The sequence below is a fragment of the Labrenzia sp. THAF35 genome (assembly GCF_009363595.1).
Taxonomy (GTDB): domain Bacteria; phylum Pseudomonadota; class Alphaproteobacteria; order Rhizobiales; family Stappiaceae; genus Roseibium; species Roseibium algicola.
On record NZ_CP045380.1, the window covers coordinates 2,674,769 to 2,732,439 of the forward strand.

Consider the following 57,671-nt stretch of genomic DNA (forward strand, 5'->3'; position numbering starts at 1 on the left):
TCGGTGCGGTTTCGCCCGTAAACGAGATCCTCGGCATAGGCCTCGAAGCCGCCGAAGATGTCATCCGCGTAAGCAACAACACCTTGGAAAAGACTGTCTGAAAAGCCGACTGGAACGTGGGCGGCAAGATAGAGCTGCAAACCCATTCCCAATTCGACCATGAGAACAGCCGCACGGTTGGTTTCAAGGGTTGTATCGCGCGACAAACCATCGGGTGTTGTTGCGGTGCAATGCAGGATCTCGGTGTCGTGTGTAACGGGGGTGCAGGAGTTGGCTTTTACTTGGGAGAACGTGTCTATTTCGTTCCCAAGAAGATGTTCGGCTTCCCAGGCTTGACGACTGTCATCAATTGTATAGCAAATCTCGATCTTCTTCCTTCTTGCATCCAGAACAAAGATGCTGAAGAGAAGAAATTCAAAGCGTTTGGCCAGTGCATAAGGAAAGTCTAAATTGCTTCGGTTGCGGCGTTCTTTTGTCTGGCCACCGTATAAAACACTTTCGTTAAAGTCCCTTCCTGCAAAATACATTTTTTGCTCCCAGGTAGAAATGGATTTTATTCGTGGTGACGATTTAAGTTCTGGCTCGATTCATTTTCTGAAATTGAATTTTATCTAAATCGATCGATTGGTTTCTTAGAGGGTTAATAAATTATTAAACCTTTTATACCGGAAACTTCATGCCGTTGCTCTAGTGCAATTGCATCAATTTTAAAGCAACTACAGTCTTGGTTAATTTATAACTCTAAGATAATTATAGAATATGCTTCAGTATTAAATGAGATATATCGATGAATACATTAAGATCATCGGGTTGTGTTCAGGAGATGGTTTTCGTTGAATTTGAAAAATGCAAGTCAAGGTGGTGTGCTTGCGTGTATTGCTGCGCTGCAGCATTTGTCGTGTTTTTCGATTTTTACTGTTTGCGTCGAAATGTCCCGAGGCGATGTCGCGAAATTCCTGGTGAAATCTGTTTGAGATAAAATTTTGTCTTGTTTGATTTAACTATTCAGATTGCCGACAAATTAGGCGGACTTGGCTAATTTGAGTTCAGGCTCGAGAATTGAGCGTTTTGCCTGCCCGAATTTGTGATCGAATTTTTCGAAACTTGATACGCGGCGGCCAGAAATGTCGCGCAGCGGTTGAAAACGTTAGGGAAATTCGACCTCAAATTGGGGGGTAGCTTGCTGTTGGGACAAACAAAAGAGCCAGGGCGCGCAAATCCCTTTGGCTGTTTGCGCGCCGCGTGCTGGTTTCTGATGGCAAGTGGCCTTTAGAGGATCCGAAGCCCTCGAGGTCTTGAGAGGGCTTCAGGGCAACGTGGTGGTGCCGGCCGTTGAGGCTTGCGCGTTACGGAGATGCTTCCGAGGGATTAGCCGGAAACGGCTTTCAGTCCGGTCTCGACCGCCGACAGGATTTTCGTCACGTTGTCCGATGTCACGATCAGCGGCGGCGAGAAGATGGCATTGTTTCCGGAGACCCGGATCATGACGCCGTCCTCATAGGCGGCCTGCTGCAGCTTCAGTGGGACATCCTTTGCCGAAGGTTTTTTGCTGGCGCGGTCGGAGACGAGTTCGATGGCGCACATCAGTCCTTCGCCGCGCACGTCGCCGATCACCTCGAAACGTTCCTGGAGCCCTTTCAGGCCACCAAGAAGTTCCTTGCCGCGTGCGGCGGCGTTTTCGTGGACCTTCAAACGTCGGATCTCTGCGAGGGCAGCCAGTGCGGCTGCCGCGCCGACAGGGTGGCCGGAATAGGTGTAGCCGGTATCGATGGACGCGATCCCGCTGGTGTCCTTTTCAAAGACTTCGGCCACATGCCCGGCGATCATCAACGCACCGAACGGGAAATAGCCGTTTGTGATGGCTTTTGCCGTGCACATGAAGTCCGGCTGTACGCCCCAGTGGCGTGCGCCGCTCTCGCTGCCGGTGCGACCGAAGGCGGTGATGACCTCGTCGGAGATCAGCAGGATGCCGTTGCGGTCACAGATCTCGCGCACCATCGGCATGAAGCTCGGATGGGGAGGCATGACACCACCGGCGCCGAGGACGGGCTCCATGATGAAGGCGGCAATGGTGCCGGCTCCCTGGAAGGCGATCTCGTCTTCGAGGGCGGCTGCGCAGAGCTGGGCAAGTTTCGCCGGATCGCTCTCGTTGAACGGATTGCGGTAGGTGTAGGGAGCCGGAATGTGGAAACAGCCCGGCAGCAAGGGCTCGTAAGCGTTGCGGAACTTGCCGTTGCCGTTGACGCTGGCGCCGCCGAAATGGGTACCGTGATAGCCTTTTTTCAGGCTGAGAAACTTGGTGCGGCCAGCTTCGCCGCGAATGCGGTGATACTGGCGGGCGAGCTTGAGGGCGACTTCGACCGAATCCGAGCCGCCGGAGGTGAAGAAGGTGCGCGTCAGCCCCTCCGGGGCGAAGAAATCGGCCAGTTCGTAGGAAAGCTCGATGACCTTGTCGTTCGATGTGCCGCGAAAGATCGAGTAGTAGGGCAGGGCGTTCAGCTGGTCGGAGATTGCCTGTTTCACCGGTTCGCAGGAATAGCCGAGGTTGACGTTCCACAGCCCGCCGACGGCATCAAGAACTTCGTGCCCGTCGACATCGGTGATGAAAACATCGCGACCACCTGTCAGGATCGTCGGCAGATTGGTCTGGCTGTCGGCCGGATGAGCCATCGGATGCCAGACATGGCGGGCGTTGTTTTCCTTCAGGAAGTTGGAATCCTTCATGTCATGTCTCCTTGGAGTAAACTTGGCAGGCCGAGCAACGAAAGTGCCTGGTCATAGGAAGATCGGGGGGAAAGAACGTCGAAGTGAACGGTCTGCAGACCGGCCGTCTCCGCGCCGCGAATGTTGCGCAGCTGATCGTCGACAAAGACGCAGGCGGATGCGGGCAGGCCGAGTTCGTCCAGGCACAGCTGATATGCACGCGGATCCGGCTTCAGGATCCTGGTGTAGGTGGCATCGACGATGACGTCGAAATCATCCAGAAAAGCGAGCTTTTTCCTGAAGTCCGCACCGTAGAAAAGGTCCAGCTCATTGGACAGGATCGCAAGCTTGCAGCCTGCCTGCCGGGCAATGTCGATTGCGGCCAGGGCTTCCGGGCGCATGACGGCATCGGGATCAGCGCCGCGCGCAGCCTTCACGAACTGGGCCATTTCCGTCCAGTCGTTGCCGGTCATTTCGGCAATTTCCTGCGTGCGCAGGTGCCAGTAGTCGCGTTCAGAAATCTCGTCCCGCTGCATTGCCTGCCAAAGACTGTCGGTTGCTGGATCAAACGGGCCGCGCCAGGTCAGGGTGCCGGGGGCGAGCCCGAGGGCCTGTTCGGTCAGGTCGTGGGTCTCGAACATCGTGCGAGTGACGACCCCGCCGAAATCGAGCACCAGAGCCTTCGTGTCATGCGGCATCGCGCCAGATCCTTCTCAAATCAACCGGGACAACGCCGCCGAGTTTTTCAGTGACTTCCGTCGCCGCGATCGGCAGGGAAATTCGGATTTTTGCTTTCAACTCATCGGTCATGCGAACGGTGGGGGCGGCAACGGCTATGGTGCCGACTGCCTCTGGCAAGTCGCCGAAGATCGGCGAGGCAAAGGAAGAGACGTGCTCTTCAAAACCCTGGTCGATAAAGGCAATACCGTCGTTTCGAACCTGTTCGACTGTTTGTTTCAATAGCTCGGTATCGGTGATCGTGTAGCCGGTGGAGGGTTTGAGCTTCGTCTTCAGAAGCTTCGGCAGCAGATCGATCGGACCGAAGGCCAGCATGGCGAGACCGGAGGCAGTTGCGTGCAGCGGCAGCAATTCAGCTTCGTCGAAATAGACCCGCGTGCCGTGAATGAGTGCGTCATGATGATAGAGCGGTGACAGGTGATTGCCTTCCCGCAAGGAGACATGAACCAGCTCTCCGAGTTCTCCAGCCAACTGTTCCACCAGTGGAGCGACAAGCCTTCTTGCCGGGAACAGTCGTTCGCGGACTGCCGCAAGACGCAAGATGGCGGGGCCCAGGCGATAGCCTTTGGTGCCCGGGTTCTGCTCCAGAAAACCGTTGGCTGTCAGTTCGGTCAGATGCCGGTGAACCGTTGCCTTGTCCTGGCCCGAAAGGTTGCGGAACTCGGTCAGGCCGATTTCCGAACGGCTGGCGGAAAAGTGGTTCAGCAGGCTCAGCGCTTTTGTGATCGTGCCCATGCTTCAGCAGTTCCTTTCCCGCAGGCGCCGGATTGAAGCTCCGGCATTCGACGGGACGATGTTGACATGTAGTTTCATTTGAAACAATATATTTTTAAACCGATGGTTTGTTATTTGAACCGTTTTGCGAGGTAAACAAAAGCGTCAGCGCTTCGATTGAAGGTTGACATCTCATTATTTAAGATCACAATAATTAACAAAGCAAATAAAAAATGACCAAGACCGGCGCAAAGTCCGGCTGTCACCTGACCAGAAAAGGGACTGTTGAAATGAAGAAGCAAGTGATCGCCCTGACGGCCGCGACATTGATGTCGGCAACGGCCGCTCTGGCTGAATATCCGGAAAAGCCTGTATCGTTCATCGTTCCGTGGCCTCCGGGCGACCTGGAAGACGTGCTGACCCGTCTGATCGCGGACAAGTTCCAGGAAATGTACGGCGTACCGGCAGCGGTCGTGAACAAGCCGGGTGGCGGCGGTGGTCCGTTCCCTGGTGCAGTGGAAGTCGCGACAGCGCCTGCCGACGGTTATACGGTCGGCTCTTTCGTGACCGACGTGCCGATTGGTGGTCCGCAGATCGGAATTCCCGAACTTTCGCCGAACCCGTTCGAGCCGATCGGCATTTTCATGACCTATCCGTTCGTGATTGCCGCTGGCGCAGACGCGCCCTACGCCACGTGGGCGGAGCTGGCTGATTACGCCAAGGAAAACGAGATCGCTCTCGGCCATTTCGGTTCGTTCCTACCGCCCACCCAGATCACCTTCGCTGCCGCCAAGACCTCCGGCTTCGACTTTGCCAGCGAAGCAGCTTTTGACGAGCTGAACTGCAACACGCTGGCCTCCGGCGATGTCGACGTCATCAACACGACACTGCAGCAGATCCAGCCATGCCTCGGCGAGGTCAAGATCCTGGCCAGCATCGGCAAGGAACGGACGTCCCTGACGCCGAACGTGCAGACCATGCAGGAAATCAACCCGGATCTGTCGGTTGCGCTGTGGAACGGGCTGTTCGTTCACAAGGACGTTCCCGAAGATGCGCGGATCAAGATTTCCGAAGCTGCGCAAGCTGCGCTCAAGTCGCCGCAGGCGCTCGAGCTGATCGGCCAGACCGGCGTCCTGATCTACTGGCAGGACCCGGTTCAGTCCGAACAGCAGATCGAGGCTGATGCGGCGGCGCTTCAGAAAATCTCCGAGCTGATCGAACAATAAGGCGACTATTTCGGCCGGCGCATCTCGCGCCGGCCGGTTGCTTTCGGGTTCCAAGGAGGGTTCGGCTTGGCGCGCATCAAGACGCTGCAGGAACTGTTCAAACGCTATCGCCGGCCCGGCGACATCGTGTTTGCAATCCTGTTCCTGGCATTTTCCCTATTTCTTCTGTCGCAGATCCCGGGTGAGACGGTCTGGGCCAAGCGGACCAAGTGGTTTGCACAGCCAAGGTTCTGGCCCACAGTCGCTATCGGCGGCATGGTGCTGTTCGCCAGCCTGCATTTCATAGGCTCGCTTTGCTCCAAGCGCATTCCGGGTCGATGGCGCGAGGTCGGCTTCTGGCTGAAGTCGTTCGAGTTCGTGGCCTATTTCCTGATCTACGTGCTCCTGGTGCCGCAAATCGGCTACCTGCCGGCGACACTCGCCTTCACCTTGTTTCTGTGTGTCCGGATTGGCGAGGCAACGCCTCTCAACCTGGGTGCCGCGGTTGCCTTCAGCATTTCTGTGGTGGTGATCTTCCGCGCGTTTTTGCAGGTCAAGGTTCCCGCAGGCCACATCTACGAGGCGCTGCCTGACGGCATCCGCGCCTTTGCCCTGACCTATCTGTGAGGCGAGAATGGAACTGATCCTCTCCAGCCTGTCCATGCTTGCCCAATGGGACGTTCTTGCGGCCCTGGTGATCGGCTCCATCGGTGGTGTCATCATCGGCGCAATTCCTGGTGTCGGAGCTGCCGTCGCCATCGCAATCCTGCTGCCGGCAACCTTTTCCTTCGAGCCTATCGTCGGCTTGACGCTGCTGCTCGGCGTCTATGGCTCATCCATGTATGGCGGCGCCATTCCGGCGGTGCTGATCAACACACCGGGTACGGCGGTCAATGCGCTGACCACCTATGACGGCTACCCCATGACCAAGAAGGGGCAAGGGCATCGGGCGCTGTCGCTTGCCTATTCGGCTTCTTTCTTCGGCGGCATGTTCTCGATCCTGTGCCTGATCGTCCTCTCGCCGGTTCTGGCGATGATCGCACCGCATTTCGGCAGCCGCGAGATCTTCCTGGCCGCGTTGATGGGCATCATTCTGGTTGTGGTTGCACACCGCGGACAGGTTTTTGCCGCCGGCATGCTGGCCTGTTTCGGCATCTTCCTCAGCACCATCGGCCTGGAGCCTGCCAAATACACCAAGCGCTTCACCTTCGACCAGAGCTGGCTCACCTCCGGTGTCGATCTCATCGTGGTGGTGCTCGGTCTCTTTGCGATCTCGCAAGCGTTGCTGCTGCTGGTCGACAAGGAACATCAACCCGGATCGGCCAAGGTCGAGGGCAACCTCTTTGCCGGGCTCAAGGAGCTGTTCGCGTTCAAACGGGTGGCGACCGTTTCTTCCGGCTTCGGTGTTCTCATGGGCATGATCCCCGGCGTGGGTGAATTCACTGCCCAGTTCCTGTCCTACACCTATGCCCAGAAATCCTCGAAGGACCCGGACCTTTTCGGCAAGGGATCACCGGAAGGGCTGATCGCTTCGGAAGCTGCCAACAATGCGGTTCCAGGTGCGGCGATGATCCCTTTGCTTGCTCTCGGCATTCCGGGAGAAGCGCTGACGGCAATGATGCTGTCGGTATTCTATGTTCATAACGTCATCCCGGGGCCTCAGCTGTTCCAGGGGCAACTCGACTTTGTGGTCGCGCTCTATCTGGCGCTGATCCTCCTGAATATCATCGTCCTGATCTTCCTCCTGTCCTCCACGGGGCTGCTGCTCAAGATCATTCAGATCCCGACGCGTTTCCTGGGCGTGATGATCATGACGCTGTCCTTTGTCGGCGTGTTCTCGCTGCGCAACTCGGTGACCGACTGCGCGATTGCCGCCGGCTTCGGCGTCTTCGGCCTGGTGCTGAAGCGTCTCAACCTGCCCATTGTGCCGATCATCCTCGGCATGGTGCTTGGCGGGATCATGGAGGTGAAGCTTCGCAGCGCCATGGCGCGGGTGAATTCCCCGCTCGATTTCATCGACAGGCCGATCGCCGCAATCCTCTTCACAGCGATCATTCTCATTCTCGTCCTGCACGTACGTACGGTCATTCGCGAGCAAAAGGCGCGACGGGATCGGGAAGAGGACACTTCCGAAACCTCAACCCAGCAAGGGTAGGAACCAAGATGCTTGACCAGGCCGCAATCGACGTTTTGCGCAACCAGCCCGTTGCCGAGCAGGGGCATTTTGTAAACGGCGCCTTTGCCGCGTCCCGAGAGGGGGCGACGCTGGAGGTGCTTTCCCCCATCGACGGAAAACCGCTGACAAGGATCGCAAGCGGAACGGCCGCCGATGTGGGAGTTGCAGTTGAGGGCGCGCGCAAGGCGTTCGAGGATGGCCGTTGGTCGAAAGCCGCCCCGGCGCACCGCAAGAAGGTATTGTTGAAGCTGGCGGATCTGATCGAGACGAAAGCGCTTGAGCTTGCGGTTCTCGGCGTGCGGGACAACGGCACCGAGATCAACATGGCCTTCAAGGCCGAGGCTTTGTCCGCGGCCGGGACCTTCCGGTACTACGCCGAAGCACTCGACAAGATCTATGGCGAGATCGCGCCGACGGCAGACAATGTGCTGGGGCTTGTCCACCGGGCACCGGTCGGTGTCGTGGGGGCCATCGTTCCCTGGAACTTCCCGCTGATGATCGGCGCCTGGAAGATTGCTCCCGCGCTCGCCATGGGGAACTCCATCGTGCTGAAACCGGCGGAAACAGCCTCGCTCAGCCTGCTCAGGATTGCCGAACTGGCGTCGGAGGCAGGAGTTCCGGACGGTGTCTTCAACGTCGTGACCGGCCCCGGCGCCGTTGTCGGCGAAGCCCTGGCCCTATCCATGGATGTCGACATCCTGGTCTTCACCGGTTCCGGCGCGACGGGGCGGCGGCTTCTTGAATATTCCGCCAGATCCAACCTGAAGCGCTGTTATCTGGAGCTGGGCGGCAAATCCCCCAACATCGTCTTCAATGATGCGGCTGATCTGGCGAAAGCTGCCAAGGTGTCGGCGGCGGGGATCTTCCGCAATTCCGGCCAGGTCTGTGTCGCCGGTTCGCGCCTCCTGGTGCAGGAGGACATTCACGACGATTTCGTTGCCGCGATCTGCCGGGAAGCGGAAGCTTTCAAGGTGGGCGATCCGCTGGATCTTTCCAGCCAGATCGGTGCGGTGCATTCGATGGCCCAGCTGGAGGCCGACCTGAAATTCGTGGAGACCGCGGAAGCCGAAGGTGCCGAGCGCCGTACCGGCGGTGAGCGGATCCTGACCGAGACCGGCGGCTACTACATGGCTCCAACCGTCATGAGCGGGGTCAAGCCGAGCGATACGATTGCCCGGAAGGAAGTGTTCGGGCCCGTACTGGCCGTAACCGCCTTCAAGGATGAGGAAGAGGCCATCCGGATCGCCAACGGCACCGAATATGGTCTCGCCGCCGGTATCTGGACGTCCGATCTCGGCCGGGCGCACCGGATGATTTCCGGTGTCCGCTCCGGTGTCATCCATGTGAACACCTATGGCGGCTCGGACATGACCGTCCCGCTCGGGGGGATGAAACAGTCCGGCAACGGCCACGACAAGTCGCTGCACGCGCTCGACAAGTATGTCGACCTGAAGACAGCCTGGATCCAGCTCTGAGGATATCCATGACCAAGACAATCCTGTCCATCGGGACCTACGACACCAAGAATGCCGAACTGGAATTCATAGAGCAGACCATACGCGATCAGGGCGGCGAGGTGCTGACGATGGATGTCAGCGTACTGGGCGATCCGGCCAGGCCGACCGGCATTTCCAAGCATGAGGTCGCCAGGGCAGGCGGCATGTCCATTGAGGACGTGATTGCGCAAGGCGACGAGAACAAGGCGTTTCAGGTGATGGCGCAGGGGGCGGCAAAGCTTGTCGCCGACCTTTATGCGCAAGGCCGCATCGACGGCATGATCGCGCTTGGCGGAACCATGGGGACGGACCTGGCACTCGATTGTGCCCAGGCGCTGCCGATGGGCGTACCGAAATTCATCGTGTCCACGGTCAGCTTCTCGTCTCTGATCCCGCCGGAACGGCTGGCGCCCGATATCCAGATGATCCTGTGGGCCGGTGGCCTTTATGGCCTCAACGAAATCTGCAAGTCGTCGCTGGCGCAGGCCGCAGGCGCCGTGCTGGGTGCCGCCAGGGCCGCGCAGATGCCGGATCGCTCAAAGCCGCTGGTCGGCATGACATCGCTTGGCTCCAGTTGCCTGTCCTATATGAAGCTTCTGAAACCGGCACTTGAAGACAGGGGGTATGAAGTCGCTGTCTTCCATTCCACCGGCATGGGTGGCATGGCCTTCGAAAGCCTGGCGCGGGAAGGGGCGTTCTGCTGCGTCATGGATTTCTGCCTGCAGGAATTCGGCAATCTCCTGGCAGGGTCGCTGGTCAGCAGCGGGCCGGACCGGCTGCAGAATGCAGGCAGGCTGGGCACGCCGCAGATCGTGGCGCCGGGCGCGCTTGATCTGGTGGATTTTGCCGGCTGGCAGGAAATCCCGGCGCAATATGCCGACAGGCCGTTTCACGAGCACAATCGTCTGATCAAGAGCTCCGTCTTCAACCCGCAGGAGCGCCGTCAGTGGGCCAATGAACTCGCCGACCGGCTGGAGGCGGCCAAGGGGCCGACCCATTTCCTGTTGCCGCTTGGCGGCATCGAGGCCTGGGACAAGGAGGGCGAGGAAGCCCACGATCCGGAGGGGCTGGCGGCCTTCATCGACGAAGTCAGGACAGTCTTCCCGGGCCGTATCGAGACGACCGAGGTTTCGGCGCATATCAACGACAAGGCGTTTGCGGATGCTGCGCTTGGCGTTTTCGACAGATGGGTCGAAGAAGGGATTGTCATGCGGGGTGGCTAAGGCCGCTGCGCGTGCCACGAAAGGAAAAAGCGCCGGCGAGCGGCGCTTTTTGGGGTCGTGAGATGGGGCTTTAGCTTGTTCTTGTGATCTGAGGTCAGCCCGTGGCACGTCGTTGCCTGTCACGGGCCTTGGTCATCAGGACCGTGGTTTCTGGTTTTCCGGATCGTAGAGCGGCTGATAGCCGACACCGGCGACCTCGACCGGGTAGGTTTCCGAGAAATACTCGACATTCAGCTTGCGGCCGACCTGGCAGTACTCCTGCGGCAGGTAGGCAAGAGCGATGTTCTTGCCGATGGTCGGGCCATAGGCGACCGAGGTCGTGTAGGAAATACGGCCCAGGCTGTCGACCAGCGTCTTGCCCGTGTCCGGATCCTGCACCGGCATCGCGCCGACCGGGTAACGTTTGACACCGCTTGCATCTGTGTTTTCAAGCATCACCAGCGTGCAGAGCATGGCCGGCTGCTTGTCGCGCTCCCGGTACTCGACGTGCTTTGCCTTGCCGCGGAAATCCGCTTCCTTGACCTTCGGACGGGCCAGATCAGCCTCCAGGAGGTTGTACTGGGTCAGAAGATCGGCGTTCTGCAGGCGCAGGGATTTTTCCATGCGGCGCGAGTTGGCGTAGGTTTCGACGCCGACCGCGATGACACCTGTGGACCGCAGAGCGTCCCAGACCGCCAGGCCGTCTTCGTACTTCATGTGCAGTTCCCAGCCCTGTTCACCGACATAGGACAGGCGCAGGGCCATGACGGACTTGCCGGCGATCTCGATCTGGCGGATGCCCGCAAACGGGAAGTTTTCCGGATCGAGTGCTGCCGGATCGGCAACCACTTTCTTCAGGTTCTCACGGGCGTTCGGGCCCCAGATGCCGATGGTGGTGTACTGCTCGCTGACGTCGGTCACCGTGACGTCGAAGCCTTTGTCCTCGGCGATGCGCTTCACATAGTGATAGTCGCGCGGGCCGGCGTCTGCACCGTCGACGATGCGGCAGCGGTCTACCATGCGGAAGACCGTGAGGTCGGCACGTACGTTGCCTTCGTCATCGAGGAAGTGGGTGTAGATACCCTTGCCGATGTTGGCATCGCCGCCGATCTTCGCGGCACACAGCCACTCCAGCAGTTCCACATGGTCCGGGCCTTCGACGTCGAACATGTAGAAGTGCGACAGGTTGATGATGCCGCAGTTCTCGCTGAGTTCGAGCTGCTCGGCGTTGGAGACGCGCCAGAAATGGCGGTTGTCCCATTCGTTTTCACGAACCGGAACCCGGTCGCCGTATTTTTCCAGCAGATGCTCGTTGGCGGCATACCCATGCGCGCGTTCCCAGCCGCCCAGTTCCATGAAGTGGCCGCCGAGTTCAACCTCGCGGTCGTAGAACGGGGACCGCTTGACGCTGCGGCTCGTCAGGTAAGGCTCACGCGGGTGGATCGCCGGGAAATAGATCTTCTGCGCAGCTTCGTAGCAGCGGTCCTCGATGTATTTCTCGGTCAGCTGGTGGGAATAGAAGCGCGAATAGTCGATGGACGCATGGTCGATTTCAGTCCGGCCATCGGTGATCCAGTCAGCCAGCAGCTTGCCGTAGCCAGGCCCGTCCTTGACCCAGATCGCAACGCAGTACCACAGGCCGCGGACCTTCTGGCTTTCACCGCAGGAGGGGCCGCCGGCCGCGGAAACCTGCAAGAGGCCGTTGAAGGAATGGCCTTCGTTGTAGCCGATCTCACCCAGGATCGGGGTCAGCTCCATGGCGCGCTCGAGCGGCTCCATGACCTGTTCCATTTCCAGATCGCGCTGGGAGGGGGACAGGCGGGCCTGATCCTTCTCCAGGAGATCGCGCGGGTGGCACATGCGCGGATGGGTCGGTTCGTAGTACCCCCACTCGATCTGGCCGCCTTCGGCCGTCTTGGGATCGCCCGTGTCGCGCATGTAGGCGGAGTTGCCCTGGTCGCGCAGCAGCGGATAGCCGATGTCCTTGCCGGTACCTTCGAATTCGTTGTACGGGCCGAAGAAAGTCAGCGGATGGTCGACCGGCATTACCGGCAGGTCTTCGCCAACCATCTCGGCAATCAGGCGGCCCCACAGACCGGCGCAGACGATGACATGGTCAGCCATGATCGTGCCGCGGTGGGTCTTGACGCCCTTGATGTGGCCGTCCTCGACGATAAGGGACTGGGCCGGGGTATTGGCAAAGGCTTTCAGCTTGCCGGTCTTCTCGCCTTCATCAACGAGCTTGCCTGCAACCGTCTGCGAGCGCGGGATGACGAGACCTGCATCCGGGTCCCACATGCCGCCCTGGACCATGTCCTCTTCGATCAGCGGAAACTTTTCCTTGATCTCGGCCGGGGTCACGAGGCGCACATTGGTGCCGAAGGCCTTGCCCGAGGTCACCTTGCGCTTGATTTCCTCCATCCAGGTGTCGTCGCCGGTGCGCGCGACTTCCAGACCGCCGACGCGGGCGTAGTGACCCATCTTGTCGAAGAAGTCGATGGAGTACTGGGTGGTCCAGACGGACAGGTAGTCGTGGCTGGTGGTGTAGCAGAAGTCGGACGCATGGGCCGTCGAACCGATGTCGGTCGGAATGCCGGACTTGTCGATGCCGACAATGTCGGTCCAGCCGCGTTCGATGAGGTGATGTGCGATCGACGCGCCGACGATACCGCCGAGACCGACGATGACGATCTGTGCCTTGTCAGGAAATGCTGACATGTCTCATTCCTTTTTCATCGACCGGAGCGCAGTCCGCCTGCGTCCGGTCCGTGCGACTGCACCGGATTTCCGTTTCGTGGCGGCAGTATCGCGACTGATCGACAGGCAAAATAGCGTAATTGCGTCATGGCGGCATAAGCTCCACGACACGGTGGTTCAAATCGTCAGGAAAAGCTGGCTTGTGATTGCGACGGGCTGGTCGTGTTTCGATAACGCGGCACGGTACGAAAACGGTCGCGAATTATCAGGGAAATGTCAGGGTTTCGGGTGCGTGGTGAAGTATCCTGCAAGCGCGCCACACCGGAAGGGCGTGGCGGCAAATGATAGGCGTTCGCCGCGTTGCGCTCCGGCCATCATATCCGTCAGGTGAGGATGGTTGCCCCGGGGAAACGCAAGCCGGAAAGCGGCGGCCCGGGGCAACCCGTCAGGTCCAATCAGCGAATGCTGCAGTTGCCTGAAGTCGATGTGCTGTTGATTGTGTAGCGCCACTTGGTCTTGCCGCCGTAGTAGCCAAGGCAGGGTCCGTCACAATAGCCGTTCTTGGCGTTCGAGAACTCCGAGAAACTGATGAAGCGGCAGCTGTTGCCGTCATAGGCGAACTTGTAGGTCCGCTTTGTGGTGCGGTCCTCGGCTGGGTCCTTTTCCTCTTCGGAAATCTCGACGATGCCGTTGCTGTAGGTGTAGCGCGAACAGATATTCCGCTTGTAGCCTTCCTCGATTTCCAGCTTGACGCAGTTGGTCCTGCCCTTGCCGGAGATGCTGCCGGAGGTCTTGACGCTTTTACCGTTCACAAACACGGTTCCCGCCTGGTTGTCCGGATCGGCGACCAGCAGATTGTCGCCGTTCTGGCGGATCAGAACGGCCGTGGTGCCTGTGCGGTTGTTGGTTTCGGTGAACGAACCCTTGTTGGTGTTGGAATAATAGTCCTTCTGCTCGATCTTGATATTCGAGCTCAGGAAAATCTTCTTGCTGCCGAGATCGAAGGTCGCGGGAGCTGATTTGGAACTCTGGGCCGGGGAGGCGCCTTCCGGTGCCGTCGACTGGCAACCGGCCATACCCAGCATTGAGGTCGTCAATGCCAGGAACAAAATCTTCTTCACAATAAGTCTCCTTCTGGGAAAATGCCCTCCATCTGGAGGATCTTGAAATTCGATGTTGATGGATTTGTTTGGAGCTGTGGTTGCGGGTTTGCCGGTGCGCTGTCCATGCCGTCACTTTCCATAGACATCGGTTTGCGGACCGTCCTGAACCTTGCAAATGAGCGAGGTCGGCTTTCCATAGGCGTACTTGAGCTGGGTGTTGGAGAAGTGCTCCTGCCTGAACTCCAGGATCCGGCACTCCTTGCCGTTCATTTCCAGCGTGAACGCGTTTTTCCGGATGTATCCGTCTTCAACCATTTCCATGGTGTGGACTGCATGAAGACGGTTTGCCGAGAGCCGCTCAACATCCACGAAATGGACGATGGGGTCGCCAGATTTGGTTTTATTGACCCTCTCACCTGATCCCGTGCCGGTTGGTATCCGGACGCCTTCCGTTTCGAAGTTCGAGTGAAACGAAAAGGAATAGAACAGGTCGTCGTTCCCGGCGAAGAAGATGGCGGCGAGATAGAACCACGCGCTGTGTTCCCAGACGCAGGACTGTGTGCCGTCGGCAAAACCGCAGATCGGCATGGTGATGTCGATCGTTATGGTCTTGCCGGACATGTCGTCCGCGCTTGCGTTTCCTGCAAAGCCGGCCGCAAGAAGCAGGCTGGCTGCCAGAGTTTTTATCAACCCCATCTTGCCCCGATCATCTGAAACTCGAGCACGTGTGCCGCTCTGCCAGGTCAGTCACAATATTGCTGGCCGTTGAACGTGAAGCAGTTGCCTCCGGATGAGGAGGACTGGGGACTGGGTTTCGACTTCGTGTAACACTGCCCTGCTGAAGAGAGCAGTTGTCCGGCCGGGCAGGTTTTCAGAACACACTCGTTGTTCTTCAATACGTAGCGGGCGGAACAGGTCAGCGGACATATCCTGCCGTCGAGCTGCCGAAGTTTCTTCAGGACAGCCGCGTTGGGAGACAAGGACGCAAGCTGAAGCTTGGCTTCGTTCCTCAAGGTGTCGAGCGCGCGGCCACTTTTCGGGCCCCAGACACCGTCTGGCGAACCTGCGTCGCAGCCAAGCCTGTTGAGTTCCACCTGGACGGCCCTCGTCAGTTCCTTCGGGTCGGACGGGACCGGAGCTTCGTTTATCGGTTGCTCGGCTTCGCTCGGTGCAAGACTTGCCTGGACCTGTGGCTTGTCTTCGAGGTCCTTCAGTCGGTTGGCGGCGACACCTGCGAAAAGGCCGTTTGGAAACTGGGCGAGATAGGCGCGCAGTTCCGAGATGGAAGGATTGTCGCGAATGGCGGTCCAGTAGGCGACGTCGAGGCTGCCCTGGCTGCCGGCTTCTCCGGCGGTATCGTCTGGCAGCGGACCGTCTTCATAAAAGTAGAAATCACCGGTGATCGAGCTGACTTCCCAAGGCACCTGCCGGTCGGCGGTTTCGGCCAGAACATCGCGCCTGGCCTGCTTGAAGACGGATTCAATCGGCTCGCCGGGACTGGTCTCAATGGCGCGGCTGAGGGCGGCCGTGTAGGGGGAATTTCCGGCGGAACCGTCCATCGCGACCTGCCCGGGTGACGTCGCATAGGCGATCAGGGTGCCCATGGGTGCATCGATGGGGGCAAGGCCACGGGTGGCCGAGCGGAACGAGCCTTTGAAGGGATTGTTGCGACAGGCATCCAGTACGACGATGTTCACCGGACTGCTGGACGAGTTCATCACCTTGAGGAAGTCGTTGACGTTGATGCCCTCGAGATCGACCTCGTCCTCATCCGCCAGAAGGGCGTTCACCGGGATGAGATAATTCTCCCCGCGTACCTGCACACCGTGCCCGGCGTAGTAGATCAGGCCTGCTTCGATCGACGAATCCCGCAAGGTGCGACCAAACTCGAGAAGTTCCCGCTTCATATCCCTGTAGTTGCCGTCGATGAGTTGCCTCACTTCAAAACCGGCATCGCCCAAGGTTTTTGCCATGAGGAGGGCGTCGTTTTCAGGGTTTTTCAGCGACTGGATATGCTCGTAATTCGAGTTGCCGATGATGAGCGCGACACGCTTACCCGCAAAGGCGGATCCTGTACTTAAAATTATTTGAAGAAATACGATGGTCGCTAAAATGACGCCTAAACGAATAATATGTTCTGGCAGCAAATAGTTCACTTGTAGCCCCCGCTAAGTGAATGAAATAAAGGAGTTCTTGCTGAATACTCTCCTTTGTATAGCTGCAACACCGGTTTCCTGTCCACAGCGTCAATGAACGAAGACCATTGCCAAAGTGACGGGTTCGTCCCGTCTTCCGGTATTGGTCTTGTATTTTTCGCGGGGGAAGGTGCTGGGCGTGCAGAACGGGGGCACGCCCGCAGTCTTTAGCTCCAGACCGTTTCCTGTCCGTTTTCAAGCACATGAACCACGCCCTGCGGTTCCTTGAGGCTGAGGATCCCGGTGTCATCGAGGCCAAGAACAATACCCCGAATAACCTTGCCGATCTGGCCATGGGCCACTGCGATTGTCGGTCCCGTCAGGCCTGCAAGCCAGGCTCCGGCGCGCTCACGCATCTGCTGCAGTGTCTCGCCACCCGGCGCACCAAAATACCAGGTGTTGCCGGGCTTGCCGTTCATGTGTTCGGGATACTTCTCGAACATCTCGGGCCTTGTCAGGCCGCTCAAACCGCCGACATCGATTTCGACGAGCAGGTCGGTTTCAACCGGCGAAAAGTCGAAGTTCTGCTGCAGGTACTGCGAGGTTTCCAGAGTTCGGCCCAAGGGGCTGACCATCTGGTCGTAACCTTCGGCTGATACCAGTTCGCGGGCGAGGATCTTTCCCAAGAGGGTCGCCTGCTCCCGTCCCTTTGCAGTCAAGGGAGAATCCAGCCGGCCTTGCGCACGGCCGATCAGGTTCCATTCTGTTTCGCCGTGGCGCATGAAGATGATTTTCGGATGGGTCATCGGATTGTCTTTTTAAGAGTCATGTTGGCGGTCCGTTCGGGTCGAACCGGTTTTACGGGGGTGAAACTGGGCGGGCAGCAGTCGGTGCTCCCGCCCGGCAGGCGTTTGATCTCAGGCTGCCGCCACTTCGTTGAGGAATGTCGTCACGGTCGACCGAATGCGTGCTGTCTGCTGGTTCAGGTCGTCGGAGGCATTCAGAACATCGCTTGCGGATTTCCGGGTGTCGCCGATCGCGTCCGAAACGCTGGACATGTCTTCGACGACCGCCATGGTTCGATTGGAGGCGAGGGCGGCATTCCGCGCGATTTCGTTTGTCGCGTAGCCCTGCTGCTCGACAGGAGCGGCAATCGCGCTGGTGCACTCCGAGACGTCCTGCATGATCGCGACGATCTCGCCGATGGCCGTAACCGTTTCCGATGCGGACGCCTGCATGGCCGCAATCTGCGAGGCAATTTCGTTTGTCGCTCTTGCGGTCTGGGTTGCCAGCGACTTGACCTCTGCCGCCACAACGGCAAAGCCCTTGCCGGCTTCCCCGGCACGAGCCGCCTCAATGGTGGCGTTGAGCGCCAGCAGGTTGGTTTGTTCGGCAATCTCGGAAATCAGGGAAACAACGCCTTCGATGCTTTGTGCGGTTTCTGCAAGGCCGGTGATCTTGCTGCTGGTCCGGTTGGCGTTGTCCGCGGCGTTGTTGACGATCTGGCTTGACGTTTCCACCTGCCGGGCGATCTCGGCAATCGAGGCAGCCATCTCGTCGGTGGCAGCCGCGACGGCCTGAACGTTGCCGGAGGCTTCGTTCGAGGAACCGGTGGCGTTGCCGGTGAGGGAAGATGCCGTTTCGGCAATCACCGTCATGGACTGGGCAGTGTCCTGCATCTGTCCGGCATTTTCGGACAGGCTCTTCAGGACGTCCTGAATGTCATTGCGGAACCCGGCCACCAGCCTGTCTATATTCTGTTGGCGCTCCTCACTGGCCAACTGGCTTTGCAACCGTTCTTCGCCGAGGCGGCGGTTTTCCAGCAGGCTGTCACGGAAAATCAGGAGTGCCTGACGGAGCTGCCCAACCTCGTCGCGCGTGACCGCACCGTCGATCGTGACATCGACTTCGCCGTCAGCCAGGCGACGGGTTGCAGCTGTCAGAACGGACACGGGGCGGGCAACGGTGAACCAGAGTGCAACTGCCGCCGCAATGCCGAACACCAACCCGACCGCGGACACTGCCAACAGGATGAGTGTCGACCTTGCTTCCGTACTGGCGGCACTGGTTTCCAGCCTTGCGTTGAGCGCGGAAATGCCTTCGGCAAACTTTGTCTCGGCAGTGTCGGCAGCAGCAAGCGCAACCCGGAAATCTGCCATGGCCGAAGACAGTTTCGCAAAGGCGCTGCCCAGGGTTTCGATTGCGGTGCGCGCTGCAACCGCATCGGCTCCCGTCAGCATGGTGGACAACACCTGTTCCTGTTGCATCTGCAGGGCCGCGATACTGTCGAGCACCGCCTTGCGGGTAAGATCCGACCGGTTGACCTGGAACTGCCAGAACGCATCTGACAACACCCGGGCTTCGGCAGCAAAGTCGTCGCCGGCCTTGGCTTCGGCAACAGCGGAGCGGGCAAGTCCCTCGATCGCCAGCATGTCGCCGTGGGCCGTCTTGAAGGCGCGGCCAAGGTCATTGCGCACGGCATCGGTCAGTCCGGCAAGGCTGTCAAAGCCCTTGGTCAGAGCGTCTCTCCTGGACAGGGCCTGAGACGGATCCTTCTGGACGGCGGAGAGCAGGGCGCGCATGGCGTTGGCGCCTTCGGCAAGGTCACGTGCGGGCTGCAGGTTTTCCGACACGGTTGCGGAGGACGTCAGCTTGCGGATCAGGAGATAGTACTTGCCGAAGGATTTGCTGACCGCCTTCATGTGAGCCGCGTCCGGATGTCGAAACAGGGTCTCCAGATCCAGCTTGAGTTGCATGGAGTGGGCGCTGGCAAGTGTTGCTGCCTGCGCGAGTTCACTGGCTGCTTCCCCGCTTGTTCTCAAGGATTGCAGCTCGTCGACCAGTTTCTGTTCGCGTTTTGCTGCCACCTGGGCAACGCTGTGGCCGATCGCCATCAGGTTTTCCAGGGATGTCGTCATCTGCAGGCGTTTGCGTTCGATTTCTTCCTCGGAGGCAACCAGGGTGTCGAAAGCAGTCGAGAATGCCGCAATGTTGCCGGTCGCCGAGGCAACGTCTTCTCCGCCTGCTTGCAGAACGGACAGCGTCGCGGAGATGTCGGTCATGCTGTCCTTCACCACGGAGACGTCATCCGGATCGCCGGATTCGACGTAACGCGCTTTCAGGCGGTTAAGCTGGGCCATGGACATCAGGGCAGAGCCCGTTGTCTGGGAGGTTTGAATTGCCCCGCCCATCTGGCGGGTCGCGACATAGCCGACGACCGCAACGGACATTGTAAGCAGAACGGAAACAGCCATGCAGATGGCGAGTTTCATCGATATCGGAAGATTGCCGGCGGCTCTCATGTTTCCCCCATGAATCGAGTTTCAGTGGTTCACTGAACTCCATGCCGCCACAGGAGTAATTCGGGAAAGCTAGGTGGTAGTTGTTACCAAACTATTTATGACCAGGTCAGTTTTATCGGTGAGGCAAATGCCTAGCCAAAGTTGACTAATATCACCGAGCATCGGAACCTTCTTTGATCCGCCAAATTGCTTGAAAGGCATTGCGATTTTCTTCGCGGTGCGAGACCTGTATCGCGATTCCGATATCAAAAACTTGACCTTGCGTCATATTGGCAAGTGTTACTGCGAAAGATGGCCCGTGAACTGACGCTCACGGGCCCCGGCGCCCGAACCTTGGGCTTTCAGCTCCTCCCGGCCGGCAGTGGCGGCCGCCCGCAGGGAGAAGGGTGAGAGGAGGTTGGGCCGGGCACCGGAACTGAATGGCGTGAAGACACCTGCACCGGGCAGGAGGCCGGCACGATCCCGTGCAGGCCTGATGCAGAAAAACGTCAGAGCAACACGGCGTTCCGGGTGTTGACGCTCATCTTCACTTCCATGCCGGGTTCGTACCAGTCGACACCGCCCACATGTTTCTGATCGATGATCAGCTCACTGCCTGCTGCTTCCACCAGGTAGCGCGTCTGGCTGCCGAGAAATTCCCGGTGCTTGACCTTGCCCGTAATCAGGTCCGGGTGGTTCTGGTCGGTGACGATTTCGATGTTCTGCGGCCGCAGCACGAGCGAAGAACCGTCGGGGCTGCCTGCACCGAGATGAAGCACTTCGCCGGAGGCAATCTTGAAGGTATTTCCGCCGTCGCCACGCTGAAGAGTGCCGTCGATGATGTTTGCGGTTCCCAGGAATTTTGCCACGAACAGATTTGCCGGCGTGTCGTAGAGCTCCTGCGGCGTGCCCATCTGCTGGATGACACCGCCGTCGAGCACGGCCATTCGGTCTGCGGTGGTGTTGGCCTCTTCCTGGTCGTGGGTGACGAAGATGGTCGTCAGGCCCAGCTTCCTTTGAAGGGACAAAAGTTCCCGGCGCATCTGGATGCGCAGGCTGGCGTCAAGGTTCGACAGCGGCTCGTCGAGCAACAGGACATCCGGCTCGACGACGACGGTACGGGCAAGAGCCACGCGCTGCTGCTGGCCGCCGGAAAGCTGGGAAGGCATGCGGTCGGCGAGATGCAGGAGCCCGACGAGTTCCAGCGCCGATTCCACACGGGTACCGATGTCCTTGCGCGCGACTTTCCGCTCCTCAAGGCCGAAGGCGACGTTGGCACGAACCGACATGTGAGGCCAAAGGGCATAGGACTGGAACACCATGCCGACATTGCGTTTCCAGGGCGGAAGCTTGGCAATGTCGCGGCCTCCGATGAGAATGCGTCCTCTGGGCGTCGGACCGAAGCCTGCAATGGCACGCAGGAGGGTGGACTTGCCGGAGCCCGACGGGCCAAGGAAGGCGTAGAATTCACCCGGTTCGATGGTCATGTTGACGCCGCGCAGGACTTCGGTGGTGCCGAAGGAGAGATGCAGGTCCTCGATCCGTATTTCGACTGCTTTTCTGGTCATTGGAAGTGTTTCCTCGAAATTATACGCTCAGTGGGATGCGCGGACTTCGGCCTTGCGAGCCCGGTCCTTCTCGATGATGCGGTTCGACAGGTACGTCCCCAGGCCGACGATCACGACGGCGAGGATGCCGAGTGCCGCTCCGGCACCCCGGCCGGATGGACTTTGCATGTAGAGATAGATCCCGTAGGAGAGCGGAGCGTCGTCGCTGGTGGAGACCAGCATGATGGTTGCCGACAGTTCGACTGCGGCAGTGGCAAAGCTGGTGACGAAGCCGGCGAGGATCCCCCCGGCCATCAGCGGAACGACGATCCTGCGGATGGAGCGGCCCTTGGAAGCGCCGAGGTTTTCCGCTGCTTCCTCAAGCGACAGGCTGACCTGCTGAAGCGCGGCCATGCAGGCCCTGAGCGCATAGGGCAGGCGGCGCACGGTCAGGGCGATCACGATGATGACCCACCAGGACGCCAGCGGCTTGCCGATGACCGGCACCTCGAAGCTGTGGAACAGACGCAGGTAGCCGATGCCGAGCACGACGCCGGGTACGGCAAGCGCGGCGGTCGCCATGTAGTCGAGCATCTTGCGGCCCTTGATGCCGGTTCGCAGCACGATGTAGGCGATTGCCGTTCCCAGGATGATGTCGAAGCCGGCGGCAAGGCCTGCATAGATCAGCGTGTTGACCACATATTGCAGGGACTGTTCGAACACGGTGGCGAAGTTGGCCAGCGTGTAGCCGTCCGGCAGCGGGCTGAACGACCAGATCGTGCCGAACGCAAGCAGCGTCAGACCGAAATGCGGCGACAGAACCAGAAGCAGGATGAAGACGACGACGCCATAGGCAACGATCTTCTCGCCGCGCGACAGGTCGCGCCGCGCAAGGCCGCCACCGCCCTTTTGAACCGTGGCGTAATCCTTGCCCCGCATGAACAGGAAGGATGCCCACAGCGAAAAGACCGAGAAGGCCACCAGGATGAAGGAAATGACGTAGCCCATCGGATCGCTGATGCCGACGGAGGAAATGCGCAGATAGGCCTGGGGGGCCAGCATGTTGTTGACGTTGAGCAGCAACGGGGTGCCGAGATCGTCAAAGACCTTGATGAACACCAGCGCGGCGCCGGCAATGTAACCGGGCATGGCGAGCGGGAATACGATCCGGCGGAACAGGCGCAAGCCCGTGCAGCCGAGGTTCTGCGCCGATTCTTCCATTGCCTTGTCGATGTTGCGGAGCGACGCCGACAGGTTGATCAGGATGAACGGGAAATAGTGCAGGGACTGGACGAAGATGACGCCGTTCAGACCTTCCATGAACGGGATCTTGAAGCCAAGGTATTGCGACAGCAGAAGGTTGACCGTGCCGTTGCGGCCGAACAGGAGCTGCATCGCGATGGCGCCGACGAAGGGCGGCATGATCAGTGGGATGACGCCGATGCTCTGGATCAGCGCGCTTCCACCGAAGTTGAAACGGGTGGTGATATAGGCCAGCGGCAGGGCGATAACCGTTGCCACGACCACGGACATCGCCGAGACGTAGAAGGAGTTCACGAAGGAACTGCGGAACAGCGACGAGCGGAAGAAATCGCCGAAATTCTGGAGCGTCAAGGCTCCTGTATGGGGATCCTGGAAGGCGACATAGGTCACCTTCAAGACGGGAAGGATGAGAAACGCCAGCAGGAAGATGGCGATCGCGACGCCCGCAATTGCGGTGCCGGACAGCTCGGGAAATATGCGCCACTGCCTTGCAGGCGCAGTCGCTGCATTGCTCGTAGTCATCGGCTATGAACTCCGGGGAAGAGGCCGCACCTTCCCTGTTCCGGGCGGTGCGGCAAGTTCGACGTGATGTTGTTTTTGGTTTTCCGTCAGAGGCTGGCGGCTTTTTCCGCCAGAGCCTTGGCCTTTGCGTAGTTCTCGACCACGAAGGCATCCCACTGCTGCTCGACTTCCGCCTGGCGGCCCTCGATGACGTCGCTTTCCTTCTTGCGTTTCTGCTGGAAGACGGCGGCGAAGGAGGGGTCGAGACTTTCTTCCTCGGTGATGGGGGTAGCGTCGATGAGTGCGCGTGCTTCGGCGATCAGTGCCTTGGCTTCCGCATTGTCCTTGTCGGCAAGCGCAATCTCGGCAAGCTGCACGGCCCTGACGGCTTCACGCAGCTCAGTCAGACGGTAGGTGACCATGACGTCGAACAGGGAATTGACGACGTTGTAGCGCTTTTCCGAGCGGTCGGCGTCGAAGTTGACCGATGCCTTCACATCGTCGCCTTCGAACGGGTTCGGAATGCCGTCCGGTGCGGTCGCGTAAGCAGCCGGGTTGACCGGCAGACGCATGATGGCCGGATCGAACAGGACCTGCTGGCCTTCCGGCGACAGCACGAACTCGATGAACGCCTTTGCACCTTCCGGGTTTGGAGCGTTTTTCACGACACCGATGTTGGCAGGTACAACGGCAGTGACCGACGGATAGGCGAAGTCGACCGGGAAGCCGGACGCGCGGGACGAGAAGCCGAAGAAGTCGATAACGACGCCGAGGCCGAAGTTGCCCGAGTTGACGCCATCCGGCACACCGAAGCTGCGCTCGGTGACCGTGTTCATGTTACCGGAAATCCACTTCCAGTCGGCCCAGCCCTTTTCCCAGCCGGCGCCCTGCAGAAGCGTTTCGACCGTCAGGTGCGTGGTGCCGGAGCGGGACGGTGCGGACATGCCGACATGACCGAAATATTCCGGTTTGGCCAGGTCTTCCCATTCCTTTGCCGGTTCCAGCTCGTTGGCCTGCAGATAGCGGGTGTTCCACATGATGCCGTAACCGGATGCGGCAAAACCGTAATAGAAGCCGTCGGGATCATTGATCGGGTACGTGCCGATCTTTTCCGGAATGCCTTCGGCGTTGATTTCGACCTTGGCAAGCAGGTCGTTGCCCTTGAGCACTTCGAACGCATCCGGGGCGGACGCCCACATCAGGTCGGACGTGTTGTTTCCGGCGGTTTCCTGAATGTATTTGACGGCTGCGGATGTTCCCTTGCTCAGGATTTCCAGCTCGTAGTCAAGGTTGGATGCAGCAAAGGCGGCTTCGAATGCATCGGTCAGTTCCTTCGGAAAGGATGTCACGACGACCACCTTGTCGGCAGCATTCGCCACGCCGGCAGACACCAGCAGTCCCAGTGCCGTCAGGCCCAGTAATTTCCTCATTGGATTATGTCTCCTCCATTCTGACGCAAGGGGGTGATCCAGCCCCTTGTTCGTTCAGCGAGGAAACGCTATCACTGGCGAAATTTTCGAGTCAAATTATTGAATTTATTGATATTTTTGTGTCAAAACTGACACGTTCAACGTGTCGATCATGACCCGTCTTCCTCCGCAAGGCCGCAGCTTTTCAGGCGCAGGTAAAGTCTCTTGCGCGGGATGCCGAGCAGTTCGGCGGCTTCTGCCTTGCGGCCACCGGTCTGTAGCAGAGCGTTCTGCAAGAGCTCGGTTTCGAAGGCGGTCATGGCCGCCTCATAGCCTGTGGAGACCTCAATGGGCTGGCCGCTGCCTATCTGCAGGTCAGCCTCCAGGCCGATGACAAGCCGTGCAGCGATGTTGCGAATTTCGCGAACATTGCCGGGCCAGTCATAGGCGAGGAACTGCTTTTTCTGGCGCTGTGACAGTTTCGGAAGCGGCAGGCCGTGGTTTTCCGAGGCCTGATCCAGAAGGTGTTCCATCAGTTCGATGACATCCCCGCCGCGTTCACGCACCGGCGGGAGGGACAGGGTTGCGACATTCATCCGGTGATAGAGATCGCCCCGCAGGCGGCCATCGTGAACGAGGGCGGCAGGATTGGTCTTCACGCCGGCGATGACGCGGATATCGACCGGGACGGCATCGCTGCCGCCCAGCCTTGTGATCTTGCGCTCTTCCAGTACACGCAGAAACCGCGTCTGCAGCGCATTGGGCATGGAATCAAGTTCATCCAGATAAAGTGTTCCGCCCTGCGCCCGTTCGATCCGCCCCGGGAAGGAGCCGTTTTCGGTTTCGAAGCCGAACAGTTCGCGGTCGATGTCCATCTCCGTGACGGCACCGCAGTTGATCGTCACAAGCGGCCCCGGCGCGCGCGGGGACAGTTGATGCAGACAGCGTGCGGTCAGGTCCTTGCCGGTGCCGGTTTCGCCGTGCAAAAGCACATCGACATTCAGCGGGCCGATGCGCGAAATCGTCGACCGCAGGTCAGCCATGACCTGCGAACTGCCGATTAACTCACCCTGAGGATCGCGGATGCGCTGAACCTTGCGCCGCAGCGCCAGGTTTTCGAGTTGCAGCCTGCGCTTTTCAAGTGCCCGGCGTGCCGTGTCGATCAGGTGTTGCGGTTCGGTGGATTTCTCGATGAAGTCATAGGCGTTGTGCTTCATCGCCTGGATCGCGGTCTTCACGTCGCCGTGTGCCGTAATGACGATGAAGGGGACCTGTGGGGCATTTTCCTGGATCAGGCGCAGAAACTCCATGCCGGTTCTGCCGGGCATGCGAATATCGCTGATGACGATGCCGTTCCAGTTGGGCTGGATCTGCTCGGCAATCACATTGGCGTTGGCGTAGCAACGCACGCTGAATCCGGCGAGCTCGAGCGTTTCCTGCATTGCTTCCAGCAGATCCGCATCATCGTCGACCAGAACGATTTCGCCCGTTTCAAACCGAGTGCTCAAGCTGCCCCACCTTGTTCTGTGCCGCGCATGGCAGCCTCAGCTGAACGGTTACGCCACCCTGGTCGTTTTCCGCAAGTTCCAGATGCCCGTCCATGTCCTGCATGATGTTGAAGGAGATGGTCAGTCCAAGACCGAGACCCTTGCCGACTTCCTTGGTGGTCACGAACGGGTCGGTCAGCTGCGTTGCCGATTGCCCCTGAAGGCCAATGCCGTTGTCGGCGATCAGGATGGTCGCGTCACCGCCGGTTTGCTCTGCCTCGATGCGGATTTCACCGCCGCCTGCCGCTTTCATGTCGATGGCGTCGACCGAGTTGCCGATGACGTTGATCAGGACCTGTTCCAGCAACACGGGATCCGCGCGGAGGGTTAGCTTGCCGGCAGCGTCGGAGACCTTGAGCGCGACGTTGCTTTCCTCCAGGCGCCGCTCGAACAGCGAAACGACAGGTTCCAGGGCCTGTTCCAGCGTCAGGTCCTTGACCGCGTAGTCCGAACGGCGGGCTATGCCGTTCAGGTGCTTGATTACGCGCGACATCCGCTCGGCAAGGTTTTCAACGACGTCGACCTTGGCTTCGACCGCTTCGCTCTTGCCCTTGGCAAGCAGCAGTCGAAGATTGTGCAGGTGATGTTTCATGGCCGCGAGCGGCTGGTTCAGTTCGTGACTGATACCAGCAGACATCTGGCCGAGAGCCGCCAGCTTGCCGGCCTGAACAAGTTCGCGCTGGGTCTGCTTCAACTGGTCGAAGGCGCGTTTGCGCTCGACGATTTCCTTTTGCAGGTTTTCGTGGGTTCTGTTCAGTTCGACCACGGAGGATCTGAAGATCTCCGTCGCTGCCCCCATGCGGGCGATCTCGTCGTTGCCGCGGGTGGGGATCGGCGTGGAGAGATTTCCCTGAGCGATCTCGATCAGGGCTTCTGCCAGCCGGTGCAGTCGGGCAACAATCTGGTTGCGGACATAAAACAGCAGAATGCCGGCGCAGATGACGCCGCAGATGACAGTTGCGACGGCCAGCAGAAGAGAGGCAATGCGCAGCCGTTCGGCTGCCTGATTGGTGAAGGTGAGGGCGGCAAGACGGCGTTCCCTGCCCAACTCGACCAGGGCTGCCTGAAGATCTGCGACGGCGGCCTGTGCGGTGCTGAGGTCGCCAAGTGCCTGTTGCTGCAGCTCGATCCGGTCACGCGATCCTGCAAAGACCCCCGTTTCGTCATAGGCGAATGCCTGCAACCGCTCCAGCGAGGACACCAGCGTCTCGGTGTCGGCCTTTTGCGGGACCTCCGCCAGCATGCCCTGGAGGTTTTCAAGCGCGTCGAAATTCAGATCTTCGAGCTGTGCAAGTTTTTCCGCCGTGTCGACATAAAGCGCCTGTAGCAGGAAGGTAATCGCCGTCGCCGTGCTTGACCCGATTGTCTGCATCTGTTCGCGAAGCAGGGTTTCCTGCCGGATGATCGCGGCAGCCGCGACCCGATCGGTGCGCGACTGCGAGCGGACCATTTCGGACGACAGGCTGTCGATGTTGAAGGACAGGTCCTGAATGCGGGCAGCGACCTCGGTCTGGATATCGATCTGCAGCCAGCGCAGTTCCACCTGGTAGTGTTCCAGCGACCTGTTGATCGCCTGCAGATCCCGGGAGACCTGCAGGAAGGACCCGAGCTTGTCGCTCAAGGTTTCCTTCGCCTCGATTATCTTCGCGGTGTTTTTCGTGTCGCTCAGGATGTTTGTTTCCAGAAGGCCCGAGATGCCCTGGCTTGCGGCTTCCACATCCTCGCGCATGGCTTCCGGTTCGCGTTCCCGGGTCTGCGCGGCAATCTCGGTCGCGATGACGGCCAGCCGCGTCGCATATTCGGAAAGTTCGGATGCCAAGGCGATTTCCGGAATGCTCTTTTCGGTGATCTCGCCAAAATCGCTGCGTGCCTGAGTGAAGAAGACCACACCGATGGCCAGGATGATCCAGGTGATCGCGGCAATCGTGAGGATGGACAGCAGCAATCGAAACCATATCGTGCCGCGCCCGCGGTTTGCCGTCTCAGTCATTGACAGCCAGACCATTCCGGATGCTTGCCTCGAGCCCGGTCAGCATGGCATCGACTTCCGCCAGTTGCTCCCTGGCGGCAACGCGCCAGGTGGCAAGGCTCCATTCCTCGCCCGTTCCGACAAGCGAGTTCGCGCCTTCCTCCTGTGCGTCCCGGTAGCGTTCCGAGCGCACGGCATCGATCTCGGACACGGGAAGCTGGTTGAGTTTCTTCTTTATCTTGATCAGCGAAGGAACGAGTTCGGGAGGCGCCTGACGGCTCAGTGTTTCCAGGCGCCGCAACAGGTTTCTGCGCTGAACCAGATTTCTGGTGATGAAGATGTCGAACAGGTCGTTGACGGCCTGATACCGGGTTTCGGCAAGATTGGGGTCATAGGTGGACCAGCTGAATTTCAGCGCAGCCTGCACCTCCCTGGGGAACTGGTTCAGGGATTGTTCGCGAACAGTGGTGTCCACCGGGATCCTGCGGATGTCAGGCTGTGTCAGCAGTTCCTGCGCCGGTTTGCTCAACATGAAATCGATGAACAGGCCCGCCTCCTCATGGGCGGAACCGTGGTTGAGAACGGAAATCCGGGCAGGGGCCATCATGACCGGCTGACCATATTGAAAGCGGACGCCGTCGTCGGCTTCCGTCAGCGCCAGAAAATCGATCGACAGACCAACATCGAAGCGGCCGCGCTTGAGCCCCTCTATGACACTGAAACTACGGGCTGTGATGGTCTTGAGGTTCTGGGACAGGCCGAAGATATACTGCCAGCCTCTATCCCAGCCGCGGTCCTGAAGGATGACTTCCAGCAGCATGTGCGTGGACCCTGACCGGGCAGGGTGGGACATGGCCAGCCTGTCCTGAAAGCGTGCGTCCAGCAGATCGTTCCAGCTTGTGGGCGGCCTGCCTTCAAAGTCTTCCATCCAGCACCAGCCGACACCGGAATAGGCGAAATCGACAAAGGTCTGGCTGCTGTCCTGTGAGCGTTCCCGCAGGCGGCCGAATTTCTCGAGAAGGGAAAAGGCCTCCGGTGACGACGACCAGAACAGGTCGAAGCCGCGCGGGTTGTCCAGCAGGATTTCCTCGACCGAGGCAACCGTGTTCTTGTTCAGGACGGTAACGTTGATCGCCGGATACTTCTTCGAAAACGCATCGACGAAGGGCTTCGTGAAATAGTCCGGAAAGGACGTCAGGACACGAAGATCCCGCGCGTTTGCGGCAGTCAACAGCAGGAGTGTCGCCAGGCAGGACATCGCAATGACGGCCAGCATGACGGATATTTTCTGAAAACTGATTGCGCCTGACATCCCGGATTGCCTCATTTGGAGGCACCTTATATCAGAATTCCGAACGTCGACGGAAATATGCACGGCGAGGGTGCCAGACCCTTCGGGTTCCGCCGCGTGTCCGGCGGCCTGAGCGGGACAAACCGGGCTAGCTGTCCATCTTGCAGGCGGCGCTGAAGGAATACCCGACGCCATAGACAGACTTGATGGGCGATTCCACCCCGGTCTGATCCTGGATCTTGCGCCTGAGGCGGCTGACGACGGCATCCAGATGCCGGTTGTCGAACTGGGTCTGGCGATTGGAAAGAAGCCGGGAAAGATCGTCCCGGGCACAAGGGGCTCCGGAATTGGAGACCAGGGCTTCCAGAAAGATCCTTTCGGTTGCGGTCAACTTTATTGCGTCGCCGTCCGGTGGCAGAAGCTTCCAGGAGACATTGTCCAGCACCCATTCAGCCGTGCTGTTGCCTTCTGATGAAGCGCCGGACAGTCTGCGTATGAGGCTCTGCACCGCAGCCAGTATTTCCCTGAGGCTGGTGTGCTTGACGAGATAGATGTCCGCGCCGCTGTCGAACCCGCGGACACGGCTTTCGCTGTCTCCGTGTGCGGTCAGCATGATGATGCCGCAATTTATTTTCGCCCTCAGGTCACCTGCAAGGTCGAAGCCGTTCCCATCCGGCAGCGAAACATCCAGGATCACGACATCCGGTCGGTCGGCATCATCCAGCGCGGTCCACATTTCAGCTGCGCCGCCCGCGCCGCTGACCTGAAAGCCGTTGAGACGCATATAATCCAACAGGTCGGCGCGAAGAGCACTTTCATCCTCCACGATCAAAATCCTGTTCATGCCGGTTCCTCCTCCTGCATGGTCTCAGAGTCCGCTCGCGCAAATCCGGGAAGCGGCAGGAAAACCCTGGCGAGCGTGCCGCCGCCTTGTCTTGCACTCAAATCCAGATGTCCCTGGTGATAGCCGACGAGTTGCCGGCAGGAATGCAGGCCGAGCCCGCTACCTCCGGTTCCGCCAGTGTTCGAGGCCCTGTAGAAACGGTTGCCGATCTGCGCCAGGTCCCGATCCGGAATGCCGATCCCGCGGTCTTTCACTTCCAGAACGATATCACCGTTGTGGGCCCCTATCGTGATCTCGACCTCAGCGTCCTTTGGTGAGTATTTGAGCGCGTTGTCGACCAGATTGACGATCACCGTGCGGAGCATCTCGGTATCTCCCCGGTATGCCGGCATCGGCGCAACGGGATGAAGTCTGAGGCGTTCGCCAAGGCCGGCATGGTCGAAGTGCCGCTGAACGTCCTCATAAAGCGCCGGGAAATCCACCTGCTCGATCTTAAGCACACCTTCATCCTGCCGCTCGCTTGCAAGAAAACGATCGATCAGCATCGTCATGCGGGAAACGGCCTCGTCGATGCTTTTCAGACGTTGGGCGACAGCCTGCTGCGGTCGTTCCAGCATCAGGGTGAGCATGTCGCTAGCGTAGCGGATTGCGGCCAGGGGGGTGCGAAACTCATGGCTGACCATGCGCATCAACTGGCGCTGGTCCTGGCGGGCGGCCTTCTCCCCTTCCAGACTGGCGGACAGTTCTCCCTCCAGACGCCGCCTCAATGTTACTTCGCGCGCAAGCGCAGCGTTGCGGTCGCGCAAATCCATGGACAGGCGCATGCCCACCATGAAGATCAGACAGAAGAAAAAGCCGACAATGAAGATGTGTCCCTGGAAGAAGTACCATGTGTTGATGTTGGTCATCACCGGATTGGCAACGGTCGATGGCTGAATGTAGACGAGTGCGCTCTGCAGCAGACTTGCGGCGGAATATTCCCCAAGCAGGAAGATCATGATCCAGCGCAGGAAAGGGGGTTGGGAGCGGTCGCGGTAAAGCGTCCGGATCATCAGTGCCATCATCACCACCGTGAAGGCAGTGGAGGCATGAATGCGCAGGCCGAGGTCTGTCGGGTCATAGATAACGGCGAAGATCCAGAACAGGAGCTGTGCCGCGAGACAGAACGCGCTGATACCGACAAAACGGGGTTGTCCCAGGAAGCGCGCCAGGCCGTCGGCCCACAGGACCAGGCCAAACTTGATCACCATGTTGTCCGTTACGACGCGAATGAGCGATGGGTCCGGACCGCGCTGCAAATAGAGAAACAATCCAATCGCGATGGCGAAGAAACCGGCCGCGATGACCTTCAGTTCATAGATCTGGCGCCAGACGAACCAGACGAGAAGCCAGGCAACTGACATGAAAGCGGTTGTCGCGAATTCCAGCAGCAACATGGTCTTGAGATCGAGCATGCGCTTGTGATGACGGAAGCGGCCTGCCTGTTCAAGTAACAGTTTCGAGGCCTTGATTGCGGCAGCTTCGATTTCAGGCAGGTGTCACCCAAAGGAAGCAAGTCTCGTCAGAATCTGTCAGAATTGATTAGTATTGGTAGGTGGAATTCGATCACTCGCCATCTGTATTTACACCAATGTTGACCGTCGTGGGCACAAGACGACGCACCAGCGGGAGTATTAATACAAATGGCGTCCAGGACCCGAAGCACCGGCGTTTCAAGCGCAACGGTTGAGCCTGCCATTCCATCCGGCTCAAACCGGACAGCCTCCCTTGCCGCATTTCTGCTGCTGACGACAGCCCTTGTCCCCACCGCAGCCTTTTCAGGCGATGCCCTGCCGCAAGGGGGCAGTTTCACGCATGGCAACGGAACCATTACGCAAGGTGGTTCAAGGGTTGATGTGAAGCAATCCAGCGATGCCGGTATCGTGAACTGGGGCAGCTTTTCCATCGGCTCCGGCAATCAGGTTCATTTCGACAACGGCGCCGGTGCCACGCTCAATCGGGTCACGGGCAATGTGCCGAGCCGTATCGATGGCAACCTCAGCGCGACGGGCAGCGTATTTCTCGTCAATCCCGCCGGAGTTGCCGTTGGTAGCGGCGGCCTTGTGTCGACGGGTGGTTCGTTTGTCGCTTCGACGCAGGACGTTACCGACAGCGATTTTCTGAATGGCGGCGGCCTGACCTTTTCCGGCACGAGCGGTGCCGAAGTCGTAAATGCGGGCACTATCCGGTCTGCGCAGGGTGACATTGCACTGATTGCGCGCCGCGTTGAAAACCGTGGCACGCTTGAAGCGCCCAACGGAACCGCAGCCCTTGCCGCTGGCTACGAAGTCCTCATGAAAGACGTCGCCGATGCAGACGGCCTGTTGTCGGTCAAGCTTGGCGGAGCCGATACCGAAGCACTCAATTCCGGAACCATCGCGGCGGCCAACGCTGAAATCCGCGCGAATGGCGGCAATGTCTTTGCGCTGGCTGGAAACACGGATGGTGTCGTCAAGGCAACCGGTGTCAGCACTTCCGGTGGCCGGATATTCCTGACGGCGGGCAATACGGGCAAGGTCCAGGTCAGCGGCAAGCTCAAGTCGCGCAGACTGGCGGAGAACGTTCCGGTGCCGGGTGCAAAGCCGGCGACCGAGGGGGGCGCCATCACGGTGACGGGCGGAGAAATCACGATCACCGGTACGCTCGACGCCTCGGCGGAAGAAAGCGGCGTCAAGGGTGGTGAAACCGTGGTGTTTGCCGAGGACACGGCAAGTGTTTCCGGATCGTTGAGCGCCAGGGGTGGCGTGGGCGGTGAAGGCGGCTTTGTCGAAACGTCTGCCCGAAACACGATCGATTTTTCCGGAATTGCGGTCGACACCTCGGCTGAAGGCGGTCAGACCGGTCTCTGGCTGATCGACCCGGTTGACCTGACGGTCGATGCGGCGGCGGCGGCAACGATCTCTTCCAACCTTGCCAGCAACAACGTGAGCCTGCAGACCACCAACTCGTCGGCAAGCGGTCCGGGCAACCAGAGTGCGGGCGACGGCAACATCACCATCAATTCCGGCATCACCTGGACGAGTACAAACACACTCACGCTCAACGCCTATAACGACATCGCGATCAATGCGGCCATCGACGGCCAGAACGGTGGGCTGACCCTGCTGGCTTACGGTAACAGCGGCACGGCTGCCGTCGGCACAATCTCGACGGGAGCGGCCGGCGCGGTCGATGTCGACAATTTCGCTCTCACCAGGGGTGTCTGGGATCAGGTCGGCGCGGGCCTGCCAGACTTTGCCACGAACGCACTGAGTGTTGGCTTCGGGACTTTCATCCGGGCGCAGGGTGGCGATGGCACTTTTTCCAACCCTTATGCGCTATTTGACGTTTATGGCCTGCAAGGGATAACGACCCATGACAGGCGTGGTGGCGGGTCCGGCGATATCAGCCTTTACTATGAGCTTGCGAACGATATCGACGCGTCGACGACATCATCTTGGAATAACGGTGCTGGCTTTGACCCTGTTTCCTTTTCCGGAAGCCTGGATGGCAAGGGACATACGATAGACGGCCTCTATATCAACCGGCCTTCCGAAGGTAATGTCGCACTCATAAGCTATTGGCAAGACAACTATTTCACTTCCGGACGTGACCTTGAGATAAAGGACCTTACACTCACGAACGCGTCTGTTACCGGCGACAACCAGACGGCAATTCTGGTCGGCGACACAGGTGGTGGAAACTATCACGGTCACAACATGTCGAATGTGACTGTCAGTGGAACCGTTCTGACGAATTCCTGGGGCGCAGGCGTCGTGGCCAGGTATTTCGGCAACATCGACCAGTCGACCATGACCAATGTTCATGCGGATGTTTCCGTCACGACGACGGATTGGGGCAGCGCCACCGGCGGCCTCGTCGCGATCATGGGTGAAGGGCTGACAATCTCGAATTCCAGCTCGACAGGATCGATAACCGGAGGGCAGGTCGGTGGTCTTGTCGGCACCACAGACGACAACGACAACAGGATCGAAAATTCCTATTCGACGGCGACAGTCACCTCGTCAGGGAGCTTTCGGGAGGCTGGTGGACTGGTTGGGTACGCAGAAGATCTGACGATCTCGAACTCGTATTTTGCGGGCCAGGTGCTCGGCACAAACGGTGCCGCGGCTGGAGGGCTCATCGGTACGGCCGACAGGAACACGGTTATTCAGAACTCCTTTGTTACGGGTCTTGTAGAGGCTGAAGGGTATGCAGCCGCATTGGTCGCTGAAGTCTCCGACTCAAGCGTTTCGATAACCGACTCGGCCTGGGATACTGAAACGACCGGACAAACCGAGGTGATCGGTTACTCGGCTCCCTATACCGCTACCGTGACCAACACGAGCGGCCTGACGACTTCCCAGATGCAGGGATCCCTGACGCTGGGCAGCTTTACGCTGGACAGCAGCATCTGGGGCACTGGCAGCGGACTTTTTCCTTATTTCAAGTGGGAGTATGCCGCCACACCCGAGGCGGTCTCAGGCATCGTCTACAGTGATGCGGGCACGACAGCCCAATCCGGGGCAAATGTCAGCGCGCTTTCCGGCGGCAATCTTGTCGGCAGTGCTGTGACCGGGGCAAACGGGTATTATTACATCCTGACCACGGCCGGGTCGCTCAATTCCGCCGGGGCACTGGCCTATCTGGACGGTGAAAGCACCAAAGCGGCGACTTTCGCCGACACAGTAACGTCGACCGGCGTCTCCGGAGCCGATATCTGGGGCAATGCCTTCAACGTCAATACCGGTGCAGCGGCCACGACGGACGTGGTCACCGCTCTGGACACGACCATCGGCGCGTTCAGCGACACCGATCTCAACTTCCTGCGCAACACGTCGGCGGTTGTGCGAACCGACCAGAATGGCAACAGTCTCGACTTCAATTTGAATGCGACGTCCAACTTCAATCTCGACAACAATCTTTACGCCGGTGGCAACCTGACTGTTGCAACGAATGGCACATTTTCGGTCGGTGACAGCAACGCCATCCTGTGGGCCCATGACGGTGACCTGACAGTGAACGGCGATGTCGCGTGGTCTAACAGCAACCAGCTTTCTCTCTACGTCGACGCCAGCAACGCCTCCATCAAGATCAACGGCTCCGTCACCGCGGCGAACGGCAAGCTGCGTGTGGACCAGACGAGCAGCGCCACGAATGTCACTTCAACGGCGACGGGTGATATCCATGTCGACGATTTCCAGTCCGATACCGCCTGGCTGCAGGTCGGAAGCAGTTTGCCGGACTTTTATGCCCGGGACTTCGATATCCAGGGCGGTCATTTTGTGCGTGCGCTTGGTGGTGATGGATCGCAGGCCAACCCGTACCAGATCTTCGATGTCTACAGTCTTCAGGGCATACAGTCGGGTTCCGGAACCACGCCGGTAAACTATGTGCTGACCCGGGATATCGACGCTTCGGGAACAACGGCATGGAACGGTGGTTCCGGCTTTGCGTCGACAAGCCTTCGCGGCAATTTCGACGGTGGCGGCCATACGATCGACGGCCTGACCTCGACAGGTAACTTCAACACGATCGGGTTGTTTGGCGTCGTTAGAGCCGATGGTCAGGATATCTCCATTCATGATCTCAAACTGACGAACGTCAACATCGCGGGAGGGATCGGTGTTGGCGGGCTGATCGGCAACGCCGTTGGTGGCAAGGTCTCGGTATCGGATGTTTCGGTTGGCGGCACGGTGACAGGCGCAGGTAATGTCGGCGGCGTCGCCGGTGTTATGGCGTCGGAGTATTCCGTTACCGACACACATTCTTCGGCTGATATCAGCACCACGGCCTATGCTGCAGGTGGCCTTATCGGCAACAGTCAGACTTCTGATGCATCACAGGTTACCCGTTCGTCCGCTTCCGGCAACGTCAGCGGCCGTTATGACATCGGTGGACTGATGGGCCGGGTGTCAAATGTCGACGTTTCCAGATCTCATGCCAGCGGAACTGTCACGCTCCTTGCCGACAACACAGGTGGTACCACCACACCATATGGCGCAGGCGGTCTCATCGGCTCCATTGATTCGGGCTCGGTAGATCTCTCTTATGCGACCGGAACGGTGCAAAGTTCCGACAGCACCGCGACGCGTCTCGGTGGGCTGGTCGCCCACTCCCTCGGAGCGCCTATCACACGGTCCTTTGCGACTGGCGACGTGATCCACACCGGCAGCATGGCCGGCGGGCTCGTTGGCCTGACGGTCAGCAGCATTTCCGACAGCTACGCCACCGGGGACGTGTCTGGCAGCAATGAGATCGGCGGCCTTGTCGGGCGAATGCTTGACGGGTCGTCCGTTACCCGTTCCTACGCAACCGGTGCCGTCTCCGCAAGCGTGAACGGCGGCGGCCTGGTCGGCACAATGGACGCAGGTACGATCACGCTCACCAACAGTGTCTGGGATACACAGACTACCGGGCTGAACAATGCAGTCGGCAATCAGCTTGGCGGTTCGGTCACCAATGCTTCCGGTGTGACCAGCAGTGCCATGCAGCAGCTCGACACGTTCGTTTCAGCCGGTTTTGGAATTGACGACCAGGGTGGCACGGCGAACACCTGGCGCATCTACGAGGGGCAGACAACTCCGCTCCTGCGAGGTTTCCTGACCGCAATTACGGTAACGGGTGACGACAAGTCGAAAGTATATGACGGAACGGTCTATTCCGGCGGGTTCACCTATGCCTTGTCGTCTGCCGGAGCGAGCCTCCTCGGAAGTTTCGATGGCGGTGCCGCCGTCACGGCAACCGCGGCCGGAAGTTATGCCATTGGGAACAGCTTCTATTCGCATCAGTTCGGCTACGACATTGTCAGCGTCGATGGCACGTTGACGATCACAAGCCCTTCCGAAACGTCTGGTTCTTCTGGCAGCGGACAGTCCTCCACCGATCCCCGCCAGCAGGTACTGGAGCGCAACCGGTTGCAGAACCCGGATGCCGACGAGGCACTTGAAAACAACCCCTCTGCCTGCGAGCCGGGCGTCGTCGGCGGCGAAGGTGCCGTTCACCCCTGCAACCGCTCGTTCGGTCGCTGGCTCAGTGCGGCGGCAGAGTAGTCCGGCATGACAACACATACGATAACTGCGGCCCTGGTGGCCGGTCTTGCGCTCGTTTCCGAAGGTTCATTCGCCCAGCAGGCTCTTGAGAGAAACCTGCCTGCTGCCGAACCCGGAGAGCCGGTCTCGCTGGACGTCGCCCCCCAGGACTTCGGTGCCACCGACAGGTCACCACTCGGCGTTGACCTGGCCGGCGTTTATCTGATCGGCCAGTCCGACAATGTGGCAGGCCGGGCTCCAACGGGCATCGGTGGTCCGGCGGCTGCTTTCGATCAGGCCGCACTGGATGCCGTACTGTCGGAGTATCTCGGCAAGCCGCTTTCCCTCGCCCTTGCGGGGGAAATCCAGGCTGCCATAGCCCGCGTTTACAAGGATGCGGGCTATCCGTTCGTATCCGTGACCCTGCCACCGCAGGAAATAACCGGCGGGGTGCTGCAGGTCAGGGTGATCGAGTTCAAGTCGGGCAACGTGACGGTTCAGGGGCTCGACGAGCGCGACGCCGAGGAGATCCGCGCAAGGCTGCGGATCAACCCCGGTGGGCGCATTGATGCGCGCGCACTGGAAGAGGATCTCGGCTGGTTGAACCGCTCCCCCTACAGGCGGGCGAGTGGGGTCTTTCGCCCGGGCGAGGATGCTGCGCTTAGCGACCTCGAAGTCACGATCGATGAAGGCAGGCCCTGGCAGGTGTTTGCGGGGTGGTCCAATTCCGGGTCGCAGGACACAGGGCGCGACCGGTATTTTCTGGGTGGCAATGCGCGTCTTCCCTTTCCGGGCGGCCCCTGGCTTTCCTACCAGATGACCGCCAGCGACGACATCTGGAGCGATCCGGGAATTGTCATTCCGCGTGAAGGCGACTACCCCTCCTATGTGTCCCATGCAGGCAGGCTCACCATTTCGACGTGGGCCCGGCAAAGTCTTGAAATCGCACCGGCATTGGTTGCGTCACGCGAGACGCCGAACCGTTTTTTCGACTTTGAAAACACCACCTATGAATTGCCGATCATCTATAGGTCCGCCGTCTCGAATCTCCTGCCGGGGCGCTATTGGGGGGATATCTACACGGGCGTCGAGCTGAAACGTCTGGAGCGGACAACCTTCTTCAATGGCGTCGCGGTTGCCGACGGTGCCGCGGATCTGTTCCAGATGGTGCTAGGCTGGAGCAATTCGTTCGATGACCGTCTTGGCCGCACGGCAGTGGATGTCAGGGTGAAGGCCAATCCGGGAGGTGTTCTTCAGGGAAATGCGGCAACCACCTGGCAGACCTTTACCAATGGGCGTGTTCAGTCGGTTGACTATGCGTATCTTGCGGCAGACATCAGCCGGACTACCTCTCTTCCGAACAGGTTCTTCTGGGTGAGCGCCCTCTCGGGCACGCTCGCCGGGCAGGTGCTGCCGGATACGGAGCGGATCTCGCTTGGTGGGCGGTATGCTGTGCGCGGGTATAACTACGATGATGCCAGCGTGGACAGCGGTGTCATCTGGCGGAACGAATTGCGTTTGCCGTCCTTCTCGCCGCTTGCCGGCAACTTGCCTGAAAGCTGGCCGCAATCACTGACAAACGACAGTCTGTCGGCCTATCTGTTTGCCGATATCGGCTTCGGGATCGATCACGCCACAGACGACAATGCGACACTGTCCGGTGTCGGCGCCGGCTTCGACTATGCTCTTGGAGACAATCTGACGGCAAACCTGATCGCGGGCGTTGCCCTGCAGGACGCAGGAGAAACGGAAGCCGGGGACCTCAATCTGCAGGCCTCGATCACGGCGCGCTTCTGACGTTTCTCACGAGGCCAGGGCGCTTGCCGGTTCATATTGCGCTTTTGCCGCTTCCCTGGCGATCCAGTTCAGGTAACGGCCGTAGGTCGTGCCTGAAATCTCGCTCGCCAGCGCTTCGAGATCACCTCTCGAGATCCAGCCCTGGTAGAATGCGACCTCTTCAGGACAGGCAATCTTCAGGCGTTGGCGGGATTCCAGAGTTTGGATGAAGCAGGCTGCTTCCAGGAGTGATTCCGGCGTTCCCGCATCCAGCCAGGCATAGCCCCGGCCCAGCATCTGGACGCTGAGGTCACCGCTTTCCAGATAGGCCCTGTTGATGTCGGTGATTTCAAGTTCGCCGCGTGCGGATGGGGTGAGGGTCCGGGCGATGTCGACAACCCTGGCATCGTAGAAATAGAGGCCGGTCACCGCCCAGTCCGATTGCGGGGCAACCGGTTTTTCAACGATTGAGGCAGCCTTGCCAGCGCTGTCGAAGCCGACAACGCCGTATCGTTCGGGATCATGAACCTGATAGGCGAATATGGTTGCGCCGGTCTCGTTTCGCCGGGCCGCCAGCATTTTTTCCGACAGGCCGGTGCCATGGAAAATGTTGTCACCCAGAATGAGGGCCGACGGTTCTCCGCCCAGAAAGTCCTCCGCGATCAGGAATGCCTGGGCGATGCCCGCAGGGTGCTTCTGGACCGCGTAGGACAGGTTCAGGCCCCAGCGGTTTCCCTTGCCGAGGACGCGCTGGAACGCGCTCAGGTCCCGCGGTGTGCAGATGATCAGAATGTCTCGAATGCCGGCAAGCATCAGCGTCGTCAGCGGGTAGTAGATCATCGGTTTGTCGTAGACGGGCAGAAGCTGCTTCGAGCTTGCCAGCGTCATGGGAAACAGGCGGGACCCGGCGCCGCCGGCAAGAACAATGCCTTTCATACCCGGTTCCACTCCGTCACCACGTTGCGCCTTCCGGCGAATGATCCAAGGCGGGGCTGCCGTTGCGCCGAACGGTTCGGCAGCTTGCTCAAGAGCGCCTGCAGGCGCAGGACGCAGGCTGACAATTCGTATCTGGCGACAACGGTCCGGCGCGCTGCCCGGCGCATGGCCTGCCGGTCTGCCGGAGACTGCAACGCCGAACAAACTTCGGCAGCGATTGCCTTCGTATCCCAGAAATCGACGAGCCTGCCGTTGACCCCGTCTCGAACGACTTCCTGAACCGGAGCGGTTTTGGACGCGATGACAGGTGCCTCGCAGGCCATGGCTTCGAGAAATGACCAGGACAGGACGAACGGGTAGGTCAGGTAGACATGGGCTGCAGAGACCTGAAACAGGCTCAGGAGATCCTTGTGCGGGATCTGTCCCAGAAAGTGGATCCGATCAGGTGGAAGGCCGGTTTCCTGAAGAAGCCGGTTGCGCCATGTGTCGCCACGAGACGGTGCACGTCCGTAGCTGACGCCGTCGCCACCGGCAACAACGAACCTGGCTTCCGGATTTTCGCGGGCGACCAGTGCTGCCGCCTGCATGAATTGCGGAAAGCCGCGGTAGGGTTCCAGGTCACGTGCCGCGAAGGTGACCACCGGATCGCCCGCGGTCAGGTGCCTACCGTCCGGCAGGCGAAATCCGGCCATCGGGTCGGGGCGAGCCCGGGTCGTGTCGATACCTTCATGCTGCACGAGGATCTTTGACCGGTATTCTGCGGGATAGCGGCTCTTCTGCCAGGCCGTCGGGCTGATGCCGGCATCGAGCTGGTCCAGAGTGGACAGCTGGATGGCGTTGCGGAGCCTCATGGTCTGGCGCTGCTGCAGCGACATCTCGTCGGAAGGTGCAAACCCGACGTCTCCGCCCTGCGGCTGGAAGTAATATTCGCAGAAACCGATGGCAGGTACATCCGGCAGGGCATCCTTGACGAACATCATGCCGCCCCAACCGATATGTCCCATAACAATGTCGGGCTTGTGGCCGTTCAGGTCCAGCTTGTGCAGGATATCGGCAACCTTGCGGCCTGCCTCGATGTAGGGCACGGAAGGCCGTCCATCTGCGTTGCCTGCCTGCCGGGTGTCACCGGCATAGCGCAGCACACGCAGGCCCGGCACCGGCCGGTCCAGGGATTCGCATATGAGCGTGGCAGTCCAGCCATCGGCGATCAGACGCCGGGCAAGATGAACGAACTGCCCGGGCCCATGCCGGTGCACGAACACGATATGCATGTGCCAAACCTTCGATCAGAAACGGGTGCCGTCCAGACGCAAGGGGGATTGTTGAAGGTCCGTGGCCCAAAGGACTTCAAGCTTGCGCAGCAGTGCGAATGTTTCCTCGAGAGCCTTCAGGTCCTGTTCGGATCGCACGATCTGGTCCTGATTGACCTCGTCGGCTGCCTTCACGGCTCTGCAAAGCATCTTTCCCTTGTCGGTCAGACGGATACGGGCTGAGCGCCGGTCCCGTGCCGAAGCCGTTCGATCGACGTAGCCGGACTGGACAAGTTGCTTGAGGCTGTAGGACGCATTCGATCCGAGATAGTGACCGCGGTCCATCAGATCCCGCACGGACAGGTCGTCGTCACCGATGGTGAAAAGCAACATGGCATGGGCGGGAGAGATGTCGTCCGCGCCTATTCGGATCAGATCGACGCGGAGGCGGTCAAGGTAGCGCCGATACATTCGTTCGATGACTCTTACGAGTTCGAAATGGTTCGCTTGCGACGCCGGAGCCGCGATCCTTTCCCTTTCCCCGTATGCTGAATGATTGATGGATTCTTCAACCATAGGTTCAGTCCGCGAAACGTGCCCATTCATGTCCCTTGTTGCGTCTTCTAAGACTTTGTGCATTTGCCCCAAACTCCCACCTACATTCGAACTAAATTCGAAATAATTTCATCGCTATTCTGCTCCCTGTCTATGCACATTGATGCATTTATTAGTTTTGTTTTTGCATTTCTTCTCTTTGCCAATCGATTGCCATAATTAAAGGCACTAGATACCCCAAGTTAGTCTATATGCTTTCGTCATTCCTATGGAAAAGATGTGTCGTTTTCTGGGCAATCGCTCTTTTTTTCGCACGTGCGAACACACCTATCGGTTGAGGTTTCGGAGAATCTTGAATGGTTGAAAAGACAACACCGGACGCAATCGATCCGTTCCGTCTCATAAGAGAGGCTCGAGTCACCTTTGCAACCGGTCTCGCCGCAGCAGCGCTTCTGAGTGGGTTCATCACGCTGCTGCAGATGATCGTTCCGCTGTTCATGCTGCAGGTTCATGACCGGGTTCTGAACAGTCAGAGCCTCGATACCCTGACAATGTTGCTGATCATCGCCTGTGGCGGGCTGATGCTTTTTGCGATTCTGGAATTTATCCGCAGCCAGATTTTCCAGGTGATGGGGAGCGAACTGGTTCGGCGTCTCAACCTGACGGCAATCGAGGCGGGGGTGAAATCCTCGCTGGAGAAGGGGGGCGGTATGGCCTCCGAAGTGCTGCGGGACCTGAACGATCTCCGCACCTTCATAACCAGCAACGCCATCAGCGCACCGCTGGAAGCCATGTGGGTGCCGCTGTTCCTGATTGTGCTGTTTGCCCTGCATCCGCTTTACGGGCTGCTGGCTGTTGTTTCAGCGATTACGCTGATCGGGCTCAACCTCCTGTCCGACATGACGACACGCTCGCTGTTGAAGGAAGCGAACACCGCCAACTTGCAGAATGTCGCGACGATCGCCTCCACGCTTCGCCACGCAGAGACGATCGAGGCAATGGGGTTGATGCCTGCCCTGACGCGCCGTTGGCGCAAGGGGCAGCTCCATGCCACGGAACTGATGGCAATGGGAAGCCGGCGCGGCAAGGCAATCCACGCGCTGACGCGAAGCCTCCGGTTTGGCATGCAGATCGCGGTTCTGGCGCTTGGCGCGGATCTCGTCATCAAGGGAGAGGTGACTGCCGGCACGATGATCGCCGCAAGTATCCTGATGGGGCGCCTGCTGACCCCTTTCGACAATCTCACGGAAAACTGGCGCCAGTGGGTGTTCGCATCAACCGCCTGGGGCCGGGTGCGCGAGGTTCTGGAGAACCACTCTTCGCTTCGCCAGACCGTGCCGACCCCGCCCAGCCAGGGATCGCTCAAGATCGACAAGCTGGTCTACGCGCCGCCCAACGCACCGGTGCCTGTTATCAAGGGCATTTCGTTCACGCTCGAACCCGGTGACGTTCTTGGCATTGTCGGCCCGTCGGCAGCCGGAAAGTCGACCCTGGCCCGTCTGCTTGTAGGTGTTCTTCAGCCCACGACGGGCGGCGTCTTTCTTGATGGACACAACGCCTATCTCTGGGAGCGGGCGTCCTTTGGCGCGATGGTCGGGTATCTGCCGCAGTCGGTGTCTCTTCTGGATGGAACGGTTCGGGACAACATCTCGCGCATGTATGATGCCGATCCTCAGATGGTGATCGATGCGGCACGTGCCGCCGGCGTTCACGAGATGATCGGCCGGATGCCACTCGGCTACGACACGCCCGTCGGTGACAACCGTTACACCCTGTCTGGCGGACAAAAGCAGCGTGTCGCCCTTGCGCGTGCGCTGTTCGGACGGCCGCGCCTGCTCGTGCTCGACGAACCCAATGCCAACCTGGATACGGAAGGGGAGGTTGCTCTGCTGCGTGCTATTTCGCAGGCAAAGGAGGATAAAGCCATCGTCATCGTCATCGCGCACAGACCGGCGATCATGGAGGCGGCCGACAAGATCCTGGTGCTGGAAGATGGCCGGATCGGCCAGTTCGGTGACCGGACGGATGTCGTCAGCAGTATTTCCAGGCGCCTGCCGGCACCTGCCGCACCCCGTGCCCTGCCGACGAGTGGAGAAGTGGCATGAGCGAGCGTTCCGAGCAGGCAAAGCCGCCGGTTTCCATGCCTTCGTCCGAGGCGGCGACCGGAGCAGGCCAGGCCTATTGGATGGCCGCCCTCAAGGCGGACGATGCGCGCCCGCCAAGCTTGCGCAAACCGCTTCTGGCGGCAGCTCTGGCCGTTTCGATCGGCTTTGGTGGATTTCTGCTTTGGGGATTTACCGCCGATCTCGATAGTGCGGCGGTTGCCACCGGCAAGGTGATTGTCGACAGCAAGCGCAAGACCATCAGTCATCTGGAAGGCGGGATCCTGCGCCGGTTGCTCGTGCAGGAAGGGGATTTCGTGGATGCCGGCCAGCCGTTGGTGGAGCTGGACGACACACGCGCACGTGCCGAGTTGGCGCAGCTCCATGGCAAACGGACCAGTTTGCTGGCGAGACTGGCCCGTCTCAGGGCCGAGCGGGACCTGTCGGAAGAAATCGTATTTCCGGAAGAGCTCAAGAACAGCAGCGAGCCCCTGATCGCCGAAGTGGTGGCGGCCGAACAGGGGGTGTTCGAAAAACGCCGTCAGGTCTACGAGGGCAAGATCGCCTTTCAGCAGAAGGAGATGGAGCAGTATGTGGCGCAGATCGAGGCCAATCAGGCCCAGATCGAAGCCACCGGGCACCGGCGAAAGCTGCTTGAGGAGCGTGTCGACGCCCTCAGCGGCCTGGAGAAGAAAGGTTTCACGTCAAAAGCCATGCTTAGCGAAGTTCAGCTGGAACTGAGCGAGATGATTGGCGACGGCGGTGAGCTGGAGGCCCAGAAGGCGCGTGCGGAAAAGGCGCGCCAGGGTGCGGAAGTTGCCCTGTTGCAGGCCGAACAGGAATGGCAAAGCGACATTGCCGGAAAGATCCTCGAGGCTCAGCTTGAGCTGAACCTCACCAACGAACAGATCATCTCGTCGCAGGATGTCCTCGACCGGCTGGTGGTCCATTCCCCTCAGGCCGGTATTGTCTCCAGCATCGAGATGCGGACACCGGGAGGGGTGGTCGAGCCTGGCAAGGCGATCATGGATATCGTTCCGCGAGACGAGAAGATGCTTGTCGAGGTTCGGATGAACCTGAACGACATCGATACCGTTCGCGTCGGCTCGGAGGCACGCATCAGGCTGACTGCCTATGACCGGCAGAACACCAGCCCGCTGGGAGGGGAGGTGACCTATGTCGCTGCCGACCAGACCGTCGATCCCCAGACGCAAGCGGCCTTCTACATCGTGCGCGCACAGGTTCGTTCCGAAGAGCTGGACGGCAAGCCCGCCTTGACGCTTTACCCGGGCATGCCGGCGGAAGTCCTGATTATCCGGCGTGCTCGCAAGGCAATGGACTATCTGCTCGAGCCGATCACGCAAAGCCTTGATCGAGCTTTCCGGGAAGACTGAGGCGCTTTTTTTGTGCTCCAATAAATTTTTTTAACGACGGGCGGCGTTGACCGCCCGTTGCTTTTTCGGGGTCCCGGTCCATTCCGAGCGTCGGGGTCTTTTCCTAGTGCAGTGCGAAAATTACACCTTTAACGCGATTAGTGCGTTGCAAAACTACCATGTCGTTCATTTTCCCGGCGAGGCGGTTGAGTGCTGTTTCGGCATGAAGTGCGGGCGGTTTCAAGCATCTGAAAAATCGCAGAAATTGGATTTCAATCTATGGGGGATCATGTGGTTTCATTGATTTTGTTTTGAATTTCGAAATAAAATACATGTAAAGGAATTGTATTTTCGATATACTATTAAATGAAAAGTAGAATTAGTTTATCTCCTTCAAAATATTGCCTTATTTTTTTCACTATTCGTCCCTTTGAAGAGATTAGTAATTGTGTATTGTACTTCTCGCGCTGCAAAAATACGGGGTTTGTGCAGTGCGGTGTGCCGCGGTTCGCGGGGCGTCAAATGTAACGAGGCGAACTTCAGGAGTTAGCTACATGGCCACGATTGAAGGCAGTGCTTTTCAGGATTTCCTGCAAGGTACCAATGCTCAGGATTTCATATTCGGATTGGGCTCATCGGATGTTCTGCTCGGCAATGAAGGGGACGACTTCCTCTTCGGCGGCCGAGGTGGAGATCTGATCGTCGGCGGAGAGGGTGCCGACAAGATTTTCGGGCAAGGTGGCGAAGACGTCATTCTTGGTGGTGAAGGCAGCGATACCATCTTCGGCGGAGCGGGCTCCGACTACATCGAAGGCGGTGCCGGCGGCGACATCATTTTCGGTGGCGAAGGAACCGACATCATTGACGGCGGTGCCGGCAACGATCTGATGTTCGGTGGCGGCGACCACGATGTCTTCGTGTTCTCCGGCGGTGGCGGCAACGACATCGTCATGGATTTCCAGGTCGGCGATCTGGTGCAGATCTCTAGCAACATCAACGATACCGACGTTTCCTCTGCTGCCGATGTCGCCGCACGGGCGACCCAGGTCGGCAACAACACGGTCATCGATCTCGGCAACGGCGATACCGTCACGCTCAACAACGTCGATGCCGACGATCTTCAGGACAATCCTGACGGCTACATCGTCGTTTCCTGATGATCCCGCACCCGGGCACGCGGTCGTCCGTGTGCCCGGGTACCGGCCTTTGGCCTGTGGCCGTCCGCAACTCAGGCCTTAGAACAGTGATGGACAAAGATGCTCGAGACCCTGGGCAAATACGCCGAGGCGGACTTTGAGTCCCCGCATTACTTCCAACTTACGCCGGAGGTTCTTCTTCTTGTCTGGGATCCGGCGCATCAGGTAAATGCTGCGCCCCGGCTTGTGGAGCAGGGCGGTCAGTCCTTCGGCTCCATTGCGAGTGTCCGGCTGAACCGGCTTGATGGCCGGTCGCGTGTCGTATGGGCTGTTTCGCTGAAGGAAAAAACCAGGCTCAGTCTGAAGTTGAGCGCCGGCGCGGTCGGGTCCGAGGCGACGCTTTCTGTCGACGCCGCAAAGCCTGGTCCTGCCGCCGATGCCTTCGCCATTACCAATGGCCTCAGTCAGGCCGCCTGCGCCGTTTTCGTCACGACTTTCCTGAGCGCCTGGTCCGGCATGTTCCGGCTGGGGCGCTCCCGCAGTTTCGTCAATTTTGCAAGAGAGCTGCTGCGCTCCGTCAACGATGCGCCGCCGGTTGTGGATGCTGTCGCGAGCATCGGTTCCGTCCGGTTGCTGGAAACTCTCATCAACAGCGACAGCACCGACATCAAAACAGCGGTCGTGATCGGTGATACGGGTGTTCTGCGGCTGGACAGCGGAACGTGCAACACGCCCTACAACGGCGGCAAGAGCAGATTGTTCCTCGGTGCCGTCGACATGCCGCAGCCGCCTGCCAACGGCTTTCTGGTGCTGTCCGGAAGCTGGGGTCTGGCGATCCGGAAACTGGCTACCGACAACGTGAAGCGCACTGTCGGTGCATGGTGGGCTACCAATTCGCGCAAGCTGCTGGAAGTGCGGGACTACCTGGTGTCGGACGTCGGCGCCAAATCCGATGAGGCGCGTGCAGCCATACGGGACCTGCAGGTGAGCGATCCCTTGCCGGCGCGCCGGCATGGCTCGCTGTCAGAGACCGGCTCCTTCTGTGCAGTGGAAACCGCTGTCGCCTGCGAAGCCGGTGTCCTGGTCGGTGGCTGGCTGCGCGATCCCGCCCGTGTCTATCAGGGGCTCGATATTCTTGCCGGTGACGCCGGTCCGGTTGCGCTTGAACTACACACGTTCGATGGCGTTCTGCCGGAAACCCAGGGCGGATACGCGATAAAGCGCTTTGTCGCGTTTGCGCCGGTCGGCAGGGCGCTTCAACACAATCTGCAGCCCCGGTTCGAAGTCCGGTTGGCATCGGGGGAGCGGGAACTGCTGGTGCCGCCACCGCAGCCGGGTGACATCCCCGACACGAGGGCGAAGGCGCTTTCCGTCGTGACACCGCGCCATGCGAGCGATGAGGTTCTGGCGACCTGCCTGTCGAATGTCTTGTCCGATATCCAGTCGCGTTTCCGGCAATCAGTCGGTGAACCGTCCGAAGTTCTGTTCGGCAAACCGCTAACCGATCCGACCGTGTCGATCGTGATCCCGCTTTACAAGGTGTTCGAGTTCATCAAGGCGCAGCTTGCGGCGTTTTCCGCCGACAGCTGGCTGGCGGAAAACGCCGAGGTGATTTTCGTGCTCGACTCTCCCGAGCAGGTAACCCATGTGGAGGACCTGCTCGCCGGGTTCCATCTTCTTTATGGCCTTCCCGTTCGGCTCGTCGTGATGGAACGTAACGGCGGCTATGCGCTTGCCTGCAATGCAGGTGCAAAAGCGGCGCGCGGGCGCTATCTGGCGATGATCAATTCCGATGTCGTGCCGGTCGAGGCCGGCTGGCTCGAACAGCTGTGTGCCAGCCTGATGATGGACGAGCAGGTAGCGGCAGTAGGCGGCAAGCTGCTCTATGCAGACAACGCCATTCAGCATGCCGGGTTGAAGTTCATCCAGGACGACAAGGGCCGCTGGTTCAACCATCACTACTACAAGGGTTTCCCGCGTCAGTTTCCGGAAGCCAGCACCTCCCGCGAGGTGCCGGGGGTAACCGGTGCTTGCCTCGTTCTGTCGAAAGCCGATTTCGAGACGGTGGGAGGGTTCACGACGGACTTTATCGTCGGTGACTACGAAGACAGCGACCTGTGCCTGAAACTCCGCAAGTTGAATCGCAAGATCTACTATCTGGGCGACGTCGAACTCTACCACTTCGAGCGTGTTTCCATTCGCAAGAACGAAGATTACACGCGCGGTGTCGCCTCTCAATACAATCGCTGGCTCCACCAGTCCCGCTGGCAGGACGACATCGTTGCCCTGATGGAAGCTGCGGAGCGGCGTGAAAAAGGGCTGAGTGCATGAATTCGCCGGTTCTCATCAAGGATGCCACCAGTCTGGTCACATCCCCACTCGGCAGTGAGCGGATTGCAGACCTGCAAGGTTACATCGGCCGTAACAGGTTCCTGCCGGTTCCCCCGAGCGAGGACAACTTCGTCGGAGATGGTGACTATCTTGCCATCGGCACGGAGTTTCTGGGTCACTTTATCGACCTTGGGGGCTTGCGCGCGCATGAGCGGGTGCTTGATGTCGGTTGCGGCATTGGCCGGATGGCAGTGCCCCTGACCCAGTATCTGGATCCGGACACCGCCCGGTATGTGGGTATCGATCCGGCATCGGCGGGCATTCAATGGTGCACGCGCAACATCGGGTCGGTCTATCCCAATTTCCGGTTCATGCATCTCGATATCGCCAACGCTCTCTACAATCCCGACGGCTATATCCGCGGCACGGAGATTGCCCTGCCGTTCGCCAACGGCTCGTTCGATTTCGCCATCATGACATCGGTGGTCACCCATCTGCCGTCGGAAGAGATCCTGCCCTATTTCCGCGAAATCTCGCGCCTCATGGAGCTGGGAGGCAGGTTGTTTCTGTCGGCTTTCGTGATTGCGCCGGACCGCGGGGAAGGCTTGATCCCGCGTGTCGTGTTCCGACGCGACGGCGAGGGGCCTGCCTGGTACGGCAACCCGCAAGCGCCGCTCGCAGCGGTCGCCTTCGATGATGGTTTCCTCGACAGGGCGTTGGAGACGGCCGGATTCGAAATCGCCCTGAAGCGGTTCGGGCACTGGCGCGGCGGCAACGGGGCTCCGCATTACCAGGACTTTTTCGTTGCCGTGAAAACGTCGCGGGGGGTGTCCTGATGCGGATCCTTGTCTTCGCGCATAATCATCCGGATCTTCACCCCGGCGGGACGGAAACCGTCGCGCTTGACCTGGCAAGGGCCTATCGCAAGGCCGGGCACCAGTCGCTGTTTGTGGGTGCGACCAACCATCTGCACCGCGAGCCGCATCCGGGTACCAGCTTTCAGGCGATCAGCGACAGCGGTGACGAGTTGCTGATGTGGGCTGGTCATTTCGACCGGTTCAACATGAGCCAGATCGATCTGCAAGCCTTTGTACCGGACATGCGGACACTGCTGGAAAGCTTCCGGCCGGATGTGGTCCATATCCACCATCTGCTGTTGTTCGGTGTCGAACTGCCGGTTCTTATCCGCCGGGTGCTGCCCGACGTGCGCATCGTTATGACGCTGCACGACTATTACGCGATCTGCGCCAACGACGGCGTCCTGATGAAAAGCCCGGACGAAGCCTGTGCCGCGCTTGGGTCGGGAGGACTGTGCAAGTGCCTGCCCGAAGCAAAGCCGAACGACATGCGTCTGCGCGAGCGGTTCATCAAGACGCATCTGGAAGCCGTCGACGAGTTCGTATCTCCAAGCGCGTTTCTGCGTGACGTCTATGTGCGCTGGGGCCTGCCGCCGGAGAAAATCAGGATCATTCGAAATGGCAGGCCGGACGCGGTACCGGCCAAGAGCCGGTCGGCTGACGACACGCCCAAAACCGTGTTCGGCTATTTCGGAAACCTGACCCCCTGGAAGGGTGTCGAGGTTCTGCTGCAGGCGGCAAAGCTGTTGGTGGAAAAGGACATGGAATTCGAGCTGCGGGTCCATGGCGGTGCTCCCTTCCAGAACCAGGAATTCGTCAAACGCATCGAAAAGCTGTTCGAGGAAACCGCACCCAGAGTGCAGCGCCTGGGGGCTTACAAACCTGATGATGTCGCCGGTCTCATGGAACCCGTCGACTGGGTCGTCGTGCCTTCTCTGTGGTGGGAAAACGCGCCGCTGGTCATTGCAGAAGCACAGCAGCACGGACGGCCGGTGATCACCAGCGGTGTCGGCGGCATGGCCGAGGCCGTCAGGGACGGCGTCGATGGCCTGCATGTGCGCAAGAACGATCCGGTCGGCCTGGCAATCGCGATGGCGACAGCTGCCGGAGATGCCGCGCAGTACCGGAAACTTGCTGCCAACATCCGCAAGCCGCCGTCCGTCAGCGCTGTTGCCGAACAATATCTGCGCCTGTTTGCCGACCGGCAAACCGCGGCGCGTGAACCTGCTGCCTGAGGAAAACGAAATGAGTGTAACCCCTCTTGAACAGGTAAAACCCGGATCGGACGCCAAGCCGCCGCAAGCTGTTGCTGAGGCCAGGGAACAAGCCGTTTCCGCGCGGCTTCAGGGGCGTGTCGATGCATTCGAAAACGGCCGGCTGCTTGGCTGGGCCTGGGATGCGTCGAGCCCGAGCGACCGCATGACCATCCACGTCTTCCACGACGGTGAGCGAGTTCTCAGCAAGGTTGCCGAAACCCAGCGCATCGACTTGAAGCGTAACGGCATCGGCGACGGCCATTATGCGTTCGACATCGAGTTGCCCCAGGCCGTTGCCGCAGCACCTGGCGGACTGACTGTTGTGGCGGAAACCCCCAAGGGGGAAGCGCAACTGAAGTTGCCGCGCCCGAGCGCAGAAGAACGCGCCGCGGAAGCTGCCGTCGCCATGCCTCTGGCAGTGGTGATGGAGAAAGTCGACCGGCTGATCGTGGCGCAGCGCCAAAGCGCTGTTGGCCAGCGTGATGCAACGGCGGTCTTGCGCGAGACGGTACAGCGGATCGATGCGCTGGCATCGAACGAGGGCGAACTTGGCGAAGCCATGTCCCTTCTGAAAAACGGCCAGGGAGACCTCTCCCAGAAGGTCAAGGAACTGGAAGTCTTCCTGCTGCGTTTCGATACGACGCTGAAGGGTTTCGATGACCGGTTGAAGGTCCTTGGAGAAAAGAGCCGCAACAACCTCAAGGTTCATATCCTGCTGCTGGCGATCCTTCTCGGGTTTGTCGGGGGCATGCTGTTTGCCGCCGCAGGCGGTCTCTGGAGGTAAGGAACGATGGAGCCTGTCGTCACCCTGGAAGGCGTGAAGAAGCTGCCCGCGAGAGCAGAGCGGCAGACACCTGCGCTGAAGGCGCAGGGGAGCGCAGGGGCGCAGGTTCCACTCGACGGTCATTCGGTTCTTTACGTCAACCTCGACCGCGAAACGCTGTTGATCGCCGGGGTGGGGGAAGCCTTTGCCGGCGGGGTGCCGGCTATCCTCAACGAAGACCCGAAGATGGTCGTACCCTGCACGGTGACGGTCCTGCCAGCCGGAAACGGCCTTTCGGGAAAAAAGCGTCCGTTCATCGCAATCCTGTCTCCGGTGCCAGGTTCTGCCGCCCGGCCAGACCGGGTGACGATCCGCAGCCAGGGGCATGCCTACCCCTATGGCGTCAGGCATCAGGCGGAAGATCTCAAGAGCTTCCTCAACAGTGTCGGTGAGCTGTCACCTCAATCGGTGCCGGACATCGTTGACGGCCTGGTCCAGGCATTGCTTGGCGCGGGAACCACACCTCAGGCAATGCAGACGGCCGCCAGACTTGTCGATGCTGTCGCGGGGCGCGACGGTTTCATCGAGGTGCTGGGTGTCTTCGACGCCGGAGATATCTACCTCCAGGGGTGGGCCAAGGGCATGCCGGTGGGAACCAGCCGGGTGTTTGTTTTCGACGGCGCATTGAAACTCGGTCAGCTGGCCGGAAGTCTTTTCGAGCGCATGGACACCGGTGGCAAGGCACATGGTTTTGCCGGTTTGCTCGAGGTTGAGGGCGGTCTTGATACCGCGCAACTTCGCAAGGTTTTCTTCCGTGGCCGCGCTGGATGGAGCGTGGTTGAGGTTCATGAACACAGGACGATGCCGCCGGCCCGGGCTCTTCCCTCCCACATACGGGCCCTTCTGCCGAAGCTCTCCCCCGCGGGTGACGGCAGGGCCCGGCTGGAGCTGGCGGGCCGGCGGTTCGATGGCCGGGAAACGGTTAGCGAGCTCGACGTCCCGGTTCGTGTCGGTATCGATTTCAGCGCTTCACTGGATCGGGCCGGCGTCCTGTTGTCGGGCTGGCTGCTTAATCCGGAAGACCGTGTCGAGACGGTCTTCCTGCGTTCGGGTTGCATGAGTTGTCGCCTCGACACGCGCTGGACGACGCAGTTGCGGCCCGACGTGACAAGCGCTTTCGAAACATTGTCACCCTTTCTGAACGGGCCGGATGCACTGCAACGGCACGGGTTCCTTGTTCATGTACCTGCCGAGGAAATGTCAGGCACCGAGGGTACGTATCTGGAGGTCGTGCTGAAAGATGGCAGGTCCGCCTTTGCTCCGCTGGCGCTTGGCAGGGCTTCGCCGCGTTCCGCGCTAAGGCGACTTCTTTCCGGGCTGGATCCGGCAACGGCATTCCGTCCTGACTTTCTGGAGCGCCATCTTCTGCCGGTTTTGCAGGCCAATGATGCGCCCGAACCAGTCATCGTCGAGACGATCGACTTCGGGGCAGTGGATGAAAACGCCGCTTTCGCCCTTGTGATCGGTCTCGACGGAAATTTCGAGAAGTCACGTGTCCTGCTGTCGCTGTGTGCGCTCGATCCGCTGTTGCGGCGCGCGCCGGTGGTCCTGGTTGCCTCGCAGGATGAAGCGCTGGAGCAGGTTGAAGACTTCAGGCAACTTGCCGGTTTCTACGGTCTCGCCGTCCGCCTGGTGCTGGCGGACCACGTCGAGGACGCGCTCGATGCGCTTCAGGCGGGCGTCGAGGCCTCACCGGCGGAGACGGTTGTTTGTCTGTCTTCCGGCGTGTTGCCGCGCGGCTCGGGCTGGCTGGAGCCGCTGCTTGCGGCGTTTCAGGCACAGGATGCTACCTGTATTGCAGCCCCCACGCTGCTCTATGAAGACGAAACCATCAGATGGGGCGGCGCCTGGATCGAGCCGGAAGACGGCCGCTATCTGTTGAAGCAACATTATCTCGGTTACCCGCGCCGGACACTTCATGGCGCGGATGTCAGCCCTGTTGCCGCGGCACCGTTCGATTGCTGTGTGCTGCCGAGATCGGCCCTCGCGGAAGCCGGGGGCTTTTCAAGGAAATATCTTGGCACGGACGAGAAAGGGCTCGATGCCGCCCTGCGGCTGAAACTGTCGGGCATCGGTTCGCTCTGGGTGCCTCAGGTGGAGATGATCCACGCCGAGGATGGTCGCCCGGGAGAGCGGTCCTGGAAAAAACTGGTTTCCGAACTCGATCGCCGCAGTTTCGAGCGAACCTGGTCTCCGTTTCTTGCTGACCTGGCAGAGGATATCCGATGACGGCTGCTCACGAGGAAAGAACACCTTCCAAGGCCGCGGCGCTGCGCGTGCTCGTCATTTCTCACGGCCATCCGACACTGTCACTCGGCGGAGCGGAAGTGGCTTCCTACAATCTGCACCAGGGCCTGAAGGCCCTGCCGGGAACACAATCGTTCTTCCTGGCGCGGGTTGGTGACGGCTATCCGCGGCACGGCCAGTCCGCGCTGATGGGGGTCGATGACGCCGATGACGAGCTGCTTTTCCACGCTGACGACTACGACCCGTTCCTGGTGTCCAACCGCAACACCGGAGACCTGCACAGGGACCTGCGGCGGTTTGTGCGCACCCTGCGTCCGGACGTGGTGCATTTCCATCATTTCATCGGCTTCGGGCTAGAGACACTCTACACGGTGCGCGACGCCTTGCCGGACGCCACCATTCTGGTGACTTTCCACGAGTTCCTGTCCATCTGCCATCATCATGGGCAAATGGTCAAAGCAGGCGGCCATAAACTCTGCGAGACGGCCACGCCGATTGCCTGCAACGGTTGCTTTCCGGAGATTTCGCCGGCCAGTTTCCTGCGCCGGCGGCAGTTCATCAAGTCCATGCTCGGGCTTGCCGATGGCTACATCTCGCCCAGCCGTTTCCTGGCGGATCGCTATGTCGCCTGGGGGCTGCCGGCGGACAAGATGACCGTTATCGAAAACGGCCTGAACGTGAGCGAACAGGCGACGCAGCGTTCCGTGGCAGCCGGTGGCCGGCGGAACCGTTTTGCGTTCTTCGGCCAGATGACGCCCTACAAGGGGGTGGATGTACTTCTGGATGCAGTCCAGCGAGTTCCCGAAAGCATCTGGGGGGAAGATGCCACGCTGACCATTCATGGCGGCAATCTTGAACGTCAGCCGGAAGCGTTTCGCAGTCGAATTTCAGAGCTTCTGGAAGCGGCAGGATCACGCGTGCGTTTCGCCGGCAGCTACCAGAACAAGGATATGCCGTCGCTGATCCGGCAAACGGACTGGGTGATGATGCCGTCCGTATGGTGGGAGAACTCACCTGTGATCATCCAGGAAGCGTTCTTCCATGGGCGACCGGTTATCTGCAGCGGCATTGGTGGCATGGCCGAAAAGGTTCGCGACAAGGTCGACGGTCTGCATGCCCGGCCGGCAAGCCCGGAAGACCTGGCAGACCGCATGGCGGAGGCCTTGCGCGATCCGGGTCTGTGGCAACGTCTGCGGACGGGCATCAAGCCACCCAAAACGCATCTCGAAAGTGCCGGCGAGCACGTGACCCTTTATCGCGAGGTTCTAGATGGCGGCCTCGCGTCTCGTCCCGGTGCCCTCAAGCAAAGCGCCTGAGAAGACAAAGGAATATGGAATGACACGCGTTCTGGTGATGATACCGTCCGGCGAAGTCTACGATCACAACAATGTCCGCTGGTACAGCCATCAGGACATTCAGCGCAACCTGAACCACTATCACAATATCGGCGATGCCTTCGTTTTCGATTCCTCGCTGAAACTGCTGAAGTACGACAGGCTCGAAACCCTGACGATCCGCGAATTCAACCCGGCGGAAGTCGACCGGTTGCGGGATGAATTCGACTATGTCGTGTTGCGCGGGTCCAACTACATTCACGGCGAGATGGACTGGGAAATGGCGGAGCAGGTGCTGCGCCGGCTCGGGCTTCCGGTTCTGGCTTTCGGAATTGGTGCCCAGGCGCCGGTGGACGGCAAGCTTGTGCTGTCGGATGCCACGAAGAATGTCCTGCGCCTGATTGCAGGTTCGACGACATCTGTCGGCGTTCGCGGTGCCTACACCGCCGAGGTGCTGGAAGACATCGGAATTTCCAACACGCGGATCATCGGTTGCCCGACGGCATTTCGCCACAACGACCCCGGTCTGAGGATCACGCTGCCCGAGATCGATCGCATCCGGAAAGTCGGCCTGACCGTGCGGCGCGAAGTGTCGCCGGCATACGCCAGGGATATCCGGCAGTATCTCACGTTCCATCGCGACCTGATCAAGTCGGTTGCGGCCCGCTTCGATACCGTTCTGATGGCGCAAGGCGAGCTGGAGGAAAAGAAGCTGGTACTTGGAACGCCTGCGCAAAAAGATCAGGCGATTTCCTCGCTTCGGGAGAATGCCTGGGTTGGCGAGTGGTATCTGGACGACGACATCGAGTGCCTCTACCGCAACTCCATGTTCTATTCCGACGTTGTTGCGGACTATGATGCCTGCGTCAAAGCCTGCGACCTGGTGCTCGGCTATCGCCTCCATGGCAACCTGATGGCTTTGGCCAACGGCGTCCCGGCGCTTTATTTCACCTACGACAGCCGCACGCGCGAATTTGCGGAGACGTTCCGAATCCCGAGCTTCGACGTCTTCAGCGAGAAGGTGTTCCGCCTGAGCGACTATTGGGATCAGGGCCTCTTTGACCGGTTCAACCGGGCCTATGAGGCCACCTATTACGCCATGGGTGACTTCCTGAGCGAAAACAATGTGCCGCATGTCATGCGGGAGCGTGCGCCGGCGCAGCAGAGGAAGGTGGTGGCTCTCATGTAGCTTGATAAGAATATCATTTCGAATTTTGAAGTATTTTATTCGTATTATTTGAGTAATATTGCGATAGAAATGCATCTATATTTTGTGAAAAGCAATAAGTAGATAAATATATTTACATAATTCTATGTTGCGCCGCATTATTGTCACAAACAAACATAAATCTTGTGCATGTATATTAGTTGAGCAAGCGGATCTCCGGCAGGGGAACGCTTCACAGTTCAGATGGGGGCTTGCATGACAGTCGTGGCTACACAAGACACGTTTCCCGTTCACAACGCTACGCGTGAGATGCTGCTGCTGAAGGAGCTGACCTTGATCGTCGTGGGCGTATCAAGGCAGGACATTCCCGGGCCGTTGCTCGAGGCGGTCAAGACGGTCTGGTTCGAGGGTGTCGAGGACGACTACGCCCTGTTTTCCGACGAGAGCGCAGGCCGGTACCAGGTGTCGGAAGCGCCGCTTCTGCCACTGGCCGTGATCGTGGATCCGGCTGCAATGGATGCAAAGGACGAACTGCACAAATGGATGCAGCAACGCGGTGTGGTTCAGTTGCCACCGGTTATCGGTTGGGGTCGTGGCGGTGAAGTGGAGGCTGTTTCCTCGATGGTCGGGCTGGTTGCCGATCATGTGAAATCGGGTGCGCGGCGCCTGGTTCTGTCCAGCAAGGAGCTGAAGACACTTCGCAGCCTGAACGACGACCTGCAGAACCGGTTTGCCGCACTTGAAGCGTTCCTCAACCGGCATGGTCTGCAGCCGCTGGATCTCCTGTTCAGCAACGAACCGGCCGAAAACCCGCTCAACCCGAATGTGCTGGCAAGTGCCTCCGTCGATGGTGTCAGTCAGATCCTGCCGGTGCCCAGTTCCGGTGTCAGCGGAGTGGCGGTGCATGTCGAACAGACCGGCAGCCGTCCCGACATCAAGCTGCGTGCCCAGTTGATGACGCTGGAGGACCAGAGGATCGTCGATACCTGGCATTTCTCCAGTGGCGATCTGTCCACGGGCTGGAACATCTTCGGCCTGTCGCGCTCGACTGCGGGCCTGCGCAGAACGCTGGAGTTCCGCATGCAGGTTGAAGAGACCGAGGACGAGGTACCGCTTCTGTCCGTCGGTGGTCTGCAGCCGGTCGAAATGTTCCATGTGCGCGATGCCGCCAACGGCTTGTCGGTCCTCAAGAACAGCCTCGCCCTTCAGGTGTGGGGTGGCATTCCGGGCGTTTCCATGCCGCCGCACGCCAACTACATTCCGGCGCAGTCGCAACAGGTGAACCTGGACGAAGGCTTCCGCGATATGCCGATCGCCCCGGGCATCCTGGAGCACGCAAGCCTTGCCAATTCCGATGAGGTGTCCTTCGATTTCGAAGCGATCATGCCGTTGCCGACGGAACGTGCCATCGGCTGTCACCCGCCTGCGGAAGGCATGACCATCGGACAACTTCCGGCAGCTTGTCCGCCGCAGGTGATCCGCATGTCCGCCAAGGCATTCATCGACAACAGCCGCGCCGCCGATATCGATTTCGCCATTGTGGTTGCCAAGGACCTTGGCGCGGCCAAGGCGCTCTTCAAGGGAGAGCGTGAACAGTCGGTCGGCGAGGCGTTTTCCGGCTGGAAAACCGTCAGCTACGGCGAGACGGCACATCTGA

The 57,671-nt window shown here is 59.6% G+C and carries 39 protein-coding genes (2 of these 39 running past the window's edge); 18 read left to right on the plus strand and 21 right to left on the minus strand.

Features of this window, described 5'->3' with window-relative positions; translation table 11 throughout:
* The 4 genes from FIU93_RS12205 to FIU93_RS12220 form a co-directional block, all read right to left on the minus strand.
* Window positions 1–527, minus strand: the beginning of a protein-coding gene (locus FIU93_RS12205) for a LuxR C-terminal-related transcriptional regulator (protein WP_152505710.1). The gene continues 616 nt to the left of window position 1, outside the view; the window shows 527 of its 1,143 coding nt (coding positions 1–527); the start codon lies at window positions 525–527; its stop codon lies beyond the left edge, outside the window.
* A gap of 841 nt (window positions 528–1,368) precedes the next feature.
* Complete coding sequence (locus FIU93_RS12210) at window positions 1,369–2,724, minus strand: aminotransferase class III-fold pyridoxal phosphate-dependent enzyme (protein WP_152505711.1); 1,356 nt, start codon at window positions 2,722–2,724, stop codon at window positions 1,369–1,371.
* On the minus strand, window positions 2,721–3,401 hold the full coding sequence (locus tag FIU93_RS12215; RefSeq protein WP_152505712.1) for an HAD-IA family hydrolase: 681 nt from the start codon (window positions 3,399–3,401) through the stop codon (window positions 2,721–2,723). The genes FIU93_RS12210 and FIU93_RS12215 overlap by 4 nt, the downstream gene beginning before the upstream one ends.
* A complete protein-coding gene (locus FIU93_RS12220; protein ID WP_075282357.1) occupies window positions 3,391–4,176 on the minus strand; it encodes an IclR family transcriptional regulator in 786 nt (261 codons plus the stop codon). The genes FIU93_RS12215 and FIU93_RS12220 overlap by 11 nt, the downstream gene beginning before the upstream one ends.
* A 269-nt stretch (window positions 4,177–4,445) precedes the next feature.
* Between FIU93_RS12220 and FIU93_RS12225 the strand changes: the two genes are divergently transcribed.
* From FIU93_RS12225 to FIU93_RS12245, 5 genes are all read left to right on the plus strand, one after another.
* Window positions 4,446–5,381, plus strand: coding sequence for a tripartite tricarboxylate transporter substrate binding protein (locus tag FIU93_RS12225; RefSeq protein WP_031270417.1), 936 nt, complete (start codon window positions 4,446–4,448; stop codon window positions 5,379–5,381).
* A gap of 66 nt (window positions 5,382–5,447) precedes the next feature.
* Entirely contained in the window at window positions 5,448–5,987 is a 540-nt protein-coding gene (locus FIU93_RS12230) for a tripartite tricarboxylate transporter TctB family protein (RefSeq protein ID WP_055656045.1), read from the plus strand.
* A 7-nt stretch (window positions 5,988–5,994) separates the two neighbouring features.
* Window positions 5,995–7,515, plus strand: a complete 1,521-nt coding sequence (locus tag FIU93_RS12235) for a tripartite tricarboxylate transporter permease (protein ID WP_077291972.1) — start codon at window positions 5,995–5,997, stop codon at window positions 7,513–7,515.
* Window positions 7,516–7,523: 8 nt separating this feature from the next.
* The gene (locus FIU93_RS12240; protein ID WP_152505713.1) at window positions 7,524–9,011 is read left to right on the plus strand and encodes an aldehyde dehydrogenase; all 1,488 of its coding nucleotides are present in this window, start codon (window positions 7,524–7,526) and stop codon (window positions 9,009–9,011) included.
* Window positions 9,012–9,019: 8 nt separating this feature from the next.
* Window positions 9,020–10,255, plus strand: coding sequence for a Tm-1-like ATP-binding domain-containing protein (locus tag FIU93_RS12245; RefSeq protein WP_152505714.1), 1,236 nt, complete (start codon window positions 9,020–9,022; stop codon window positions 10,253–10,255).
* Between the two features lie 135 nt (window positions 10,256–10,390).
* Here FIU93_RS12245 and FIU93_RS12250 read toward each other — a convergent pair whose 3' ends face one another.
* The 14 genes from FIU93_RS12250 to FIU93_RS12315 form a co-directional block, all read right to left on the minus strand.
* Window positions 10,391–12,952: an FAD-dependent oxidoreductase gene (locus FIU93_RS12250; RefSeq protein WP_152505715.1), complete on the minus strand. Its 2,562-nt coding sequence runs from the start codon at window positions 12,950–12,952 to the stop codon at window positions 10,391–10,393.
* Window positions 12,953–13,386: 434 nt separating this feature from the next.
* Window positions 13,387–14,052 carry a hypothetical protein gene (locus tag FIU93_RS12255; RefSeq protein ID WP_055656035.1) on the minus strand — a complete coding sequence of 222 codons (666 nt, stop codon included), beginning with the start codon at window positions 14,050–14,052 and terminating at the stop codon, window positions 13,387–13,389.
* A 111-nt stretch (window positions 14,053–14,163) separates the two neighbouring features.
* Window positions 14,164–14,730 (minus strand): hypothetical protein, encoded by a 567-nt coding sequence (locus FIU93_RS12260; protein WP_023003297.1) that lies wholly within the window; start codon window positions 14,728–14,730, stop codon window positions 14,164–14,166.
* A gap of 47 nt (window positions 14,731–14,777) precedes the next feature.
* Window positions 14,778–16,190 (minus strand): caspase domain-containing protein, encoded by a 1,413-nt coding sequence (locus FIU93_RS12265; protein WP_152505716.1) that lies wholly within the window; start codon window positions 16,188–16,190, stop codon window positions 14,778–14,780.
* Window positions 16,191–16,396: 206 nt separating this feature from the next.
* Window positions 16,397–16,975, minus strand: a complete 579-nt coding sequence (locus tag FIU93_RS12270) for a histidine phosphatase family protein (RefSeq protein ID WP_023003301.1) — start codon at window positions 16,973–16,975, stop codon at window positions 16,397–16,399.
* Window positions 16,976–17,086: 111 nt separating this feature from the next.
* Window positions 17,087–19,471, minus strand: coding sequence for a methyl-accepting chemotaxis protein (locus FIU93_RS12275; RefSeq protein ID WP_152505717.1), 2,385 nt, complete (start codon window positions 19,469–19,471; stop codon window positions 17,087–17,089).
* 488 nt (window positions 19,472–19,959) lie between these two features.
* Entirely contained in the window at window positions 19,960–21,018 is a 1,059-nt protein-coding gene (locus tag FIU93_RS12280) for an ABC transporter ATP-binding protein (RefSeq protein WP_023003308.1), read from the minus strand.
* Window positions 21,019–21,045: 27 nt separating this feature from the next.
* Window positions 21,046–22,782: an iron ABC transporter permease gene (locus FIU93_RS12285; RefSeq protein WP_055656025.1), complete on the minus strand. Its 1,737-nt coding sequence runs from the start codon at window positions 22,780–22,782 to the stop codon at window positions 21,046–21,048.
* Window positions 22,783–22,868: 86 nt separating this feature from the next.
* Window positions 22,869–24,191, minus strand: coding sequence for an extracellular solute-binding protein (locus FIU93_RS12290; protein ID WP_023003311.1), 1,323 nt, complete (start codon window positions 24,189–24,191; stop codon window positions 22,869–22,871).
* A 149-nt stretch (window positions 24,192–24,340) separates the two neighbouring features.
* On the minus strand, window positions 24,341–25,678 hold the full coding sequence (locus FIU93_RS12295) for a sigma-54 dependent transcriptional regulator (protein WP_209010351.1): 1,338 nt from the start codon (window positions 25,676–25,678) through the stop codon (window positions 24,341–24,343).
* Complete coding sequence (locus FIU93_RS12300; protein ID WP_173017307.1) at window positions 25,662–27,707, minus strand: ATP-binding protein; 2,046 nt, start codon at window positions 27,705–27,707, stop codon at window positions 25,662–25,664. The genes FIU93_RS12295 and FIU93_RS12300 overlap by 17 nt, the downstream gene beginning before the upstream one ends.
* Window positions 27,700–28,998, minus strand: coding sequence for an ABC transporter substrate-binding protein (locus FIU93_RS12305; RefSeq protein ID WP_023003314.1), 1,299 nt, complete (start codon window positions 28,996–28,998; stop codon window positions 27,700–27,702). Before FIU93_RS12305 ends, FIU93_RS12300 begins: the two co-directional genes overlap by 8 nt.
* Before the next feature lie 127 nt (window positions 28,999–29,125).
* Window positions 29,126–29,821, minus strand: coding sequence for a response regulator transcription factor (locus FIU93_RS12310; protein ID WP_152505720.1), 696 nt, complete (start codon window positions 29,819–29,821; stop codon window positions 29,126–29,128).
* Window positions 29,818–31,275 carry a HAMP domain-containing sensor histidine kinase gene (locus tag FIU93_RS12315; RefSeq protein ID WP_152505721.1) on the minus strand — a complete coding sequence of 486 codons (1,458 nt, stop codon included), beginning with the start codon at window positions 31,273–31,275 and terminating at the stop codon, window positions 29,818–29,820. The genes FIU93_RS12310 and FIU93_RS12315 overlap by 4 nt, the downstream gene beginning before the upstream one ends.
* A gap of 228 nt (window positions 31,276–31,503) precedes the next feature.
* On the opposite strand from FIU93_RS12315, the gene FIU93_RS12320 reads away from it, so the two are divergent.
* Window positions 31,504–36,891 carry a filamentous hemagglutinin N-terminal domain-containing protein gene (locus tag FIU93_RS12320; protein ID WP_152505722.1) on the plus strand — a complete coding sequence of 1,796 codons (5,388 nt, stop codon included), beginning with the start codon at window positions 31,504–31,506 and terminating at the stop codon, window positions 36,889–36,891.
* A gap of 6 nt (window positions 36,892–36,897) precedes the next feature.
* On the plus strand, window positions 36,898–38,667 hold the full coding sequence (locus FIU93_RS12325; protein ID WP_152505723.1) for a ShlB/FhaC/HecB family hemolysin secretion/activation protein: 1,770 nt from the start codon (window positions 36,898–36,900) through the stop codon (window positions 38,665–38,667).
* A 6-nt stretch (window positions 38,668–38,673) separates the two neighbouring features.
* Here the strand turns inward: FIU93_RS12325 and rfbA are convergent, their stop codons facing one another.
* The 3 genes from rfbA to FIU93_RS12340 are packed head-to-tail and all read right to left on the minus strand — an operon-like array spanning window position 38,674 to window position 41,303.
* Window positions 38,674–39,582 (minus strand): glucose-1-phosphate thymidylyltransferase RfbA, encoded by a 909-nt coding sequence (rfbA, locus tag FIU93_RS12330; RefSeq protein WP_075282398.1) that lies wholly within the window; start codon window positions 39,580–39,582, stop codon window positions 38,674–38,676.
* Window positions 39,579–40,853, minus strand: coding sequence for a glycosyltransferase (locus tag FIU93_RS12335; RefSeq protein ID WP_209010352.1), 1,275 nt, complete (start codon window positions 40,851–40,853; stop codon window positions 39,579–39,581). The genes rfbA and FIU93_RS12335 overlap by 4 nt, the downstream gene beginning before the upstream one ends.
* Window positions 40,854–40,868: 15 nt before the next feature.
* Window positions 40,869–41,303, minus strand: coding sequence for a MarR family transcriptional regulator (locus FIU93_RS12340; RefSeq protein WP_228148025.1), 435 nt, complete (start codon window positions 41,301–41,303; stop codon window positions 40,869–40,871).
* A 440-nt stretch (window positions 41,304–41,743) separates the two neighbouring features.
* On the opposite strand from FIU93_RS12340, the gene FIU93_RS12345 reads away from it, so the two are divergent.
* The 11 genes from FIU93_RS12345 to FIU93_RS12395 all read left to right on the plus strand — a co-directional run.
* Window positions 41,744–43,492 (plus strand): type I secretion system permease/ATPase, encoded by a 1,749-nt coding sequence (locus FIU93_RS12345; RefSeq protein ID WP_152505724.1) that lies wholly within the window; start codon window positions 41,744–41,746, stop codon window positions 43,490–43,492.
* Complete coding sequence (locus FIU93_RS12350) at window positions 43,489–44,883, plus strand: HlyD family type I secretion periplasmic adaptor subunit (RefSeq protein ID WP_209010353.1); 1,395 nt, start codon at window positions 43,489–43,491, stop codon at window positions 44,881–44,883. Before FIU93_RS12345 ends, FIU93_RS12350 begins: the two co-directional genes overlap by 4 nt.
* A gap of 533 nt (window positions 44,884–45,416) precedes the next feature.
* On the plus strand, window positions 45,417–46,019 hold the full coding sequence (locus FIU93_RS12355; RefSeq protein ID WP_152505725.1) for a calcium-binding protein: 603 nt from the start codon (window positions 45,417–45,419) through the stop codon (window positions 46,017–46,019).
* A 99-nt stretch (window positions 46,020–46,118) separates the two neighbouring features.
* Entirely contained in the window at window positions 46,119–48,329 is a 2,211-nt protein-coding gene (locus FIU93_RS12360; RefSeq protein ID WP_152505726.1) for a glycosyltransferase family 2 protein, read from the plus strand.
* Complete coding sequence (locus tag FIU93_RS12365; RefSeq protein ID WP_023003326.1) at window positions 48,326–49,165, plus strand: class I SAM-dependent methyltransferase; 840 nt, start codon at window positions 48,326–48,328, stop codon at window positions 49,163–49,165. Before FIU93_RS12360 ends, FIU93_RS12365 begins: the two co-directional genes overlap by 4 nt.
* Window positions 49,165–50,421, plus strand: coding sequence for a glycosyltransferase family 4 protein (locus FIU93_RS12370; RefSeq protein ID WP_152505727.1), 1,257 nt, complete (start codon window positions 49,165–49,167; stop codon window positions 50,419–50,421). The genes FIU93_RS12365 and FIU93_RS12370 overlap by 1 nt, the downstream gene beginning before the upstream one ends.
* Window positions 50,422–50,431: 10 nt before the next feature.
* Window positions 50,432–51,226, plus strand: coding sequence for a hypothetical protein (locus FIU93_RS12375; RefSeq protein ID WP_145903541.1), 795 nt, complete (start codon window positions 50,432–50,434; stop codon window positions 51,224–51,226).
* A 6-nt stretch (window positions 51,227–51,232) separates the two neighbouring features.
* Window positions 51,233–53,494: a hypothetical protein gene (locus FIU93_RS12380; protein ID WP_152505728.1), complete on the plus strand. Its 2,262-nt coding sequence runs from the start codon at window positions 51,233–51,235 to the stop codon at window positions 53,492–53,494.
* Window positions 53,491–54,828 carry a glycosyltransferase family 4 protein gene (locus tag FIU93_RS12385; RefSeq protein WP_152505729.1) on the plus strand — a complete coding sequence of 446 codons (1,338 nt, stop codon included), beginning with the start codon at window positions 53,491–53,493 and terminating at the stop codon, window positions 54,826–54,828. Before FIU93_RS12380 ends, FIU93_RS12385 begins: the two co-directional genes overlap by 4 nt.
* A gap of 19 nt (window positions 54,829–54,847) precedes the next feature.
* Window positions 54,848–56,035, plus strand: a complete 1,188-nt coding sequence (locus FIU93_RS12390; protein WP_031270444.1) for a polysaccharide pyruvyl transferase family protein — start codon at window positions 54,848–54,850, stop codon at window positions 56,033–56,035.
* 234 nt (window positions 56,036–56,269) lie between these two features.
* Window positions 56,270–57,671: the 5' portion of a DUF6212 domain-containing protein gene (locus FIU93_RS12395; protein ID WP_077291995.1), read on the plus strand. It continues 128 nt past the right edge of the window; only the first 1,402 of its 1,530 coding nucleotides appear in the window; it begins with the start codon at window positions 56,270–56,272; its stop codon lies beyond the right edge, outside the window.

Coding starts and splice junctions, on each gene's coding strand:
- rfbA (WP_075282398.1), bottom strand. CDS start 39,582: ATGAAAGGCATTGTTCTTGCCGGCGGCGCCGGGTCCCGCCTGTTTCCC.
- FIU93_RS12215 (WP_152505712.1), bottom strand. CDS start 3,401: ATGCCGCATGACACGAAGGCTCTGGTGCTCGATTTCGGCGGGGTCGTC.
- FIU93_RS12365 (WP_023003326.1), top strand. CDS start 48,326: ATGAATTCGCCGGTTCTCATCAAGGATGCCACCAGTCTGGTCACATCC.
- FIU93_RS12235 (WP_077291972.1), top strand. CDS start 5,995: ATGGAACTGATCCTCTCCAGCCTGTCCATGCTTGCCCAATGGGACGTT.
- FIU93_RS12345 (WP_152505724.1), top strand. CDS start 41,744: ATGGTTGAAAAGACAACACCGGACGCAATCGATCCGTTCCGTCTCATA.
- FIU93_RS12300 (WP_173017307.1), bottom strand. CDS start 27,707: ATGACTGAGACGGCAAACCGCGGGCGCGGCACGATATGGTTTCGATTG.
- FIU93_RS12375 (WP_145903541.1), top strand. CDS start 50,432: ATGAGTGTAACCCCTCTTGAACAGGTAAAACCCGGATCGGACGCCAAG.
- FIU93_RS12220 (WP_075282357.1), bottom strand. CDS start 4,176: ATGGGCACGATCACAAAAGCGCTGAGCCTGCTGAACCACTTTTCCGCC.
- FIU93_RS12310 (WP_152505720.1), bottom strand. CDS start 29,821: ATGAACAGGATTTTGATCGTGGAGGATGAAAGTGCTCTTCGCGCCGAC.
- FIU93_RS12225 (WP_031270417.1), top strand. CDS start 4,446: ATGAAGAAGCAAGTGATCGCCCTGACGGCCGCGACATTGATGTCGGCA.
- FIU93_RS12350 (WP_209010353.1), top strand. CDS start 43,489: ATGAGCGAGCGTTCCGAGCAGGCAAAGCCGCCGGTTTCCATGCCTTCG.
- FIU93_RS12325 (WP_152505723.1), top strand. CDS start 36,898: ATGACAACACATACGATAACTGCGGCCCTGGTGGCCGGTCTTGCGCTC.
- FIU93_RS12355 (WP_152505725.1), top strand. CDS start 45,417: ATGGCCACGATTGAAGGCAGTGCTTTTCAGGATTTCCTGCAAGGTACC.
- FIU93_RS12245 (WP_152505714.1), top strand. CDS start 9,020: ATGACCAAGACAATCCTGTCCATCGGGACCTACGACACCAAGAATGCC.
- FIU93_RS12240 (WP_152505713.1), top strand. CDS start 7,524: ATGCTTGACCAGGCCGCAATCGACGTTTTGCGCAACCAGCCCGTTGCC.
- FIU93_RS12335 (WP_209010352.1), bottom strand. CDS start 40,853: ATGCATATCGTGTTCGTGCACCGGCATGGGCCCGGGCAGTTCGTTCAT.
- FIU93_RS12340 (WP_228148025.1), bottom strand. CDS start 41,303: ATGTATCGGCGCTACCTTGACCGCCTCCGCGTCGATCTGATCCGAATA.
- FIU93_RS12390 (WP_031270444.1), top strand. CDS start 54,848: ATGACACGCGTTCTGGTGATGATACCGTCCGGCGAAGTCTACGATCAC.
- FIU93_RS12250 (WP_152505715.1), bottom strand. CDS start 12,952: ATGTCAGCATTTCCTGACAAGGCACAGATCGTCATCGTCGGTCTCGGC.
- FIU93_RS12285 (WP_055656025.1), bottom strand. CDS start 22,782: ATGACTACGAGCAATGCAGCGACTGCGCCTGCAAGGCAGTGGCGCATA.
- FIU93_RS12270 (WP_023003301.1), bottom strand. CDS start 16,975: ATGACCCATCCGAAAATCATCTTCATGCGCCACGGCGAAACAGAATGG.
- FIU93_RS12315 (WP_152505721.1), bottom strand. CDS start 31,275: ATGCTCGATCTCAAGACCATGTTGCTGCTGGAATTCGCGACAACCGCT.
- FIU93_RS12385 (WP_152505729.1), top strand. CDS start 53,491: ATGACGGCTGCTCACGAGGAAAGAACACCTTCCAAGGCCGCGGCGCTG.
- FIU93_RS12280 (WP_023003308.1), bottom strand. CDS start 21,018: ATGACCAGAAAAGCAGTCGAAATACGGATCGAGGACCTGCATCTCTCC.
- FIU93_RS12370 (WP_152505727.1), top strand. CDS start 49,165: ATGCGGATCCTTGTCTTCGCGCATAATCATCCGGATCTTCACCCCGGC.
- FIU93_RS12380 (WP_152505728.1), top strand. CDS start 51,233: ATGGAGCCTGTCGTCACCCTGGAAGGCGTGAAGAAGCTGCCCGCGAGA.
- FIU93_RS12360 (WP_152505726.1), top strand. CDS start 46,119: ATGCTCGAGACCCTGGGCAAATACGCCGAGGCGGACTTTGAGTCCCCG.
- FIU93_RS12305 (WP_023003314.1), bottom strand. CDS start 28,998: ATGTCAGGCGCAATCAGTTTTCAGAAAATATCCGTCATGCTGGCCGTC.
- FIU93_RS12275 (WP_152505717.1), bottom strand. CDS start 19,471: ATGAGAGCCGCCGGCAATCTTCCGATATCGATGAAACTCGCCATCTGC.
- FIU93_RS12320 (WP_152505722.1), top strand. CDS start 31,504: ATGGCGTCCAGGACCCGAAGCACCGGCGTTTCAAGCGCAACGGTTGAG.
- FIU93_RS12210 (WP_152505711.1), bottom strand. CDS start 2,724: ATGAAGGATTCCAACTTCCTGAAGGAAAACAACGCCCGCCATGTCTGG.
- FIU93_RS12260 (WP_023003297.1), bottom strand. CDS start 14,730: ATGGGGTTGATAAAAACTCTGGCAGCCAGCCTGCTTCTTGCGGCCGGC.
- FIU93_RS12290 (WP_023003311.1), bottom strand. CDS start 24,191: ATGAGGAAATTACTGGGCCTGACGGCACTGGGACTGCTGGTGTCTGCC.